This is a genomic window from Sandarakinorhabdus sp. (genome assembly GCF_987265915.1).
The window spans coordinates 300623-356935 of record NZ_OZ503948.1 but is presented as its reverse complement, the minus strand read 5'-3'; the positions used below and the strand labels follow the sequence as shown (position 1 = coordinate 356935).

The 56313-nt window shown below is 65.1% G+C and carries 52 protein-coding genes (2 of these 52 only partly in view); 22 read left to right on the top strand and 30 right to left on the bottom strand.

Annotated elements, in window-relative coordinates; translation table 11 throughout:
- The 7 genes in view from AC6UUM_RS01685 to AC6UUM_RS01655 are tightly spaced (at most 58 nt apart) and all read left to right on the top strand, a layout consistent with a single transcriptional unit that may run on beyond the window.
- A protein-coding gene (locus tag AC6UUM_RS01685) for an enoyl-CoA hydratase (protein ID WP_500803622.1) crosses the window boundary here: on the top strand, nt 1–16 show its final stretch. Its footprint begins 758 nt before the window's first position; only the last 16 of its 774 coding nucleotides appear in the window; the start codon falls outside the window, past its left edge; its stop codon occupies nt 14–16.
- 45 nt (nt 17–61) lie between these two features.
- Nucleotides 62–1000: a 3-hydroxyisobutyrate dehydrogenase gene (gene mmsB, locus AC6UUM_RS01680; RefSeq protein WP_500803621.1), complete on the top strand. Its 939-nt coding sequence runs from the start codon at nt 62–64 to the stop codon at nt 998–1000.
- Nucleotides 1001–1058: 58 nt separating this feature from the next.
- Nucleotides 1059–3005, top strand: coding sequence for an alpha/beta hydrolase family protein (locus tag AC6UUM_RS01675; RefSeq protein ID WP_500803620.1), 1947 nt, complete (start codon nt 1059–1061; stop codon nt 3003–3005).
- Nucleotides 3006–3061: 56 nt separating this feature from the next.
- On the top strand, nt 3062–3265 hold the full coding sequence (locus AC6UUM_RS01670; protein WP_500803619.1) for a hypothetical protein: 204 nt from the start codon (nt 3062–3064) through the stop codon (nt 3263–3265).
- Nucleotides 3262–3936 carry an ATP phosphoribosyltransferase gene (gene hisG / locus AC6UUM_RS01665; protein WP_500803618.1) on the top strand — a complete coding sequence of 225 codons (675 nt, stop codon included), beginning with the start codon at nt 3262–3264 and terminating at the stop codon, nt 3934–3936. Before AC6UUM_RS01670 ends, hisG begins: the two co-directional genes overlap by 4 nt.
- Nucleotides 3920–5233, top strand: coding sequence for a histidinol dehydrogenase (gene hisD / locus AC6UUM_RS01660; protein WP_500803617.1), 1314 nt, complete (start codon nt 3920–3922; stop codon nt 5231–5233). Before hisG ends, hisD begins: the two co-directional genes overlap by 17 nt.
- A complete protein-coding gene (locus AC6UUM_RS01655; RefSeq protein ID WP_500803616.1) occupies nt 5230–5679 on the top strand; it encodes a hypothetical protein in 450 nt (149 codons plus the stop codon). Before hisD ends, AC6UUM_RS01655 begins: the two co-directional genes overlap by 4 nt.
- Here the strand turns inward: AC6UUM_RS01655 and AC6UUM_RS01650 are convergent.
- The 6 genes from AC6UUM_RS01650 to AC6UUM_RS01625 all read right to left on the bottom strand — a co-directional run bounded on the left by AC6UUM_RS01650 (nt 5676) and on the right by AC6UUM_RS01625 (nt 12476).
- Nucleotides 5676–6821, bottom strand: coding sequence for a serine hydrolase domain-containing protein (locus AC6UUM_RS01650; protein WP_500803615.1), 1146 nt, complete (start codon nt 6819–6821; stop codon nt 5676–5678). The genes AC6UUM_RS01655 and AC6UUM_RS01650 overlap by 4 nt on opposite strands.
- 111 nt (nt 6822–6932) lie before the next feature.
- Nucleotides 6933–8519, bottom strand: a complete 1587-nt coding sequence (purH, locus tag AC6UUM_RS01645; RefSeq protein WP_500803614.1) for a bifunctional phosphoribosylaminoimidazolecarboxamide formyltransferase/IMP cyclohydrolase — start codon at nt 8517–8519, stop codon at nt 6933–6935.
- Between the two features lie 38 nt (nt 8520–8557).
- Complete coding sequence (locus AC6UUM_RS01640; protein WP_500803613.1) at nt 8558–10309, bottom strand: heparinase II/III family protein; 1752 nt, start codon at nt 10307–10309, stop codon at nt 8558–8560.
- Nucleotides 10309–10977, bottom strand: coding sequence for a ribulose-phosphate 3-epimerase (gene rpe, locus AC6UUM_RS01635; RefSeq protein ID WP_500803612.1), 669 nt, complete (start codon nt 10975–10977; stop codon nt 10309–10311). The genes AC6UUM_RS01640 and rpe overlap by 1 nt, the downstream gene beginning before the upstream one ends.
- Before the next feature lie 102 nt (nt 10978–11079).
- Nucleotides 11080–11793, bottom strand: a complete 714-nt coding sequence (locus AC6UUM_RS01630) for a PEPxxWA-CTERM sorting domain-containing protein (RefSeq protein ID WP_500803611.1) — start codon at nt 11791–11793, stop codon at nt 11080–11082.
- Nucleotides 11794–11930: 137 nt separating this feature from the next.
- Complete coding sequence (locus AC6UUM_RS01625) at nt 11931–12476, bottom strand: DnaJ domain-containing protein (protein ID WP_500803610.1); 546 nt, start codon at nt 12474–12476, stop codon at nt 11931–11933.
- 92 nt (nt 12477–12568) lie between these two features.
- On the opposite strand from AC6UUM_RS01625, the gene AC6UUM_RS01620 reads away from it, so the two are divergent.
- A complete protein-coding gene (locus tag AC6UUM_RS01620; protein ID WP_500803609.1) occupies nt 12569–13822 on the top strand; it encodes an MFS transporter in 1254 nt (417 codons plus the stop codon).
- On the opposite strand, the gene AC6UUM_RS01615 is transcribed toward AC6UUM_RS01620, so the two are convergent.
- Nucleotides 13773–14825 carry an SO2930 family diheme c-type cytochrome gene (locus AC6UUM_RS01615; protein ID WP_500803608.1) on the bottom strand — a complete coding sequence of 351 codons (1053 nt, stop codon included), beginning with the start codon at nt 14823–14825 and terminating at the stop codon, nt 13773–13775. The genes AC6UUM_RS01620 and AC6UUM_RS01615 overlap by 50 nt on opposite strands.
- Entirely contained in the window at nt 14822–16036 is a 1215-nt protein-coding gene (locus tag AC6UUM_RS01610; protein ID WP_500803607.1) for a parallel beta-helix domain-containing protein, read from the bottom strand. Before AC6UUM_RS01610 ends, AC6UUM_RS01615 begins: the two co-directional genes overlap by 4 nt.
- A 148-nt stretch (nt 16037–16184) precedes the next feature.
- Between AC6UUM_RS01610 and AC6UUM_RS01605 the strand changes: the two genes are divergently transcribed.
- Entirely contained in the window at nt 16185–16922 is a 738-nt protein-coding gene (locus AC6UUM_RS01605) for an ABC transporter ATP-binding protein (RefSeq protein WP_500803606.1), read from the top strand.
- Nucleotides 16919–18391: a hypothetical protein gene (locus AC6UUM_RS01600; RefSeq protein WP_500803605.1), complete on the top strand. Its 1473-nt coding sequence runs from the start codon at nt 16919–16921 to the stop codon at nt 18389–18391. Before AC6UUM_RS01605 ends, AC6UUM_RS01600 begins: the two co-directional genes overlap by 4 nt.
- On the opposite strand, the gene eda is transcribed toward AC6UUM_RS01600, so the two are convergent.
- From eda to AC6UUM_RS01580, 4 genes are read right to left on the bottom strand one after another with little or no spacing between them, the layout of a single operon-like run.
- Entirely contained in the window at nt 18369–18995 is a 627-nt protein-coding gene (gene eda, locus AC6UUM_RS01595) for a bifunctional 4-hydroxy-2-oxoglutarate aldolase/2-dehydro-3-deoxy-phosphogluconate aldolase (protein WP_500803604.1), read from the bottom strand. The genes AC6UUM_RS01600 and eda overlap by 23 nt on opposite strands.
- Nucleotides 18995–19945, bottom strand: coding sequence for a glucokinase (locus tag AC6UUM_RS01590; protein WP_500803603.1), 951 nt, complete (start codon nt 19943–19945; stop codon nt 18995–18997). The genes eda and AC6UUM_RS01590 overlap by 1 nt, the downstream gene beginning before the upstream one ends.
- The gene (gene zwf / locus AC6UUM_RS01585; RefSeq protein ID WP_500803602.1) at nt 19938–21386 is read right to left on the bottom strand and encodes a glucose-6-phosphate dehydrogenase; all 1449 of its coding nucleotides are present in this window, start codon (nt 21384–21386) and stop codon (nt 19938–19940) included. The genes AC6UUM_RS01590 and zwf overlap by 8 nt, the downstream gene beginning before the upstream one ends.
- Nucleotides 21387–21429: 43 nt before the next feature.
- Nucleotides 21430–22830 (bottom strand): MATE family efflux transporter, encoded by a 1401-nt coding sequence (locus tag AC6UUM_RS01580; protein WP_500803601.1) that lies wholly within the window; start codon nt 22828–22830, stop codon nt 21430–21432.
- 185 nt (nt 22831–23015) lie between these two features.
- On the opposite strand from AC6UUM_RS01580, the gene AC6UUM_RS01575 reads away from it, so the two are divergent.
- Entirely contained in the window at nt 23016–23903 is an 888-nt protein-coding gene (locus AC6UUM_RS01575; protein WP_500803600.1) for a PEPxxWA-CTERM sorting domain-containing protein, read from the top strand.
- 3 nt (nt 23904–23906) lie between these two features.
- On the opposite strand, the gene AC6UUM_RS01570 is transcribed toward AC6UUM_RS01575, so the two are convergent.
- The 3 genes from AC6UUM_RS01570 to typA form a co-directional block, all read right to left on the bottom strand.
- Nucleotides 23907–24473: a hypothetical protein gene (locus tag AC6UUM_RS01570; RefSeq protein WP_500803599.1), complete on the bottom strand. Its 567-nt coding sequence runs from the start codon at nt 24471–24473 to the stop codon at nt 23907–23909.
- Nucleotides 24474–24540: 67 nt separating this feature from the next.
- The gene (gene folE, locus AC6UUM_RS01565) at nt 24541–25104 is read right to left on the bottom strand and encodes a GTP cyclohydrolase I FolE (protein ID WP_500804882.1); all 564 of its coding nucleotides are present in this window, start codon (nt 25102–25104) and stop codon (nt 24541–24543) included.
- Between the two features lie 213 nt (nt 25105–25317).
- Complete coding sequence (gene typA, locus AC6UUM_RS01560) at nt 25318–27153, bottom strand: translational GTPase TypA (RefSeq protein WP_500803598.1); 1836 nt, start codon at nt 27151–27153, stop codon at nt 25318–25320.
- Nucleotides 27154–27416: 263 nt separating this feature from the next.
- Between typA and AC6UUM_RS01555 the strand changes: the two genes are divergently transcribed.
- The 5 genes from AC6UUM_RS01555 to AC6UUM_RS01535 all read left to right on the top strand — a co-directional run bounded on the left by AC6UUM_RS01555 (nt 27417) and on the right by AC6UUM_RS01535 (nt 32906).
- The gene (locus AC6UUM_RS01555) at nt 27417–28484 is read left to right on the top strand and encodes a helix-turn-helix domain-containing protein (RefSeq protein ID WP_500803597.1); all 1068 of its coding nucleotides are present in this window, start codon (nt 27417–27419) and stop codon (nt 28482–28484) included.
- A 52-nt stretch (nt 28485–28536) separates the two neighbouring features.
- The gene (locus AC6UUM_RS01550) at nt 28537–29397 is read left to right on the top strand and encodes a YbgF trimerization domain-containing protein (RefSeq protein ID WP_500803596.1); all 861 of its coding nucleotides are present in this window, start codon (nt 28537–28539) and stop codon (nt 29395–29397) included.
- Nucleotides 29357–30367, top strand: coding sequence for a tRNA lysidine(34) synthetase TilS (tilS, locus tag AC6UUM_RS01545; RefSeq protein WP_500803595.1), 1011 nt, complete (start codon nt 29357–29359; stop codon nt 30365–30367). The genes AC6UUM_RS01550 and tilS overlap by 41 nt, the downstream gene beginning before the upstream one ends.
- A gap of 149 nt (nt 30368–30516) precedes the next feature.
- Nucleotides 30517–32463 (top strand): ATP-dependent zinc metalloprotease FtsH, encoded by a 1947-nt coding sequence (ftsH, locus tag AC6UUM_RS01540; protein WP_500803594.1) that lies wholly within the window; start codon nt 30517–30519, stop codon nt 32461–32463.
- Nucleotides 32460–32906 carry a VOC family protein gene (locus AC6UUM_RS01535; RefSeq protein ID WP_500803593.1) on the top strand — a complete coding sequence of 149 codons (447 nt, stop codon included), beginning with the start codon at nt 32460–32462 and terminating at the stop codon, nt 32904–32906. Before ftsH ends, AC6UUM_RS01535 begins: the two co-directional genes overlap by 4 nt.
- Before the next feature lie 6 nt (nt 32907–32912).
- Here the strand turns inward: AC6UUM_RS01535 and AC6UUM_RS01530 are convergent, their stop codons facing one another.
- Nucleotides 32913–34253 (bottom strand): MFS transporter, encoded by a 1341-nt coding sequence (locus AC6UUM_RS01530; RefSeq protein ID WP_500803592.1) that lies wholly within the window; start codon nt 34251–34253, stop codon nt 32913–32915.
- Between the two features lie 39 nt (nt 34254–34292).
- A complete protein-coding gene (locus tag AC6UUM_RS01525) occupies nt 34293–34853 on the bottom strand; it encodes a TetR family transcriptional regulator (RefSeq protein WP_500803591.1) in 561 nt (186 codons plus the stop codon).
- A gap of 52 nt (nt 34854–34905) precedes the next feature.
- On the opposite strand from AC6UUM_RS01525, the gene AC6UUM_RS01520 reads away from it, so the two are divergent.
- Nucleotides 34906–35925, top strand: a complete 1020-nt coding sequence (locus AC6UUM_RS01520; protein ID WP_500803590.1) for an SDR family oxidoreductase — start codon at nt 34906–34908, stop codon at nt 35923–35925.
- 47 nt (nt 35926–35972) lie between these two features.
- Here the strand turns inward: AC6UUM_RS01520 and AC6UUM_RS01515 are convergent, their stop codons facing one another.
- The 5 genes from AC6UUM_RS01515 to AC6UUM_RS01495 form a co-directional block, all read right to left on the bottom strand.
- The gene (locus tag AC6UUM_RS01515) at nt 35973–37787 is read right to left on the bottom strand and encodes a DUF885 domain-containing protein (RefSeq protein WP_500803589.1); all 1815 of its coding nucleotides are present in this window, start codon (nt 37785–37787) and stop codon (nt 35973–35975) included.
- Between the two features lie 688 nt (nt 37788–38475).
- On the bottom strand, nt 38476–39183 hold the full coding sequence (locus AC6UUM_RS01510; protein WP_500803588.1) for a PEPxxWA-CTERM sorting domain-containing protein: 708 nt from the start codon (nt 39181–39183) through the stop codon (nt 38476–38478).
- 416 nt (nt 39184–39599) lie between these two features.
- On the bottom strand, nt 39600–40865 hold the full coding sequence (locus tag AC6UUM_RS01505) for a metal-dependent hydrolase family protein (protein WP_500803587.1): 1266 nt from the start codon (nt 40863–40865) through the stop codon (nt 39600–39602).
- A gap of 215 nt (nt 40866–41080) precedes the next feature.
- Nucleotides 41081–41506: a CoA-binding protein gene (locus tag AC6UUM_RS01500; RefSeq protein ID WP_500803586.1), complete on the bottom strand. Its 426-nt coding sequence runs from the start codon at nt 41504–41506 to the stop codon at nt 41081–41083.
- Between the two features lie 3 nt (nt 41507–41509).
- A complete protein-coding gene (locus AC6UUM_RS01495) occupies nt 41510–42535 on the bottom strand; it encodes an Mrp/NBP35 family ATP-binding protein (protein WP_500803585.1) in 1026 nt (341 codons plus the stop codon).
- Nucleotides 42536–42683: 148 nt separating this feature from the next.
- Here AC6UUM_RS01495 and hflK point away from each other — a divergent pair, with 148 nt between their 5' ends.
- From hflK to AC6UUM_RS01480, 3 genes are all read left to right on the top strand, one after another.
- Nucleotides 42684–43829, top strand: a complete 1146-nt coding sequence (gene hflK / locus AC6UUM_RS01490) for an FtsH protease activity modulator HflK (RefSeq protein WP_500803584.1) — start codon at nt 42684–42686, stop codon at nt 43827–43829.
- Nucleotides 43830–43839: 10 nt separating this feature from the next.
- Nucleotides 43840–44688, top strand: a complete 849-nt coding sequence (gene hflC, locus AC6UUM_RS01485) for a protease modulator HflC (RefSeq protein ID WP_500803583.1) — start codon at nt 43840–43842, stop codon at nt 44686–44688.
- A 78-nt stretch (nt 44689–44766) separates the two neighbouring features.
- Nucleotides 44767–46341: a Do family serine endopeptidase gene (locus tag AC6UUM_RS01480; protein ID WP_500803582.1), complete on the top strand. Its 1575-nt coding sequence runs from the start codon at nt 44767–44769 to the stop codon at nt 46339–46341.
- Between the two features lie 179 nt (nt 46342–46520).
- Here AC6UUM_RS01480 and AC6UUM_RS01475 read toward each other — a convergent pair whose 3' ends face one another.
- The 6 genes from AC6UUM_RS01475 to AC6UUM_RS01450 form a co-directional block, all read right to left on the bottom strand.
- Nucleotides 46521–47363 carry a DUF3800 domain-containing protein gene (locus tag AC6UUM_RS01475; RefSeq protein WP_500803581.1) on the bottom strand — a complete coding sequence of 281 codons (843 nt, stop codon included), beginning with the start codon at nt 47361–47363 and terminating at the stop codon, nt 46521–46523.
- An 85-nt stretch (nt 47364–47448) separates the two neighbouring features.
- Nucleotides 47449–48594 carry an N-acetyltransferase gene (locus tag AC6UUM_RS01470; protein WP_500803580.1) on the bottom strand — a complete coding sequence of 382 codons (1146 nt, stop codon included), beginning with the start codon at nt 48592–48594 and terminating at the stop codon, nt 47449–47451.
- 40 nt (nt 48595–48634) lie between these two features.
- Complete coding sequence (lptG, locus tag AC6UUM_RS01465) at nt 48635–49723, bottom strand: LPS export ABC transporter permease LptG (RefSeq protein WP_500803579.1); 1089 nt, start codon at nt 49721–49723, stop codon at nt 48635–48637.
- 8 nt (nt 49724–49731) lie between these two features.
- Nucleotides 49732–50964 (bottom strand): LptF/LptG family permease, encoded by a 1233-nt coding sequence (locus AC6UUM_RS01460; protein ID WP_500803578.1) that lies wholly within the window; start codon nt 50962–50964, stop codon nt 49732–49734.
- Between the two features lie 100 nt (nt 50965–51064).
- Nucleotides 51065–52279, bottom strand: coding sequence for a serine palmitoyltransferase (gene spt / locus AC6UUM_RS01455; RefSeq protein WP_500803577.1), 1215 nt, complete (start codon nt 52277–52279; stop codon nt 51065–51067).
- Between the two features lie 2 nt (nt 52280–52281).
- Complete coding sequence (locus tag AC6UUM_RS01450; protein ID WP_500803576.1) at nt 52282–52533, bottom strand: acyl carrier protein; 252 nt, start codon at nt 52531–52533, stop codon at nt 52282–52284.
- A gap of 89 nt (nt 52534–52622) precedes the next feature.
- On the opposite strand from AC6UUM_RS01450, the gene AC6UUM_RS01445 reads away from it, so the two are divergent.
- Entirely contained in the window at nt 52623–53201 is a 579-nt protein-coding gene (locus AC6UUM_RS01445; protein WP_500803575.1) for a Pycsar system effector family protein, read from the top strand.
- Here AC6UUM_RS01445 and AC6UUM_RS01440 read toward each other — a convergent pair.
- Nucleotides 53196–54092: an NAD-dependent epimerase/dehydratase family protein gene (locus AC6UUM_RS01440; protein ID WP_500803574.1), complete on the bottom strand. Its 897-nt coding sequence runs from the start codon at nt 54090–54092 to the stop codon at nt 53196–53198. The two genes, AC6UUM_RS01445 and AC6UUM_RS01440, sit on opposite strands and share 6 nt — an antisense overlap.
- Nucleotides 54093–54136: 44 nt before the next feature.
- Complete coding sequence (locus AC6UUM_RS01435; RefSeq protein ID WP_500803573.1) at nt 54137–55891, bottom strand: fatty acyl-AMP ligase; 1755 nt, start codon at nt 55889–55891, stop codon at nt 54137–54139.
- Nucleotides 55892–56012: 121 nt separating this feature from the next.
- On the opposite strand from AC6UUM_RS01435, the gene AC6UUM_RS01430 reads away from it, so the two are divergent.
- A protein-coding gene (locus tag AC6UUM_RS01430; protein WP_500803572.1) for a regulatory protein RecX crosses the window boundary here: on the top strand, nt 56013–56313 show its 5' portion. It continues 293 nt past the right edge of the window; 301 of the gene's 594 nt are visible here — the first part of the coding sequence; it begins with the start codon at nt 56013–56015; its stop codon lies off the right edge, out of view.

Here is a 56313-nt window from a genome sequence, read left to right as displayed (position 1 = left end):
TTTCACGGGCACCTGATACCTCGTCGCCCCGGACTTGATCCGGGGCCCCGCTTGTTTTCACATGACGCCAAGAGAGCGGGGCCCCGGCTCAAGCCCGGGGCGACGAAAGAAGGACAACGCAATGAGCAGCATCGCATTCATCGGCGTCGGCAACATGGGCGGCGGCATGGCGCTCAATCTGGTCAAGGCCGGGCATGATGTGCGCGCCTTTGATCTGTCCGCCGATGCGCTGGCGCGGGTGACGACGGGCGGGGCCAGCGCCGCCGTCAGCGCCGCCGCCGCGGCGGAGGGGGCCGATGTGATCGTCACCATGCTGCCCGCCGGCACGCATGTTCGCGCCGCCTATGAAACCACGCTGTTCGCCGCCGCGCGTGCCGATGCGGTGCTGATCGATTGTTCCACCATCGATGTGGAAACGGCGCGCTCGCTGGGCGAGGCAGCGGCAGCCCGCGGGCTCGCCATGGTCGATGCGCCGGTTTCGGGCGGCACTGCGGCGGCCGATGCCGGCACGCTCACCTTCATGGTCGGCGGGCCACAAGCGGCGTTCGCGGCGGCGCGGCCAGTCCTGGAAAAAATGGGCAAGGCGGTGATCCACGCCGGCGGGGCGGGCATGGGGCAGGCGGCGAAGATCTGCAACAACATGATCCTGGGCGCCACCATGATCGCCACCGCCGAAGCCTTTGTGCTTGCGGAGAAATTGGGCCTGGAAGCACAAACCTTCTTCGACATCAGCAGCAAGGCCAGCGGGCAAAGCTGGTCCATGACCAGTTACTGCCCGGTGCCCGGCCCGGTGCCCACGTCCCCTGCCAACCGCGACTATGCCGGCGGCTTTGCTGCGGCCTTGATGCTGAAGGATCTGAAGCTGGCGGCGCAGGCCGCCGCTACCGCCGGTGCGTCCACGCCGATGGGCGGGCAGGCGGAAAGCCTCTACCAACTGCTCGTCAACAACGGGTTCGGCAGCGACGATTTTTCCGGCATCATCCGCCTGCTGCGCGGTTGACAGGGGCCGCCACCCCGGCTTGATTGGGGCCTCAGGGTCACATTCCGGGAGGCAAACCATGGCCACGTTGCCAAATGTGATTCTGTGCGCAGTGTCGATCGCGCTGCTGGCATCCAGCGCATTGGCGGCGCCGCCGCCGATCAGCCTTTTTGGCCAGTTGCCCACCTTCGGTACCATCGAATTGTCGCCCGATGGCACCAAATGGGCCGCGGTGATGGGGGACGATAAATCCGCCCAGGTCCAGGTGCGCAGCCTTGCGGATAACAAGCTGCTGTCGGTCACGCCGGCGGAAAAGGCCAAGGTTCGCGATGTCACTTGGGTGGGCAATGATCATGTGGTCACCACCATTTCCACCACGACCGATGTGATCGGGCTGCAGGGGCCAAAGCGCGAATGGTTAATGCTGCTCGCGCTCGATCTGGCCAAAGGCAAGAATTGGCGACCGCTTTTGGGCGACATCCCCAAAGCCATGAATGTTGCAGCGGGGGCGCCGCGGCCGGTCATTCGCGATGGCCAACCCATGCTGGTGGTGCCGATCGTGCATTTTCCGTCCACCACCGGTGTGTTGGCCCTGGCCGAAGTCAGGCTGGGCCGGGTGGGCGGCACGATCATCGAATCCGGCACGCCCGAAACGCGCGGTTTCGTCATTGGCCCCGATGGCAAGGCGGTGGCGCGGGGCGATTATGGTGACCGTTCTGGCGAATGGCGCCTGCTGCTGAACGGCAAGGACGGTTTCCGCAAGATCTACAGCGAAACGGCGCTGCTCGATCAACCCGGCATCACCAGCTTCGGCCGGGATGCGGGCACCATGGTGCTGACCAGCCGCAAGAGCGGCGAATGGCAGGATTATGAAGTGAAGGTCGCCGATGGCACCATCTCCGGCCCGACCAGTGCCTATGATGGCGATAAGGTGCTGATCGACCGCCGCACCAAAACGGCGATCGGAAGCATCGATGTGAAACTGGATCGCACCGATTACACGTTCTTTGCGCCCGCCGATCAGGCGTTGTGGCGCGGCATCGTGAAGGCCTTTCCCGGCGAGCAGGTGCAGCTGGAAAGCTGGAGCGATGACCGCAAGACGATCATTGTCGAAGTCACCGGCCCGACCAACGGCGTGTCGTTGTTCCGCGTGGATCGCAACAAGGGTGCAGTGGAATATATGGCCGATCGCTATGCCGGCATCGGCCCGGAACTTCTCGGCCCGGTGACCACGCACCGCTACAAGGCCGCCGATGGGCTGGAAATTCCGGCCTACCTCACCCTGCCGCGCGGCAGGACTGCGAAGAATCTGCCGCTGGTCGTGCTGCCCCATGGCGGTCCTGAATCACGCGATGATCCTGGCTTCAACTGGTGGGCGCAGGCGCTGGCGAGCCGGGGCTATGCCGTGCTGCAACCGCAGTTCCGCGGCTCGACCGGCTTTGGCGATGCGCACCGCACTGTGGGTTATGGCCAGTGGGGCCGCAAGATGCAGACCGATCTGTCGGATGGCGTGCGCGATCTGGTGGCCAAGGGCATTGCCGATCCCAAACGTGTGTGCATCGCCGGTGCGTCCTATGGCGGTTATGCGGCGATGGCCGGTGTCACGCTCGATCCCGGCGTCTATCGCTGTGCTTCTGCCGTGGCCGGGGTGTCCGATCTGCGCGGCTTGCTGGCCTATGAAGCACGCAGATCCGGCGGCAGCCGCAATGCGCTGATGCGTTATGTGGAACGCTTCATGGGCGCCAAGGACGCCAACGACACCAGCATCGACGCTTTTTCCCCCGCTCGCCTTGCAGACCGGGTGACGGTGCCGCTGCAATTGATCCATGGCAAGGACGACACGGTCGTGCCGATCGCGCAGAGCAAGCTGATGCTCGACGCGATGAAGAAAGCCGGCAAGCCGGTGGAGTGGCTGGAACTGGCGAGCGAAGACCATTGGCTGTCCCGCCCCGCCACCCGCATCGCCATGCTGGAAGCGCAGGTGGCGTTCCTGGAGAAGCACAACCCGCCCGATCCGGCACCCTGACAGGCGGCGCTCGGCCTGTCCTACATGCAGCGATGCTGGCATGATGGCGCTGTCTGGTGGTTTTGACGCCGGCTTTTTCGCTTTCACCCAACGATTTCAACGCTGAAACCCACCGGATTCGTCCAAACCGTCAAAACCGGACAGCGGTTGCCGCGATCCGGATGCTCTTTCTCACCGATGGATTCACCTTGGCGGCCGGCATGCGGCGCCCGCGCTGTGGCGTTTTGCCGGCGCCCGCGCTAAACCGCGCCGCATCATGACAGCGCCGCTCACTTTCGCTCTTCCCAAGGGCCGTATCCTCAAGGAGGCGCTGCCGCTGCTCGCCCGCATCGGCATCGTGCCGGAAGCCGATTTTCATGATGACAACAGCCGCAAGCTGACCTTTGCCACCTCCCGCGGTGATGTGCAGGTGATCCGGGTGCGCAGTTTCGATGTGGCGACCTTCGTGGCGTTCGGCGCGGCGCAATTGGGCATCGCCGGCAATGATGTGCTGATGGAGTTTGATTTTTCGGAAATTTACGCCCCGGTCGATCTGGGCATCGGCCATTGCCGGCTTTCGGTGGCGCAGCCGGCCGATCTCGATCCCGATCTGTCGCGCCTGTCCCATGTGCGGGTGGCAACCAAATATCCCGGTCTCACGCGGCGGCATTTCGCAGCGCGCGGCATCCAGGCCGAAGTGATCAAGCTGAACGGCGCGATGGAGCTGGCGCCGCTGGTCGGCCTGTCGAGCCGCATCGTCGATCTGGTCTCCACCGGCAAGACGCTGGCGGAAAACGGCCTGAAGGAAGTGGAAGTGATCGCCGCCGTCACCAGCCGGCTGATCGCCAACCGCGCCGCCTTCAAGACCGATCCGCGCATTGTCCCCATAATCGATGCCATGCGCGCGCTGACCGAGACAACCCCAAGGACTGGCGATGCCGCAGCGGCTTGAGGCGGGCGCGCCCGGTTTTGCCGCGGCGTTTGCCGCGCTGGTCGATGCCAAGCGTGACGATGCCGCCGATGTCTCCGCGGTGGTCGCCGGCATCATCGCCGATGTGCGCGCGCGCGGTGATACGGCGGTGGCGGAACTGACCGCGAAGTTCGACCGCGTCGATCTGGATGCCGCCGGCTGGGAATTTGGTGCGGGCGATCTTGATGCGGCGCTTGCCGGGCTGGCCCCGGATTTGCGCACGGCGCTCGATCTGGCGGCGACGCGCATCCGCGATTTCCATGAGCGCCAGAAACCGGTTGGCAATGATGCCGTGGATGCCGCCGGAGTGCGGACGGGCGTGCGCTGGACGCCGGTGGATGCCGCCGGCCTCTATGTGCCGGGCGGGCGCGCCGCCTATCCGTCGTCCGTGTTGATGAACGCCATTCCGGCCGTGGTGGCCGGCGTGCGCGATCTGGTGATGGTGACGCCGACGCCGCGCAGCGCAGAAAATCCCGATGGCGTGATCAACCCGCTGGTGCTGGCCGCGGCGCGGGTGGCCGGCGTGTCGCGGGTGTTCCGCATCGGCGGCGCGCAGGCCATTGCGGCGCTGGCCCATGGCACTGCGCATATCCCGCGGGTTGATGTGATCACCGGGCCGGGCAATGCCTTTGTGGCAGAGGCCAAGCGCCAGCTTTATGGCGTTGTCGGCATCGACATGGTGGCCGGGCCATCGGAAGTGGTGATCGTCTCCGACGGCAAATCCAACCCCGAATGGATTGCCGCCGATCTGCTGGCACAGGCCGAACATGATCCGGTGGCGCAATCGATCCTGATCACCACCAGCGCAACCGAAGCCGATGCGGTAGAAGCAGCGGTGGCGCGGCAGCTGGAAACCCTGCCCACCGCGGCGGTGGCGGGCGCGTCGTGGGGGGATTATGGCGCGATCATCGTAGTGGATGCATTGGCCGATGCGCTGCCGATGTTGGATGCGCTGGCGCCGGAGCATGCGGAATTGATGGTGGATGATCCTGAGTGGCTGTTTGCGCGGATGCGGCACGCCGGATCGGTGTTCCTGGGGCGGCATACGCCGGAGGCGGCGGGCGATTATCTCGCCGGGCCGAACCATGTGCTGCCCACCGGGCGCCGCGCGCGCTTTGCTTCGGGCCTCAGCGTGGCGGATTTCATGAAGCGCACGACCTTCCTGGATTGCGGCCCGCGCGGCCTGGCAGCGATCGGCCCGGCCGGCGCGGCGATTGCCGATGTGGAAGGGCTGGCGGCGCATGCAGCATCGATCCGGCTGCGATTGGAGAGACCATGACACCCAAGACACTGCGCACCATCCGCCAGGTTCACCTTTATATTGCGGTGTTTTTTGCCCCCGCGATCCTGTTCTTCGCCATCTCCGGCGGGTTGCAGGCCTTCCGCCTGCAACAGGCCAGCGGCTGGGACGGCGCCGAGCCGCCGGCGTGGATGGCGGCGATGGGCAGTGTCCACATCGATCAACGCCTGCCGGAAGCAGAGGCGGAGAAAAAGCCGGAAGCCGCCAAGCCGAAGCCGCCGGTGGACCCGGCCAAGCTGGCAGAGCGCAAGGCGAAGGCGGCCAAGGCCCTGCCGATGAAGATCTTCACCGCGGCGCTGGGGCTGGCGCTGGCGCTTTCGACCTTGCTGGGCGCGGCCATTGCGATCGGCACCAAATCGACGCGCCGGATTTCGCTGATCATGCTGGCGGCGGGCGCCTTGGTGCCGATCGTGCTGCTGATTTAGTCCGCGTACACCGCCCGCTCGAACGCCGACAGCGCGGCCAGCGCGGCGGGATCGCCAAAGGGCATGAACTGCATCATCAGCACGCCGGCAATGTCGCGCACCGGATCGAACCAGTAATAGCTGTTGGCGATGCCGGCCCAGGCGCAGGAACCGGCGGTGCGGCCGTCGCTGGTGGTTTCCGGGTTGATCAGGAAGCCCAGGCCCCATTTGGCGGTCATTTCGGGGAACCATTCCATGGTGCTCGACATGCCGGGAACGGTCGTTTCCAGCACACCGGCACGAAGATCGCCGATCTGGTTGCGGGTCATTTCCGCGACGGTTTCGGGGAGCAGAATCTGTTCGCCATCGAGGCTGCCGCCATTCAGCAGCATCCGCACAAAGCGCATATAATCCTGTGCCGTACTGGTGAGGCCGCCACCGCCGGAATCATACTCGCCGCCGCCATTGAAGCTGATCGGCAGCGGCATCAGGGCGCCGTCGGGGCTGCGGACCTGCAGCGGTACCAGCCGTTCGCCGACGGTTTGCGGCGCGAAGAAGCCGGTTTCGGCCATGCCCAGCGGGCCGGTGACATGATCCTGGAACCACGACGCCAGTGATTGCCCCGATGCCGCCTCCACCGCCAGCCCCACCCAATCGGTGCTGGCGCCATAGAGCCAGGCCTCGCCGGGATCGGCCAGCAACGGCGTGACCAGCGCCGCGCGGCTGAACGGCACGGCCGGCACCGCGGCGCGATAGCGGACGAGTTCGGCGGCCATGAACTCATAACCCAGGCCGGAGGTGTGGGTGAGCAGGTGGCGCAGCGTGACGGCCTGCTTGGGCACCCGATATTGCGGGGTGCCATCATCGCCAAAGCCGGTCAGCACCTGGGCTTGTGCCAGATCGGGCAGCAACGCCCCCAGCGGGGCATCCAGCGCCAGCTTGCCGCGTTCGACCAGCTGCATTGCGGCAACCGACGTGATCGCCTTGGTCATCGAGGCAATCTGGAACTGGGCATCGATCGGCATCGCGGCGCCGCCGGGGGATTTCAGCCCGACTGCGGCCTCGGCCATGGTGCCGGCGCGATTGCCGACCATGGCCACCGCGCCGGGGATGTTCCCGGCGGCGAGCGCGGTTTCAAGTGCAGTGATGATGCGGTCGCGCATTTGGTTTCTCCCTTGTGCCGACAGCTTAGGCTGGACGCCCACCCCCGGCCCCTCCCGCAAGCGGGAGGGCACGTCAATCGTTGGCTCGCATCCTCAAGTGGAAGCGAGTCCTCAATGCCGGAAGTGGCGCATGCCGGTGAACAGCATCGCCAGCCCACGTTCGTCGGCGGCGGCAATCACATCCTTGTCGCGGATCGATCCGCCCGGCTGGATGATGGCGGTGGCGCCCGCATCCGCCGCGGCGATCAGGCCATCGGCGAAGGGGAAGAAGGCGTCGGATGCCACGCACGAACCGATGGTGCGGGGCTGCGGCCAGCCGGCGGTTTCGGCGGCATCGATGGCCTTGCGCGCGGCGATGCGGGTCGAATCGAGCCGGCTCATCTGCCCAGCGCCGATGCCTGCCGTCGCGCCACCATTGGCATAGACGATGGCGTTGGATTTCACATGGCGCGCCACGGTCCAGGCGAACAGCAGATCGGCCCATTCGGCTTCGGTCGGCGCGCGGCGGGTCACCACCTGCACGGCATCGCGCTCCACCGCGCCATTGTCGCGGCTCTGCACCAGCATGCCGCCTGAAATGGGCCGCAACATCAGGCCGGGCCGGCGCGGATCGGGCAGATCGGCGATCAGCAGGCGCAGATTCTTCTTTGTGGCAAACACCGCCCGCGCGGCGTCGTCGGCGCCCGGCGCGATCACCACTTCGGTGAAGATCTGGGTGATCGCCTCCGCCGTCGGGCCATCGAGCGGCTGGTTGACCGCGATGATCCCGCCGAACGCCGAGACCGGATCGCAATCAAACGCCTTGCCATAGGCTTCGGCCAGGGTGGCGCCGGTGGCGACGCCGCAGGGGTTGGCGTGCTTGATGATCGCGCAGGCCGGGCCGCTGCCACGCCATTCGGCAATCAGATCGAGCGCGCCATCGGCATCGTTCAGATTGTTGTAGCTCAGTTCCTTGCCTTGCAGCTGCGTGGCGGCGGCCAACCCGCGTGCGCCGGTTTGCGGCAGATAAAGCGCGGCCTGCTGGTGCGGGTTTTCGCCATAACGCAGCGTCTCCTTGCGGGTCAGCGCGATGGGCAGCACGGCGGGGAATTGCTCGCCCTGGTCGGCAAAGGCAAACCAGCTGGCGACTGCCGCATCATAGGCCGCGGTGTGCGCGAAGGCGGCGGCCGCCAATTTCCGGCGCAACGCCAGCGGAGTGGCGCCGTCATGCGCGTCCAGCGCGGCGATCAGGTCGTCATATTGATCGGGGCTGGTCAGGATCGCGACATATTCGTGGTTCTTCGCCGATGATCGCACCATCGCCGGCCCGCCGATGTCGATATTCTCGATGATGTCCGCCCGGGGTGCGCCCTTGGCCACCGTGGCAGCGAAGGGATAGAGATTGATCACCGCCAGATCGATGGCGCCGATGCCGTGCGCCTGCATCGCCGCGACATGCGCCGGATCATCGCGCAGCGCCAGCAGGCCGCCGTGCACGCGCGGGTGCAGCGTTTTCACGCGGCCGTCCATCATTTCCGGGCTGCCGGTCAGCTCCGCCACATCGAGCACATGATGCCCCAGCGCGCGCAACGCCGCCGCGGTGCCGCCGGTCGAAACCAGCTCAACCCCGCGCGCCACCAGCGCGGCAGCCAATGGCTCCAGCCCGGTCTTGTCGGATACGGAAAGCAGGGCGCGGCGGATGGGGACAAGATCGGTCATGGGGGGAGCGCCTAGACGATTTGGGCCACCCTTGTCAGCTATTTCCCGGCGCGCTTGAAACCCCAATGCAGATCGGCCGCCAGTTTTTCGGTACGGCCCGACACCACCAGTTGCTGGGTGCGGTGCACGGTGCCATCGCCGTCCACCCAGATCGAAGGCTCGATGGCGAGGCCCGCCGCGCCGTCCTCGCGCCGCACCTTGAACGCCCAGATGCGCCCGGCCGGGGTTTTCAGCAGCGCACCCAGCCCATCTGCGGTGGGCGTGGCCGACACGCCTGGCCCCAGATGGAAACGCAGATCGAAGTCGCGGTCGTTGGGCCGCCGCAGCCGGCGCGATGGGCCGACTTCGATCAGATCCTCGCCAGCCAGTTCGGTGCCATCCACGGTGAGCAACAAGCGCCGCCGCACGATCACGCCATAGCGCCGGGCATAACCATCATGGCTGGCATCGAGATACTGGCCGCCCTCCGCCGTGCGCAGCGCCAGCGTCACCTCCTCCACCCCGGCGCCCAACGTGCCATCGGCACGGATGCGCGTGCTGTTGGTGTCAGCGATCACCAGCGTGCTGTGCGCCGCCGTGGTGCACAGGCCGGCAACCAGCGCCGGGGCCAGGGGCGCGGCGCTGCTGCGCCCCAAGCCGATGGCGCCGCCGCAATTGGTGATCAGCCGTTCGGCGCCGTCGCTCATTTCAAACGCCAACGTGCCGGCATGGCCATGGTTTGACAGGCGCGCCGATGGCGGCGGCCCGGCATCGACCACCACCACCGATCGCCCGGCCGACAGCCGGTGAAAGCCGCTCCAGCGCCCGCCGCGCCGCAGCTCGGTGCCGGTGGCGGCACGGCGCGCCACCCGATCCAGCGCATCGGCATTGATCACCGCGCCGCCATGCCAAGCCCCGACCTGGCCATCGCCCAGCATCAGGCCGCGCAACGCCGGCACCAGCCGCGCCAGCGTATCGGCAAAGATCGGCGGTGCGCGGTTGCCCACCGCTTCGGGCGCTGCGGCGGCGAACAGCAGCAGATCGGCCAGCGCCAGCGCATCCACCGGTGTGCGGCTGGCGATGCCGCCATCGGGCAACACCAGCGCTGGCAACAGCGTTTCCAGGCCGGCCAGCGCCAGTTCGGCGCGCACCTGCCCGCCGGGGATCAAGGTGCCGGCTGCATAGAGCCCGCACAGCGCAGTCACGCGGCCCAGCCCTTCCGGCAGGCGGCGCGCGGCGCGATCGAGATGCCGCGCCCAGGTGGCAATCGCCGACAGCAGCGCCGATCGGTAAATCTGGTTCGATGATGACAGGATCAGTGGCGCATGGCCCAGCGCCATCAGCAGACGCATGCCGGCCAGATCGGCGCGCCAGGCCGCCGCGTCATATTCGGCAAATTCATCCAGCCAGCGTTGCGCCAGCGCTTCGGCGGCCTGGGCGGCGGCCCTCTTGTCCGGCTGGATCGCCAGGTCGCGCAGCCATTGCCAGCCATGTGCCCAGTCCTGCCACGCGGCCGGTGCGTCGGCCGCACCAAAGCGGAGGTCGCGGATCATGGCGGTGTGGCCGGCATGGATCAGCCGCCCGGCCAATATACGCTCCCCGATGTGCGGATCGCCCGGTATGGGATCGGTCGCTACGCCGAGCAATTTCAAGGGGAAGCGCCCGCGCAGCCGCAAACTGTGCAGCGGTGTCGCATAAAGCCGGCTGCGCAATCCGGCCGACACACGTTCGGTCAAAGACAGGCCGCGGTCCCCCCCGGTGCGGCGCAAGCTGGCGTCTTCGTCCTCTGGTAGCGCCGGCGGCTTGGCCATCAGATACCGCTGCCCTTCAGTGCAGCAATGTTGGCGGCATAATGGGCGGCGCCGCCCTTGAAGCTGGCGGTGCCGGCCACCAGCACATCAGCCCCGGCGGCGATCACGGTGGCGGCGTTGCCCGCGTCCACCCCGCCATCGACCTCCAGATTTATGGTGCGGCCGCTGTCGTCGATCATGCGGCGCAGGCGTTCGATCTTTTTCAGCTGGCTGGTGATGAAGCCCTGGCCGCCGAAACCTGGGTTGACGCTCATCACCAGGATCAGATCGATATCGCCCAGCACATCCTCGATCAGGCTGACCGGGCTGGCGGGATTCAGAGAGACGCCGGCCTGCTTGCCGAGCGATTTGATGCGCTGGACGGTGCGGTGGAGGTGCGGCCCGGCTTCGGGGTGCACGGTCAGGATGTCGGCCCCGGCGTCGGCAAAGGCTTCGAGATAGGGATCAGCCGGGCTGATCATCAGATGCACATCGAACGGCAGGCTGGAATGTGGACGCAGCGCCTTCACCACCATCGGGCCGATGGTCAGATTGGGCACGAAATGCCCGTCCATCACATCGACATGGATCCAGTCTGCTCCGGCGGCGCTGATGGCGCGCACCTCCTCACCCAGCCGGGCGAAATCGGCGGAGAGGATGGACGGTGCGATACGAACGGGGCCTTGCATGGTGATGATTTAGCAGGGGGTGCGCACGCCTGAAAGCATGGCCACAAAAGAAAAGGGCGCGCTCCACGGCGGGAGCGCGCCCTTCTGTGATCGGGGACAGGATCAGGCGGCGATGGCGGCGCGGCGGCGACGCTGGGCCGCACCGATCAGCCCGAAGCCGGTGATGAGCAGCGCCCAGCCGGCTGGTTCGGGGATGGTGCTGGGGGTGCCAGAGATGGTGAAATTCAAGCCGACCGAGTCATTGTTGACGAGGCCGTCATTATCAAAAATGAAGCCAACTTGCTCACCAGCATTGAGCGTTCCGCCGTCTGCAAAGTTGATGGTCAAATTGCCGCTGCTCAACGTGCCCAAGCTGTTGACCTGGGGCGTGCCGCCGTTGATGAAAAAGGACACGCCCACACCTGATGGCGTGGTATCTTGCACATTGAAGCTGGCGATGGCCGAATAGGTACCAGTGAACGGTGCTGTAAAGACCACATACACTGATTCATTGCCGGTCACACCAGGGTGCAGCAGCAGGCGATCGTCGGGTACGTTGACAGTACCATATTGGAACGATGTCACGGTTGACTTGGTGACGCCCGGAACAGTTCCGGCGTTCAACCGCAGGCAGATCGAGCCGGAAATGAAACAGCTGCTATTGGAATTGAACCGGGCAAAATTACCGCTGGTGTCCCCATAACCATAAGAGAAATTGCCCCAATCTTGCGTGCCGTCGAAGTAGGTGAACGCGTCAAACGTCACGGCAGCCGCCGGGGCGGCGATGATCGCAGCAGCAATGGCAACCGGGAGGGCGATGGCGGACCGCAACGTCATGGACGATTCCTTGCAAGCAATGCTCTAACGATCGGCAAACCTGCAAGAAATATGCCGATTATAGAAAACAAAGGCTTGCAGAGTATTATACCGTGAGAGTGTAAATAACACTTTACACTTATGCTGCGATTGCATGCCTACGACTGTTCGGACTTTCGGGCAGCGGTGCGCACGACGTCGGCCGCTTCGAGCACAGCCCAAGCCGCCTGCACCGCCCGAAACCGCTCGGCGGCCTCTGCGCCGGGGCCGGCGACATCGGGATGGCTGGCCTTGGCGGCAGCACGCCAGGCGGCCTTGATGGCCGGCATGTCGGCATCGGCATCCAGCCCCAGCAGCTTCAGCGCATCCAGTTCGGCGCGGCTGCGGCTACCGTCGCCCTCAACGCCCCATTCCCAATGATTGGCACGGGTGTAGCGGCGCTGGCCGGATTCGGATTTGGCGCGGGCTTCAGCTTCCTCGGCGGTCAGGCCGCGGAAATAATCCCAGCCGGCATTATACTCGGCCGCATGGTCCTGGCAGAACCACCAGCGTTCCGGGCTGTTGGGGGCCTTGGGGGCGGGGCGGTCGCCGACATTGCTGCAGCCGTCGCGGTCGCACAGGCGCACATTGGCAGCGGCGCGCTCGCTGCCATAATCCCGCCAGCGCGGGAAACCCCAATCATCAGTGCGTCGCTGGCGTGCCACGGCGGCTCTCCCTCTCAGGCTCGTTCTACGTCATTGAGCGGCCCCATGCGAGTCTGGACGGCCGTGTCGCTTGCTGCCATTGCCATTGGCGGATGTTTCAACTTCTGGCCACGCGGCGCTTTGGCCCCCTGTTTGCCGTTCAGTTTCTGGGCGCCTTCAACGACAATCTGTTCCGCACGGCGGTGGTGTTCATCATCGCCTTCGATGTGGCGGCAGCCGATCCGGCCCGTGCCGCCATGCTGGCCTCGGTAGCGGCCGGGCTGTTCATCCTGCCGTTTTTCCTGTTTTCCGGCATTGCCGGTTCGGTGGCCGATCGTCGCGACAAGGGCGATGTCGCCCGGTTGGTGAAATTGCTGGAAATCTTTTTCATGGCGCTGGGCTGGGTGGCGCTGGCGCTGGGCTCGCTGGAACTGGCGCTGGCCGTGGTGTTTCTGATGGGCTGCCATTCGACGCTGTTCGGTCCGGTGAAATATGCCATCCTGCCACAGCATCTGAAGCCGCAGGAACTGGTGGCCGGCACCGGCCTGGTGGAAGCGGCGACCTTCGTGGCAATCCTGCTTGGTCAGGTGGCCGGTGGCCTGCTGGCCACTGCCGCGGTGGGGCCGGTGGCCTGTGCGCTGGCGGTGATCGGCTGGCTGGCAGCGCGTGCCATTCCGCCGGCACCGCCGGAAGGGGATCAACAGGACGAAGGGACAATCAACTGGAACCCCATCTCCAGTGGGCGCGCCGCGCTGGCCGGGGCCTTTGCAAATCGCGCGCTGTGGCGGGCGACGCTGGCGATCAGTTGGTTCTGGGCGCTGGGCGCGATCTACACCAGCCAGTTCGTGCCGCTGGCTCGCAACAGCATGGGCGGCGATGAGGCGGTGGCGACATTGTTCCTCGGTGCCTTTTCGGTTGGCATTGCCGCCGGGTCGGTGCTGGTCGGGCGCTGGCTGAAGGGGCGGATTTCGACGCGCCTGTGCGCGCCGGCCGGGCTGGTAATGGCGCTGGCCGGTATCGATCTGTGGTTCGCGGTGGCCGGCGTCGGGGCGGCGCCCAAGGGCATGGCGGCGTTCTTCGCCCTGGCGGCCAGTTGGCGGGTGCTCGCCGTTCTGGTGGTGATGGCGGTGGCTGGCGGGGTGTTTTCGGTGCCGCTCTATGCCGTGTTGCAAACCGCGGGCGCTGCCGGCAGCCGGGCGAGCAGCATCGCGGCCAACAATATCATCAACAGCCTGTTCCAGGTGGCAGCGGTGCTGGGCGCCGGCGCGGCGGTGGGGGCCGGGCTGGGGGTGTCGCTGGTGCTGATGCTGGCCGGGATTACGGTGCTGCCGCTGTTGCCGGCGCTGCGCCAGCTGGATCGGGCATAGCGGCAATCCATTGGCGGATCAGCGCGATGCCTTGCGCATGCGCCACGGTTCGGCCGAATTGCGGCATCATCACGCCGGGTTCCGATGATGTCATGCGGTGCAGCAGAATCGACTGATCGGGCTGGCCAGGCACGATCGAAAATTCCCGCCCGCCCGATCCGCGCCCGGCGGCCACCGGGCGTTTCCAGATGCCCAGATGCGCCGGGGTCTGCTCATCGGGATTGAGATACAGCCCGCTGTTGGAGGCAAAGCCGGCGCGGTCGTGGCAATGGCCGCAATTGACCGCGAGATAGGCACGCGCCCGCGCCGCCAGGGGCTCGGCCGTATCATCCCAGCGCGCCAGGCGCGGTATGCCGGTTGCAGGCAATCCGGCCAGCCGGCCCGTCGCCGCCCAGGCCATCAGCTGGTTCGGGCCATCCCCGTGCAGGCTGCCGTTCAGATTGCCGGCGGTCGGCCCGATCGGCTTGACGGCCTCGCCGGCCTGGTGGCATTGTTTGCATTGGTTCTGGTTGGGCACCGCATAATCGATGGTCTGCGCTTGCCCGGCGGCGTTGATGATGTTGACCGCTATGCGCTTGCCGGCGCGCTTCAGCACGGCGTCGCCGCCTTCCTGCACATAGGACAGCGCCGTCCACCCGGCCGGGCGGTGGATCAGCAGGCGGGTTTCCACATTGGTCAGATTCCGGGCCGGCTGGCGCGCATCGGCGGCAAAGGCAAAGCGCTTGATCAGCACCGTGCCCACCGGAAACGCCAGCGCGCCACGTGGGCGATAGTCCGCCTTCGTTCCTGGCGGCAGCCAGACGTAACGGAACTTCTCCGCGCCATCGGAAAACAGCGGCGTGTTGAGCGTATAGGCCTGCACCCCCGGCGCGGGCAGGCCACTGGCATCGAACAGGCCATAATCGGCCAGCCGGGGTGCATCGCTGCCCAGCAACAGATCGACTTTCACGACCGGTGCCGGTGCTGCGCCCAGCAGCAAAAGCGCCGCGACCGCCCGCCTCATCGGCTGCGCGCTTCCAGTGCGGCCGGCAGGGTGATGGCCGCGCGGGTGCTGATCGCGATCACGTTCGGCAGTGGCGCCGGCCGGGCCTGTGTGGCCGGCGTGCCCTGCAGGCCCAGACCCAGCGTGATGCCCGGCGCATCGCTGCTGATGCCGCCACTCGCCGTGCGCTCGCCGCCACCGCCCGGCACGGCATAGCGGGAGACGCCATCCCACATTACCGGCGGCACCGTGCCGCCCAGCGCCGCGGCGATTTCCTTGCCGCCCTTGAAAGCCGGGGCGGTGCCGTTGCCACTGAACTTGTTGTTCACCACCCGCACATTGCGCGGCAACGGGTTGTAGGCCTTGTCGGTAAAGGCCTGGGTATAGGCGACGATCATCACGCCATTGCCGTGATTGCCGGTGATGTCGTTGCCCGTCACTTCCACATTGTCGTTGGCCATCACCATGATGCCGGTGCCCGATGGCACGCCAGCGACGATATTGCCCGGTGCGGCGAAGTTCACATGGTTGTTGGCCAGCACCTGGTTGTTCACCAGCCGCACGTTGCGGCCGCCCTGTTGCGGCAGATCGGGCAGATCGAACACCAATATGCCGCCGGCATTGTTGGTGGCGACATTGTCCACCACATCGGCGTCATAACTGTTCTCGATCTCGATGCCGGCGACATTCTGTTCGGCGCGGCTGTTGCGCACGATGATGTTGACGGATTGACCGACATAGATGCCGGCGTCCGATGCGCCCTTCACCACGCTGCGATCGATCAGCACATTCTTCGAACTGACCGGATAAAGGCCATAGGCGCCGTTGGTGGATTTGGGCCCGCCGGTCCATTCCACCCGCAATCCCACCAGCGCGATGCCATCCGATCCCTTGGATTTGATGCCGTTGCCGGCGGCATTTTCAATGCCCAGATCGCGCACCACCACATTGTCCGACGTGATCAGCAGGCCTTCGCCTTCGCCCTTCTGCATGGTGAAATCCAATATGGTCGCGCCCGGCCCGTCGCCCTTCACCGTCACGCCATCGACATCAAGCGACAGGCCATCGGCCAGGGCATAGCGGCCGGCGGCGATATGCACCGTGTCGCCCGGTTGTGCCTCGATCAACGCGGTCTGCAATTTTTCATGGGGCTGGCCGCCCGGCCCGACATGGATGGTCTTGGCACCAGCAGCAGAGGCCAGCAAAGCGACAAGACACAGAGCGATGCGCATGGGACGTAATCCTTGCCTGAAATGAACGGCCAGTGTCTGCGCGAAATCGTCGCGGCTCAAGCCCTCAAAAGCGCCCGCCTGTGCTTGGACGGTATGTCGTCAACGCCCATTCATGGCCATGTCCCATCGGCTTTGTTAACGTGATCCCATGCATGCCCCCGTTCCCGCCCTGCAGATTCGTGGCCTGATAAAGGCCTTTGGTGGCCAAACGGCCGTCGATGGCCTCGATCTGACGGTGCCGGCCGGGCAGATCTATGCGCTGCTGGGCCACAATGGCGCCGGCAAGACGACGACGCTGCGCATGGTCACCGGCATGGCCCGGCCGGACGCCGGGGCGATCAGCCTGTTCGGCATCGATGCGCTGGCCGACCCGATTGCGGCCAAGCAGATCACCGCCTGGCTGCCCGATGAGCCCTTGCTCTATGACAAGCTGACCCCGGCGGAATATCTCGCCTTCATCGCCGGCCTGTGGCGGGTGCCGCCGGCCCATGCCCAGCCGCGCGCCGCCGCCTTGCTCCAGCAACTCGGGCTGTGGGACAAGCGCGACATCCGCTGCGAGGGCTTTTCGCGCGGCATGAAGCAGAAGTTGGCGCTGGCCGGCGCGCTGATCCACGAACCGCGGCTGCTGATCCTCGATGAACCGCTCACCGGGCTGGATGCGGCAGCGGCGCGGCTGGTGAAGGATCTGCTGCTGGCGCGCGTTGCCGCCGGCGCCACGGTGATCATGACGACGCACATCCTCGAAGTCGCCGAGCGCATGGCGCAGCGGATCGGCATCATCCGCAGCGGGCGGCTGGTGGCGGAAGGCTCGATGGCCGAGTTGGCCGTGGGCCGCGCCGCCGGCACCACGCTGGAAGACGTGTTCCTTGAACTGGCCGCTGCATGACCGCGATGCTGGTGCCAGCAAGCCTGGCCCAAGGGAGTCTGGCTTGGCTGATCTGGAACGACATCCGCATCAAGGCGCGCGGCCGCGAAGGCCGCATGGGGCGCTTCATCGCCATCGGCGTGCTGGCGCTGTTGCCGGTGGTCGGCGGCGCGCTGGCGGCCTGGCATGTGCGCGCCGCGCCGATGATCCCGCCGGCGGCATTGGGCCAGGTGTCTGCCGCGCTCGCCGGGCTGTTGCTTGTGATGATCAGCTCGGCCTTTGCGCACGTGCTGCGGCTGGGCCTTGATCGCGGCGAGTTGGAACTGTTGCTGACCGCGCCGATCCCGGCTTCCCGCGTGATTGCGGCGCGCATTTCGGGTGTGCAGGCGGTGGTGGCGCTGCCGTTCCTGCTGCTCACCCTGCCGTTCTTCGTTCTCTCGGCGTTGTTCGGCCATGGTGGGTGGCTGGCCGGGCCGATTGTGGTCGCAAGCGTCGCGGTGATCGCCACTGCCATCGCGTTGGTGCTGGCAACGGCGCTCGAACGCCTGCTCGGCCCGGCGCGCGCCAAGACGGCGACGCAACTGGCCGGCGTATTGCTGGCCGGCGGCGTGTTCGCGCTGGGGCAGACGCCGAATTTTGCGCCGGCCTGGTTCGAGGCGCAGATGCGCGCGCTCGATGCCGTGCCGCCGGCCCCGCTGGATTGGCCAGCGCGGGCGTTGCTGGGTGATCCGGGTCCACTGCTGGCCGTGCTGGCGCTGGCAGCCGTGGCCGCGCTTGTATCGGCGCGCTTTGCCGCCACACGCATCGAGGCGGCGCCGGCTGGCCCGCCGGTGGAGAAGCCCACCCGTGCGGCCTATTTTGGCGGCAGCCCGTTCAGCGTGATGTTCGGCAAGGAAATGAAGCTGCTGGGCCGCGATCCCGAACTCATCTCGCAAATCGGCCAGCAACTGGTGTTCATGGTGCCGGTGCTGGCGCTGATCTTCACCGATGGCCAGATCACGCCGGTGCGCATGGCCACGGCCGGGGTGTTTCTGGGCGGGGCGCTGGCCTCCTCGCTCGCCTGGCTGGTGATTTCGGCCGAAGACGCCCCCGATCTGATCGCCGCAGCGCCGGTGCCGGCCGGCCAGGTGCTGCGCGCCAAGCTGGCCGCCGCGCTGTCGCCGCCGATGCTGCTGGTGCTGGCGCTGGCGGTGGTGGTGGCAACTCGCGACGCCCATGCGGCCTGGCTGATGCTGCCAATGGCGGCGCTGGCCGGGCTGGCTGCAGCCATGATGCAGTTATGGACGCGCGCGCTCGCCAAGCGCAGCGCCTTTCGCCAGCGCTATAAATCCTCGCTGCTCACCGCCTTGGGCGAATTCCTCCTGCTCGGCTGCTTTGCTGCCAGCACGCGGTTGCTGCTGATGCCAAGCGGGTGGGGGCTGGTGCCGCTGCTGATCGTCGGGTTGCTGATCGGCGGCGTCTGGCTGTTCAGGCCCCGGCCTCAGATCTGAGCCCGGCGGCGACGCGCGCGCGGGCTTCGATTGCCACCCAATCCGTCTCACCGCGGGCGGCGATCCAGCTGCCGCCCACGCAGGCCACCATCGGTTCGGCCAGCCAATCGGGCGCAGTGGCGGCGGTGATGCCGCCGGTGGGGCAAAATCTTACCTTCCCGAATGGCGCGGCCAACGCCCGCAGGGTCGGCAGGCCGCCAGCCGCTGTTGCGGGGAAGAATTTCAGCCGGGAAAACCCCATTTCGATGGCGCCCAGCACTTCGCCGGCGGTTGCCACGCCGGGCAGGAACGGCAGGCCGGCGGCCAGGGCCGCTTCGCCCAGCTTTGGCGTCAGCCCCGGCGAGACGATGAAGCGCGCGCCGGCCGACGTTGCGGCGGCCAGATCGTCCGGGCTGAGCACGCTGCCGGCCCCGACAATGGCGCCGGGCACCTTGGCCATTTCGGCCATCACCGCCAGCGCCGCCGGCGTGCGCAAGGTCACTTCCAGCACGGGTAGCCCGCCGGCAACCAAGGCCTGCGCCAGCGGCCGGGCGTGGGCCGGATCATCGACGACCAGCACCGGGATCACCGGCGCAATCGCCAACAGCGCATCGATATCGGTCATCACGAACTCCTGTGGCGGGCAAAGGCGGTGGCGGCGCCCAGCAGGCCCGGCTGTGGGTGATTGATCAATTTCACCGGCAGCCCGCGCAGCAACGCTTCGAAGCGGCCCTTTGCCACGAAGCGTTCGGCAAAGGCCGATTGCGGCAGCACGCCCGCCAGCCGTGCGCCCAGCCCGCCGGCGATCACTACGCCGCCGGCCCCATGCGCCAACGCCATATCACCGGCAAAGCTGCCGAGCGCCATGCAGAAGCGCGCCAGCGCCGCCACGGCCTGCGCATCCGTGCCGCCCAGCGCCTGCTGCCACAGCGCCGTGTCGTCTGGCGGGGCCGCGCCCGCCGTCATCGCCGCATGGATCGCCGCAAGGCCCGGCCCCGAAACGACGCGTTCGGTGGAAACCCGCCCGAAGCGGCGGCGCAGATGCGCCAATATCACATCATCAATGGCATCGACCGGGGCAAAATCACCATGACTGGCTTCGGTTGCCAGCACCGTGCCGTTGCCCGGCAGCAGCATGGCCACGCCCAGCCCGGTGCCGGGCCCGATCACCGAAATCACGCCGCTGCCGGGCAACGGCACATCCGGCCCGCACACATGCTGGAACTGGTCCGGCCCGCACGCACCCACGGCATGCGCCACCGCCTCGAAATCATTGATTAGGATATGCGAATCGAGCCCGAGATCGGCCGCGACCGCTGCCGGACGGATCACCCAGGGATTGTTGGTGAGCTTCAGCGTGTCGCCTGCCACCGGGCAGGCCACGGCGATGGCGGCGGCTCGCGGCAATGGCCGGCCTATCAAGCTGCCGAACTTGGCCCAGGCCTCGGCCAGGCTGGCATGATCTGCGCAGCGCAGCACCACCGGTTCATCCAGTGCGATTTGCCCGGCATCGATGCGCGCCAGGGCAAAGCGCGCATGCGTGCCGCCGATGTCGGCAGCGACCAGCTCAGTCATGCCAGCTGACGCCATCGCGTTCGGTCAGCGCGATCGCAGCCGATGGTCCCCAGGTGCCGGCGGCATAGGGCTTCGCCGCCATGCCCGTGCTGGCCCAACCGGCGCGGATGGCATCGATCCATTGCCACTGCGCCTCCACCTCATCGCGGCGCACGAACAGGGTCTGCCGGCCTTCGACCAGATCGAGCAGCAGCCGTTCATAGGCGATGCGGCGGCGCACATCGGCAAAGGCGCCCGGCAGGCCGATGTTGAGCGGCACCTCGCGCAGCTTCAGCCCGTCGCGGTCCAGCCCCGGCAGCTTGGCCATCATCATCAGGCCGACATTCTCATCGGGCTGGATCGAGATGATCAGCTTGTTGGGCTGCAACCCCGCGCTGCCGAAGATCGAATGTGGCACAGCGCGGAACTGCACGATGATCTCGCTCACCCGTTCCGGCATGCGCTTGCCGGTACGCAGATAGAAGGGCACGCCTTTCCAGCGCCAGTTGTCGACATGGGCTTTCAGGGCCACGAACGTCTCGGTGTTGGACGCGCGGCCGAGCTCATCCAGATAGCCGGGCACCGGCTGGCCATTGATGTCCCCGGCCGCATATTGCCCGCGCACGCTGTGGCTTTCGACATCGGCCGCAAGGATCGGCCGCAACGATCGCAGCACCTTCACCTTTTCATCGCGCACATCGGTGGGGTTCAACCGTGCCGGCGGCTCCATCGCCACCAGCGCCAGCAGTTGCAGCATGTGGTTTTGCAGCATGTCGCGCAGCGCGCCCATGCCGTCATAATAATCGCCGCGCTTTTCCAGCCCGACCGTTTCGCCCACGCTGATCTGCACCGATGAAATGCCGGCCGCATTCCACAACGGCTCGAACAAGATGTTGCCAAAGCGCAGCGCCAGCAGATTCTGGACGGTTTCCTTGCCGAGATAATGATCGATGCGGAAAATCCGGCTTTCGGGATAGGCGCTGGCCACGGCGTCGTTGATGGCGCAGCTGCTGGCCAGATCATGTCCCAGCGGCTTTTCCAGCGCGAGACGGGCACCTTCCGCGGCCAGCCCGGCCCCCGCCAGGCCGGCGATGGTCGGGCCGAACAGGCTGGGTGCGGTGGACAGGAAGATGGCCAGCCGCGCCGGATCGCCAACCTCGGCGGCCAGCGCCGAAAAGCCTTCTGGCTGGTTCGCGTCGAGCGAAACATACCTCAGCCGATCGAGGAAGGCGGCGACGGCGGCGGCGGGGCGGCGATCGGCTTCGATGCCCTGCTCCAGCGCTGCGGCGGCCAGGCTGCGGAATTCCGCCACATCCAGCGCCGATCGTGCCGTGCCGATGATGCGCAGATCAGGATGCAGCAGGCCATCGGCCGCCAGCCCGAACAACGACGGGATCAACATCCGCCGCGAAAGATCGCCAGTGGCACCAAACAACAGCAGGGAGGTGGCGATCGCGTTCATCGCTGACCTTGAACAGGAAAGCCCGCGCTTGGGCAAGCCGGCATCAACCGACCGCCGCCGCCGCCTCATGCCCCTTGAGCGGCCGCCGCGCCAGCCAGGCAAAGCGACCCCACAACAACACGGCCGACATGGTGCTGGCCAGGATAATCGCCCAGATCAGCCCATCAACGCCGCCGCCTTGATGCACGCCCAGCCACCAGGCCAACGGCATCATCACCACCACATACGACACAAGATGCGTCGCGGTGGGCGCCACGATGTCCGATCGGGCGCGCAGCGATTGCGCCGCCACGACCTGCAAGCCATCGGCCACGAAGAACAGGCTGGACAGGATCATGGCGCTGGCGATGCCGGCGATGACCACGGCATCCTGTGAATAGGCCGCGGCAATGGCCTGCGGGAACAGCCACACCCCCACCGACACCGCAAGCAACACGGCCATGGTGAAGCCAAATCCCTGCCCGGCGCTGCGCAGCATCCCGGCCGAATCGCGTGCGCCATAGGCACGGCCGACCAGCACGCTGGTCGCCACGCTCAAGCCCAGCGGCACCATGAACACGATGGCGGCCACATTGATCACCACCCCCCACACCGCCACCGCGGTCACGCTGATCCAGCCGGCGAACACTGCCATCGCCGAAAACGCCAAGCTTTCGATGAAATAGCTGCCGGCCGCGCCATAGCCGACCCGCCGCATGTCGCGCGCGGCCTTTGCGTCGCGCGGCGCTGGCGACAGCACGCCCAATTCGCGCGCCCGCCGCCAGCCCAGGATGATCCACGCCAGCACGATCAGCAGAAATACTCGGCTGGCGAAGGTTGCCCAGCCGCTGGCCACCGCACCATGCACGCCGAGCAGATTGCCGCCCGGCACCAACCACAGATTGACCACCAGATTGACGATGTTTGCTGCCCACATCGCCAGCATGCCTGGCACGGCGCGGCCATGCGCTTCCAGCCAGAACAGGCCGGCATCGGCAATGATGATGGGGATCAAGGATATCGCCTGCACCTGCAGCACCGGGGTGGCGCCATCCGCCAGCCCCGCCGCCAACCCGAAGCCATGCAGCATCGGCCCGCCGGAGAGGGCCAGGAACAGCGCCGCCGCCAGCGCGATCCAGCCGGCATAGACCAGCCCGCGCCGCAGAATCGCACCGGTATCGGCCTCGCGGCCTTCGCCGATGGCCTGGCTGGTCATCACCTGCACCCCCGACATCAGGCCCAAAGCCGTGGTTAGCACCACGCCCGTCACCGCCCAGGCCATGGTGTGATAGCCCAGCTCTGCCGAGCTGTAGCGGCCGACCACCAGCGTATCGACCAGCCCCATCGCCATGATGCCCAGGCGCGACGCGACCACCGGCGCCGCCAGCCTCAGCAGCGTGCCAGGGCCATTGCCGGCATCAGCAGGTGATGCCGAAGGTGATTCGGGGGCGGTCCCCGCAGACATGGTTTTGCGCCTTTGTGGTGAATGTGGCGGCAACGCCATACAGGCGGAGCCCGATTGCCGCAAATCGGGTGGCGAAATCCCATTGACTTCGCCACGCCGATTGCGCCACTTTGGTTAACAATCAGGCTCGCCGGTGGGATATGCGGCCTGTTGATACGGGGGATATCCGGATGCGCTTGGGAACCATGGCCGCTGCAGCGGTGCTGGCAGTGGCGGCAACGTCGGCGGCGGCAGTGCCCGTGCTCAGTACGACAATCGATATCGGCGTTACGCAAAACAGCGCGGATTCGACCATTTTCACTTCGACGACAGCCGGGCTGCAATCTTTTGCGGGATCAACTGGTGCCAGTAGCTATCTCGCCGTAGCGGGACCGGGCGTTTTGAAGGTGAAGGCGGCCACGACAGGTCCGGTGAACAACAATCTCAATTCCACCCAGATAATCAACGGTGTCGGCGTGACGGCCAGCTTCACCGATGTGATCACCATCGACGCACCGGGGCTGCAATCGGGCAGTTTCATGGCCACCATCCTGATCGATGGCGCGTTGTCCTCAGCGGCGGCCGGCGGCGGCGCCGTCGTCGCCTTCAGCAATTCGATAACTCGGGTGGAGGTTGCCGGCCTTGCTGATCCGGTGTTCGAATTCAGGGTCAACCAATCCAATTACAACGGGTATGTCGGCGGCACGGCCACACTGACGCGGGGCCGGTTCGGCCCGCCTTATGTCGGCCCGTTGACGGGCGCGTTTAGCTTTATCATTCCGTTTGCAGATCTGACTGGGCAGACCGTGACGATCACCCAGATTTGCGGGGCCAATGCTCGCACCTACAAGTTGGGTGACACCTCGAGTGCCGGCTGCGATTATTCGCACACCATCACCTGGGGCGGCATCAACCAGGTGCTCGATCAGAATGGCGCGCTGGTGAGCAATTTCACCGCGATGGGTAGCGGCGGCACCAATTATGCGCAGGCGATCAATGCCGTGCCCGAACCCGCCAGTTGGGCGATGCTGACCGCAGGCTTCGGCCTGGTCGGTGCGGCGGCGCGCCGTCAGACTCGCGCGCAGCGGGCCTGATCGTCAGCGCGCGTTTGCAGTGGACGGCGCGGGCGGCCCGCTCAGCCGGCAGCCGCGGGCTTTCATCATCCCCTTGATGTAACTGCGCCGCAGTTGGCCGGCCAGTCGGGCGGCGGCAACCTTGCGCGCCGCCTTGTTGGCGCCGGTGATCTCGCGGATGATGCCCTGGCCCGGCACCAGGCTGCCGGTGATGCCTTCGGCGCTGTCGAGCAGAAACTCCACCGGGTCGCGGTCCTTGCGGGCGTTCAGGCCGCGATCGTCAACGTCGGAGCCGACGAGCGCCGTCATGCGATTGACCTCGCCGTTCAGCCCGCGACATGTCTTCAGGCCGGAAACATCATAAGGTGCGGCCATGATGGCTTCCAGCTCGGCAGCCAGCTTGGGTTTCATGATGTTGAGATCACGCAGCGGGCGGCTGGCGGCGCGGCCCAGCTGGTCATCCTTGTCGCCCTTGTCGGGCGCGACCACGGCTTCGGCGCCGGTGCGCGTGTTGGACGGCGGATTGGGCGAGGTCTGAGCTGCGGCGGCACTGGCCACGGCGAGCAGCAAAAAGGCAAGGCTGTGATTCATGCCGGCAGGATGCGCCCGGGCCAGTATCAGGGCAAGCGGCGGAAACTACGCGCCGCCGCCTGCCGCTTCAGCCCTTGCCCATCAGGCGCAGCACTTCCGAACGGCTGCTGGCATCCTCGCGGAACACGCCCATCATGCGGCTGGTGGTCATCACCACGCCCGGAGTCATCACGCCGCGCGCCGACATGCAGGCGTGGGTCGCTTCGATCACCACGGCCACACCCATTGGATCGAGATGCTGCTGGATGCAATCGGCGACTTCGGCCGTCAGCCGCTCCTGCACCTGCAACCGCCTTGCATAGCCGTGCAGTACGCGCGCCAGCTTGGAAATGCCTACCACGCGGCTGCGCGGCAGATAGGCGATGTGCGCCTTGCCGATGATCGGCGCCATGTGATGTTCGCAATGCGACTGGAACGGAATGTCGCGCAGGATGACGATCTCGTCATAACCGCCAACTTCGGCAAAGGTGCGCGACAGGTGCACGCCGGGATCTTCGGCATAGCCCTTGGTATATTCGCGCCAGGCCCGCGTCACCCGTGCCGGCGTATCGAGCAGGCCTTCACGGTCGGGATCATCGCCGGTCCAGCGGATCAGCGTGCGGATGGCCGCTTCGGCCTCGGCCGCCGGGATGGTGACAAAGCTGGCTGGCGCCGGCGCATCGAGCGGGGCCTCGTCATCGTGGATGGAATCGGACACAAAAAAACTCCCGCTTGACGCGCCAGCCCTGCCCGCTGCGGCCTTCTTCTCAGTTCACCCACCGTTACCGGCAAGGGAAGCGCGGCCTAAAGCTGGCTGGCCGGCGCGGCAACCGCCCCATTGTCGCAGTGGCGGCGCCGGCCAGCCTCAGCCCGCCTGGCGGGCGCGGCTCGCACGCTTGCGTTCGTTGGGGTCGAGGTGGATCTTGCGCAGGCGGATGAAATTGGGCGTGACTTCGACCAGCTCGTCCTCGTCGATATAGGCGATGGCCTGTTCCAGCGTCAGCTTCTTGGGCGGGCTGAGCACGATGGCATCGTCCTTGCCGCTGGCGCGGAAGTTGGTCAGTGCCTTGGATTTCAGCGGGTTGACTTCCAGATCATCATCGCGGGCATTTTCTCCGATCACCATGCCCTGATAGACGGATTCGCCCGGCGCGATCATCAACGTGCCGCGCGGCTGCAGATAACCGAGCGCATAGGCGACGGCATCGCCGGATTCGGTGGAGATCAGCACGCCGTTGGCGCGGCCCGAAATGGGGCCCTTGTGCGGCCCATATTTTTCGAACAGCCGGTTCATGATGCCTGTGCCGCGCGTGTCGGACAGGAATTCGCCGTGATAGCCGATCAGGCCGCGCGACGGCGCCGAGAAGGTCAGGCGGGTCTTGCCGCCGCCCGATGGGCGCATGTCGGTCATCTCGGCCTTGCGGCCGGCCATCTTCTCGACGACCGTGCCCGAATATTGTTCGTCCACGTCGATGACCACGGTTTCATACGGCTCGGTGCGCTTGCCATTCTCATCGGTGCCGAAAATCACCCGTGGCCGCGCGATGGACAGTTCAAAGCCTTCGCGGCGCATGGTTTCGATCAGCACGCCCAGCTGCAATTCACCGCGCCCGGCGACTTCAAAGGCGTCCTTGGAGGCGCTTTCGGTGATCTTGATGGCGACATTGCCTTCGGCTTCGCGGTTCAACCGATCGGCGATCATGCGGCTGGTCACCTTGCTGCCATCGCGGCCGGCATAAGGCGAATCATTCACGCTGAACGTCATCGACAGGGTCGGCGGATCGATCGGCTGCGCGTGCAGCGGTTCCGACACGCTCACATCGGCGATGGTGTCGGCCACGGTGGCCTTGGTCAGGCCGGCCAGGGCGATGATGTCGCCAGCCTTGGCTTCTTCCACCGGCACGCGTTCCAGGCCCTGGAAGGCAAAGATCTTCGAGGCGCGGCCGGTTTCGGCAATGGTGCCATCCGGGTTGAGCGCATGGATCGCCGTGTTGACCTTCAACGTGCCGGAAATCACCCGGCCGGTGAGGATGCGGCCCACGAACGAGTCGCGATCGAGCAACGACACCAGCATCTTGAATTCGGCAACCGGATCGCCGGCCGGCGGCGGCACATGATCGACGATCGTCTGGAACAGCGGCTTCAGATCGCCGGACCGCACATTTTCATCCAGACCGGCATAGCCGTTCCGGCCCGAGGCATAAAGGGTCGGGAAATCCAGCTGCTCGTCATTGGCTTCCAGCGTGACGAACAAATCGAACACTTCGTTCAAGACTTCGTCGGCGCGCGCATCGGGGCGGTCGATCTTGTTGACCACCACGATCGGCTTCAGGCCCAGCGCCAGCGCCTTGCCGCAGACGAACTTGGTCTGCGGCATCGGCCCTTCGGCGGCATCGACCAGCAGGATGACGCCATCGACCATCGAAAGGATGCGCTCCACTTCGCCGCCGAAATCGGCGTGGCCGGGGGTGTCGACGATGTTGATGTGGAAATTCTCGCCGGACGGGCTGGCCCACTCGATGCTGGTGCATTTCGCCAGGATGGTGATCCCGCGTTCCTTTTCCAGATCATTCGAATCCATCGCGCGTTCGGCCACCCGCTGGTTGTCGCGGAAGGTTCCGGATTGGCGGAAAAGCTGATCGACCAATGTGGTCTTGCCATGATCGACGTGCGCGATGATCGCGATGTTGCGGATGGACATGCGGGGGTTCCGAAGGGCAAGGACAGGGAGGGACGGGCCGAAAACGCGCCGGCCAGACAGGCGCGCCATAGGCCAAGGGGGGCAATTCGGCAAGCCGGCAACGTACCACGCCGGTTGCGCCTTCTTGCTGCAATGCGGCGTCCATCGGTGATCGATGGTCACCGCGACGCCAGCAACGATTGACTCATCATGGTTTGCTGGGCCAAGTCGCGCGAACAAGCGGGAGGGTCGCCCGGATGTCGGACACGGATGGGACAAGCAACATGCCGGTAGACAGCGACGACCTGTCGGCAGCAGCGCTGCCGGATGCCGCCCCCTATTTTACCCCAGCCGCGCGGCTCAGCGTGGGCGCGCTGCTCGCGGAAACGCGCAGCGCCACCGGGCGCGAACTTGCCGAATTCAGCCGCGAAACCCGGGTGCCGCTGCGCCACCTGATGGCGATTGAAGCCGATGATCACCGCAGCTTGCCGGCGCTGCCCTATGCCTTGGGCTTCGTCAAAAGCTATGCGCGCAGCTTGGGGCTGAATCCCGAAGCCGTCGCCGCGCAGTTCCGCGCCGAAACCAGCATCATTCCGCATGTGCCGACACCGCTGACCCTGGAGCCGCTGGCCGAAGCCCGGCTGCCGTCGCGCGGGCTGGCCTGGGGCAGCGTCGTCGTGCTGGTGGTGCTGATCGGGGCGCTGGGGCTTTATGGTGCCGGCGTGTTCGATCCGGCGCCGGTTGAAACCGCTGCGCCGGAATCCGCTGTAACCGCCGAACCCACTGTGGCCGATATCGCCGCCGATCCGGTGCCCGCTGCGCCTGCGCCCCAGGCAGAGGCCGTGCCGGTTGATCCGGCCCTGACCGCGCCGCTGCCCGTCAACCCGCCGCCTGGCAACCTGCCCGTGCCGCCAGCCGCCGTTGCGGGTTCTCCCGCCATTCCGGTCAGCGGCCCGGTGGTGTTGGTGGCGCAGGAAGACGTCTGGGTGAAAATCTATGATCGCGCCACCGGGCGCCGCGCCTTCATGGGCGTGCTGGCCGCCGGGCAACGCTTTGCGGTGCCGGCTGATGGGCCGCCGCTCACCCTGCGCGCCGGTCGCGCCGGGGTGGTGCAGGTGCAAGTGGCCGGCGTGGCGCTGCCCGCGCTGGGCGGGCCGGTATCGACCATCGATGGCGTGGTGTTGACCGCGCCGGCGCTGGCCGCACGCTTTGCCCCCCCGCCTGTCATTGCACCGGTTGATCCTGTCGCGACGCGGCCGCCGACTGGTCTGGCCACGCGGCGGCCTGTTCAGCCGCCGGCAAGCCAGAGCGGCGCACAGCGCCAGCAATCGAGCAACATGAACGGAGATTGACGTGGTGCGCTTGGCGGATGTTGCCTTTGTCTGTGGCGTGCTTGCGGCGGTCATGGCCGTGCCAGTCGCGGCGCAGGCAGTGGATGTCGGCAAGCTCGATCGCCGGGTCGGCAAGCTCGAATCGGAAATGCGCGCCGTGCAGCGCAAGGTGTTTCCCGGCGGAGATGCGCGGTTTTTCGAACCTGAAATTCCGCCCCCTGCCGCCGCGCCGGAACCGGCCCCCACCGCGCCGCCAGCGACCACCCCGATTGCCGATCTGTCCGCGCGGGTCGATGCGCTGGAATCCAGCGTGCGGGGGCTGACCGGCCAGATCGAGGCGATCGAGTATAAATTGCGCCAGCTGGAAGATGGGCAGCGCCGGCTGAAGGGCGATGTCGAGTTCCGCTTGAACAAATTGGAGACACCAGCGGAAAGCCCCGGCGGCGCGGCGACGACGGATGCACCGACGATGCTGGTGGCTGCAGCCTCGCCGGCTTCTGTCGTGCCGCCCCCGGCCGCCAAGCCAGCGGCAGCCGCACCTGCCACGGCAGAGTCGGCGTGGGCGCTGGCCTATCCCAAGGTGACGGCCCGCGATTGGCCGGCGGTGGAAAGCCTGATGGGCAAATTCGTTGCGGATTGGCCGAAATCGACGCGGGTGGCGCAGGCCCGATACTGGATCGGCCGCAGCCATGCCGCCCGCAACCAACATGCGCAGGCGGCGCAGGCCTTCCTGGAAGTGTACCAGACAACCCCGCGCGCCACCGCCGCGCCCGATGCGCTGATTGGGCTGGCGGGATCATTGAATGCCATGGCCAAGCCGGACAAGGCCTGCGAGGTGCTCGGCGAATTGAACACCGCCTATGGCGCCAAGCTGACCGACACGCAGAAGGCCGATGCGGGCCGCCAACGCATTCGGGCCAAATGTGCGGCCTGATCCGCCGAACCTGCCGGAATTGCCCGAACTGATTTGCGCGGCCTTGGGGCGGCCGGTTGCGCCTGACGATCGCATCGCAGTGGCGGTATCGGGCGGGCCGGACAGTCTGGCCCTGCTGCACCTGGCCCACGCAGGCTTTGCCGGGCAGGTGACGGCGATCACCGTCGATCACGGTCTGCGCAGCGATTCGGCAGCCGAGGCGGCCGGGGTGGCGGCGCAATGCTTGGGTCGCGGCATCGCGCATGTGACGTTGCGGCGCGATGGCGCTGCCTTTGCCCGCAATGTCCAGGCGCAGGCGCGTGCCGCCCGCTATGCCTTGCTCGGCGATTGGTGTGCGACGCACGGCCATGGCCTGCTGCTGACGGCGCACCACGCCGATGATCAGGCCGAAACCCTGTTGATGCGGCTGAACCGGGCCAGTGGCAGCGACGGCCTGGCCGGCATCCGCGCCGCGCGGCACCTGGCGCCCGGCGTCTGGCTGGTCCGGCCGCTGCTTGGGCTGCGCAAGGCCGAGCTGGTTACCATTGCCGCCAGGGCCGGCTGGCAGGCGGTGGATGATCCCTCCAACCACGATCCGCGCCATGATCGCAGCCGGATGCGGGCGGCGCTAGTGGGCAGCGGCCTCGATGTGCCGGCGCTGGCGCAGGCAGCAGCGCATCTCGCCGACGAGGCGGCAGCGCTCGATTGGGCGGCCGATCTGGCCTGGCAAGGGCGGGTCAGCACGGATGGCGCGGCACGGCTGCTCGACATGCGCGGCCTGCCGGCGGCGCTGGTGCAGCGCGTGCTGGCGCGTGCTGTGGCCGAACTCGGCACCGGCCCCGCGCGCGGGCGTGATGTGGCGCGGCTGGCGGCGCGACTCAGCGGTGGCAAGGCCGGCACGCTCGCCGGCGTGGCGGCACGGCCTGGGCCGGTGTGGCGGTTGGAGCCCGCAAAGCGCCACAATCTCGTGCCAGGTGCCTGTGGCGCATGAAAAATGGTTACCAAAGTGGGTGATTCGGCCCAGGATAGAGGCAGAATGGCACAGGCTGATTGCAACCCCGGCAAACCGGCTTATCTTGTAGGGTGGAAGCCGTGCCTGCAATCAGGTGCGTGCGGTTGTGTGTGCAGGATGAAGCGTTGATGTCCGAAGGTCCCAACAAGCGCCCCCCCAGACCGTGGATGAAGAATCTGGGCCTGTGGGTCGTCATCCTGCTCGGCCTGGCCGTGGTGGTGAACCTGATGCAGGGGCCGAGCAGCTCCCGCAGCGGTGACGCGGTTGCCTATTCGGATTTCCTCGCTCGGGTCGATGATGGCGCGGTGAAATCGGTGGAAATCCGCGGCGATGAAATCATCGGCCGCACCAGCAACGACGAGGAATTCCGCACCTTCAATCCCGGCGACACCCAGCTGATCGAACGGCTGCGCACCAAAGGTGTGCGCTTTGATGCCCGCCCGGAAGAAAGCCGTTCGGTGTTGGTGCAGCTGTTCTTCAACATGCTGCCCTTCATCCTGATGATCGGCATCTGGATTTTCGTGATGCGCCAGATGCAGAACGGCGCTGGCCGCGGTGCCATGGGTTTTGGCAAAAGCCGCGCCAAGCTGTTGGTGCAAAAGGAAGGCCGCGTGACCTTTGACGATGTCGCCGGCATCGATGAAGCCCGCGAGGAATTGCAGGAGATCGTCGATTTCCTGAAAGACCCCAGCCGCTTCAGCCGCCTGGGCGGCAAGATCCCCAAGGGCGCGCTGCTGGTCGGCCCGCCCGGCACCGGCAAGACGTTGCTGGCCCGCGCCATCGCTGGCGAAGCCAATGTGCCGTTCTTCTCGATCTCCGGTTCCGATTTCGTCGAAATGTTCGTCGGTGTCGGTGCCAGCCGCGTGCGCGACATGTTCGAACAGGGCAAGAAATCGGCACCGTGCATCATCTTCATCGATGAAATCGACGCGGTTGGTCGCAGCCGTGGGGCTGGCCTGGGTGGCGGCAACGACGAACGCGAACAGACATTGAACCAGCTGCTGGTCGAAATGGACGGCTTCGATGCCAATGAAGGCATCATCATCATCGCCGCGACCAACCGCCCCGACGTGCTCGATCCCGCTCTGCTGCGTCCCGGCCGCTTTGATCGCCAGGTGGTGGTGGGCCGTCCCGATATCGACGGTCGCGAAAAGATTCTGGCCGTGCACATGAAGAAGGTGCCGCTGTCGCCGGATGTGAACGCCCGCACCATTGCGCGCGGCACGCCGGGCTTCGCCGGCGCCGATCTCGCCAACCTGGTCAACGAAGCGGCGTTGCTGGCGGCACGCCGCGGCAAGCGCCTGGTGTCCATGCGCGAATTCGAAGACGCCAAGGACAAGGTGTTGATGGGCGTTGAGCGCAAGACGCTGGCGATGACCGAAGACGAAAAGAAGATGACCGCCTATCACGAAGCCGGCCACGCGCTCGTTTCGCTGCACGAGGAAGCATCTGATCCGATCCACAAGGCGACGATCATCCCGCGCGGTCGCGCGCTGGGCATGGTGATGCGTCTGCCGGAACGCGACCAATACAGTTATCACCGTGACAAGATGTACGCCAATCTGGCGGTGTCGATGGGTGGTCGTGTCGCCGAGGAAGTCATCTTCGGTTACGACAAGGTCAGTTCGGGTGCATCATCCGACATCAGCTATGCCACCGATCTGGCGCGCTCGATGGCGACACAGTGGGGCATGTCCGACAGGCTGGGCCCGCTGAAATACACCGAGAATCAGGAAGAGGTCTTCCTGGGCCACAGCGTCAGCAAGACCCAGAATATCTCGGAACAGACCGCGCAGCTGATCGATGAGGAAGTGCGCTCCATCGTCACCAAGGGCTATGATCGCGCCAAGCAGTTGCTGACCGAACATATCGATCAGCTGCACGCCATTGCCGGCGCCCTGCTGGAATATGAAACCCTGACGGGCGACGAAATAAAGAAGGTGATGGACGGCGGCTCGATCGATCGCGGTTCCGCCACCACCACTCCGGTGGCACGTCCCGCTTCGGGCGCCTCCGCCATTCCCAAGGCCGGCCGCCGCGGCACCGGCCTGGGTGAAGCACCCGCCGGCGCGTGAACCGCTGGCTCTTGCTGGCCGGGGCGCTGATCGCAGCGTCCCCGGCCGCCACGCAGCCTCGTCCCGATGCATCGCCAACCGCCATCCGTCCGATGATCAGCTGGTTCGAAATCCCCGTCACCGATCTGGCCCGCGCCCGCCGATTTTACGAAGCGGTGTTCGGGATCACCATGACCGTCGAAACAGTGGACGGCTATGACATGGCAATCTTCGCCGACGACGATGGCCCAAGCGGTGCACTGGTGAAGGGCGATGTCTATGTGCCGGGCAAGGCCGGACCGATCCTCTATTTCCGTGTGCCCGATATCGATGCAGTGATTGCCCGCGCGCTGGCCGCCGGCGGCCGCAGCCTGTATGCAAAGAAGGATATCGGCGCGAACGGCTGGGTGGCCGAATTCGAAGACAGCGAAGGCAATCGCATCGCGCTCAGCCAGCCGCGTTGATCCGGCTTATTCTTCGCTATGATCGCTGGGCTCCCGGCCCAGCGCTGGCTGCGTGAAGGCATAGACCGCCAGGCCGACCAGCGCCGCCGCGCCCAGCCAGTAGGGGATGGTGTGGCCGAACTGATAAAGGCTGATGCCCACCGCCGGCGCCAAAATGAAGCAGCTGCCATTCACCGAGGTGACCGCGCCGGCCACCCCGCCCTGTTCGGCGCGGGACACGGCGATGCTGGCGCCTGCGGTGAAGCCGGGCCGCGCCAGGCCATAACCCATGCTCATCAAGGCAAAGGCCAGCACCAGTGCGTAAAGGCTGCTCGACAGCGCGATGCCAGCCGTGCCGACCGCCGCAATCACGGTGCCCCAGCGCATCAGCGCCGGCGGGGTGAGCCGCAATTGCGGGATCAGCGCCCATTGCGCCAGCAGGGTTGAAAAAGCCCCGGCCATGAAGATCAGCGCGATCGAATGCTGCGAAGCCAGGGCATCGCCGCCCAGCGTGTCGATCACCAGAAAGCCCAGGGCTTGGCCGGTGGCGGCCTGGATGGAACCCGAAACGAAACCGAAGACCATGAAGGGCAGAATGCGGCTGTCTTTCACGCTCAACCGCCGGGGCCGGCCGGCGGCGGCCGCGCGGACGCTGGCCCCGGTTATGGCCCCGGCCAGATTGGGCTCTGATGATGGTGCGCCGCTGCCCTTCTGCGCCTGGCCCGGCGCGTGGGTGGGATCATCATCGGGCAACACACGCGCCACGGCCACCATCACGATCAGGGCAATGAAGGCAAAGGCGAACATCGGCCCGGAAAGCCCGAGCGGTGCTAGGATGAAAAGCGGTGCCACGGCTGGCCCGATGATGGTGCCCAGGCCGAAGGCCGATGACAGACTGGACAGGGCTGCGGTGCGATCCTGTTCATCCGTACGGCCGGCGACATAGGCCTGCGCCGCCGGGTTGGCCGCCGAACCGAAAATGCCGAACAGGCTGCGCAATGTGGCAAACAGCGCAAAGGTGGCGATGGGCGCCAGCCAGCCGTTCAATCCGGCATAGATGGCGATGCCGCACCCGGCCATCGACACCATGAACCCCAGCGAGCCGACCAGCATCAGCCGGCGGCGGCCACGGATGTCGCTCTGCCGGGCCCAATAGGGGGCGCTGAACGTCCACAGCAGCGCCGAAAAGGAAAAGATCACCGCCACCAGCATGTCGGGCAAGTGGATGACGCGGGCGATGGCCGGCAGCACCGTCTGCAGTGCGGTGTTGCCGGCCGCCACGGTCAACAGCGCGGCAAACACCACCGCGAATTCGCGGCGCGGCAGCGAAGTGGCGCCAAGGCCGGCAAAGGGATTACGCGTCTGCACCGCCCGCTAATGGGCTGCCGGCGCGCCGCTGCCAACCCGTTACTTTTTGCCAATCAGCCCGGCCAACCGCCACACATCGGCAAGATACTCCGGTTCGGGCAGGCCGGCATGCTTCAGCCCGGTGGCGGCCGCCACCAGCATGCGGGCCAGGCCGGCTGCATCCGCCCGCCCGGCCGCGGCCAGCCGTTTGGCCAGCAACGCTTCGAATCGGGCGGCGCTGGCCTGGTGCAGATCGGCGGTCAGGCTGGCGGCGACGGCCAATATCTCATCGGCATGGTCGCTGGCATGGCACAGGCGGTGGATCGGCAGATCTTTCGCCACGATGGCGCCGAACAGGCCTTCCGCTGGATCCGCGTCTTCGGGCCATGCCTGTTCGGCGGCGATGGCGGCATCGGCCAGCAGCGCTTCGGCCACGGCACGGAACACCGCTTCCTTGCCGGGAAAGAGCAGATAGAGCGCCGGGCGCGACATGCCGGCGGCCGCCGCGATGTCGGCCATGGCGCATCGCCGGTAACCGTGGCGCGAAAAGGCGCCGATAGCCGCCGTCACCGCCCGGGCGCGGCGATCTTCAACGGGAGGGTTTGACAAAACAGACGACATTTGTCAGCTTGTATAACGATCAATCGGGAATCGACAAGCGGAGAGCGTGGCAATGTCACAGACGCAGGGCAAGGTGCTGGTCACCGGCGCATCGGGCTATATCGCCGGGTTCATCATCAAGGCGCTGGTGCGCGATGGTTGGCAGGTTCGCGGCACCATCCGCAATCTGGCCCGAGCCCCAGAGGTGCGCGCCACGCTCGGCCTGCCCGATCTGGAGCTGGTGGCCTGCGACCTGATGAGCGATGCCGGCTGGGCCGAAGCCATGGCCGGTTGTGACTATGTCCAGCATATTGCCTCCCCGATCCCGGCTGGCGAGCCGAAGGACCCGAATGATTTGATCGTGCCGGCGCGCGAAGGTGCACTGCGTGCGCTGCGCTTTGCCCATGCCGCCGGCGTGAAGCGGGTGGTGATGACCAGCAGCATGGCCGCCATCGCCTATGGTCACCCGCAAGACCGCGCGCCGTTCACCGAAGCTGATTGGTCCAACGTGAACAGCCTCGATGCCTATGCCTATATCAAATCCAAGACACTGGCCGAGCGCGCGGCGCGCGACTGGATGGCCGCCAATGGTGCGGGCATGGAATATGTCTCGATCAACCCCGCCGCCGTGCTCGGGCCGGTGCTGGGCGCGGATTTCTCCACCAGCCTGGAAGTGGTGAAGAAATTGCTGGATGGCGCGCTGCCCGGCCTGCCGCGGCTGGGCTTTGGCGTGGTCGATGTGCGCGATGTCGCCGATCTGCACGTCCGTGCCATGACCGAGCCGGGCCTCGATGGCGAACGCTTCATCGCGCAGGGGCGTTTCCTCTGGATGCGCGAAGTTGCCGAGGTATTGCAGGCCGGGCTCGGCAACCAAGCGCGCCGGGTGCCGAGCCGCGGTCTGCCCAATTGGCTACTGAAACTGCTCGCCAATTTCGATGCCACCGTGAAGATGGTGGTGCCCGAACTCGGCCGCCGCCGCGAAGCCAGCGCCGCCCATGCCCTGCAGCGGCTGGGCTGGAAAACCCGCGACGAAGCCACCACCATACTCGATTGCGCCAACAGCTTGATCGAAAAGGGGCTGGTGAAGGCTTAAGCCCACCCCCAACCCCTCCCGCTTGCGGGAGGGGTTGGGGGTGGGGTTTACAAGCCCCCGCCCGCGATCCAGCGATCGATCTTGGCCTCCAGCACCGCCAGCGGCAGGGCGCCGGTCATCAGCACCTGGGCGTGGAAGCCCTTGATGTTGAACTTCGGCCCCAGCGCTTTTTCGGCCTTGGCGCGCAGCCGGCTGATGGTGAGCTGGCCGATCTTGTAGGCCAGTGCCTGGCTGGGGATGGCGATGTAACGCTCCACTTCGGCGGTGGCGTCGGTGCGGCTCATGCTGCTGTTGGCCAGCATATATTCGATGGACTGGTCACGACCCCAGCCCTTGGCATGCAGGCCGGTGTCGACCACCAACCGCATGGCGCGCAGCATCTCGTCATTGTACCGGCCCATCAACTGGTAAGGATCGGTGAACATGCCGAGCTCCGGCCCGAGGCTTTCGGCATAGAGCGCCCAGCCTTCGACATAGGCGGTGTTGCCGCCAAAGCGCTGGAACGCCGGCAGTTTCTCATTCTCCTGCGCCAGGCTGATCTGGAAATGATGGCCCGGCACCGCTTCGTGCAGGAACAGCGTTTCCACACCCGTGGTGCTGCGCGACGGCAGATCATAGGCGTTGTAATAGAAGACGCCGGGCCGGCTGCCATCGGGGGTGCCACCCTGATAGCTGCCGGCGGCATCGGTCTTCTCGCGATGCGCTGGCACCGGGCGGATGTCCAGGCCGCCCTTGGGCAGGGTGGCGAACAAATTGCCCACTCGGCTGTCGATACGGGTGCCGGCGGTGCGGAAGGCATCGCCCATCGCCTGCGCCGAAGCGAACTTGAAGCGCGGATCGCTGCGCAGATAATCGAAGAACGCCTTGCGGTCGCCCTTGAAGCCAACCTTGGCCTGCACCTCGTCCATGCCCTTCAGGATGCGGGCCACTTCGCTCAGGCCGATGTTGTGGATCGCGTCCGGGGTCAGATCGGTGGTGGTCGTGCTGGCCACCAGATAGCGGTACAGCGCCGGTCCGCCCGGCATGTCGGCCAGGCCGACACTGTCGCGCGCCACCGGCAGATATTCATTGTTCAGGAAATCACGCAGCCGCAGCAGCGCCCGGTTTACCCGTTCACCGATCATCTTGGCATAGGCCGCCTTGAACCGGGCCTGATCGGCAGCGCTGATGCCTTCGGGGAATTTCTGCACCGGCTTCATCATGATCGAAGCCTCAAGGCCGCCGGCAGTGAGATTGTTCAGCTGATCGACGACATTGCGCACCACCAGCTTGGGCTGCACCACGCCGCTGACCATGCCCTGGCGGAAGCGCAGGATGGCCAGATCGATCAGCAACGCAAACTGGTCGCTGCGCTTCAACGCATCCTCATAATCCTTCACCGTCTTGAACGGCGCGACGCTTTCCCCCGATTGCAGTTCGGCCAGGAAATTGTGGAAGCCGAAAAAATGATCGATCGGGCGCGGCAGCGTGGCGGCCAGCAGCGGCGGGGCATAGCCGGCCAGATCGGTCTCGCGCTGCCACTTGAACGTGTCGTAACTCACCTGCTCGTCCGGCGTCAGCGCAGCGCGATCAATGCCGGCCAGCGCCTTCAGCTCGGCTTCGGCAGCGCGCTTCTCCGCCATCCAGGCGGCATCGGTGATCAGCTCGCCCAGTTGATCGGCACGCGACGTGTCCCCGCGAAACAGCGCGTTCAACGGATTGCGCTTCAGACTGTCGGTATCGCTTTGCGCGAACAGCGCGGCCAGCCGGGCTGAGGGCGTTTCGGCTGTAGCGGCAGCGGCTGGGGCAGCAGCAGGATTTTGGGCCAGTGCTGGCGTGATGACAAACAGGCTGGCCGCAATCAGCAGGGCGGAAACGCGCATGGGGTCACTCCACGAGGATTTGGGGGCGTGTTGTGCACATAAGACGCTGAGCGCCGCAGTCAATCTTGGTTTGAAGCCAGCAGACGAGCCTCCGGCGGGCAGGGTCGCAGACCCTGCACCCGATTCGTTTTCAGGCGGCCCTTGCGGTGTGGCTTTTCCTGACCGGAGAAACAGCAGATTGTCGCGTGGATGGCCCGTATGTGTGGCATCCCATGGCAATTTGTTCGGCAGCAGTTTTGTCGGTTTTGACGGATCGTGCAGGCTTCAGCCTTGTTTTTCCTCTGTTTTCAACAATTGATCATGGCAGTGGCGTTGGGCAACGGCAACGATCAGCAACAGGATGACAGGCTTTGCGCGCGTAGGACAGGGCCGCAATGCGGCCCGTACCTGTCGCTTGCCCTATACGGCTGGAGTTCAGGGACGGAGTGGCTTGCAGACTGGCGGCTTTTCCTTGGCGGTCACGGCAACGTGGCCCGCCGCAGATTGACGAGCGAATGGCTGGAACCGACCCAGAGACGGTCGTTCGTTACGGGGCGTGGGAACGTCTGCTTGTGTCAGAAGCCGCCTTTCATCGCTGCCAACGAGGCAGCTGACACGCGTCGCCGCCTATCGTTGAAGCGCGCGACTCCCGACCATGAAAGAGCAGCTTGGGGCCCTCTCACTTCAATACACCCATTGGTTGAATTGATCAGGCGGCGAGTGGAACCCGGCGGCGGCGTAACGCTGCGCCGGTCAGGCCGAAACCGGCGATAAGCATCGCCCAACTGGCCGACTCTGGTACCGCTGAAACGCCACCGTCGCCAACGGAATAGATGGCTTCGCTGGCGAAAATGCCGGCCGCAGAAACCGGATCGCTGCCAGACAGGTTATCCCGTGTCAAAATGCGGAAGCTCCCGCTGCCGACGATTGCGGCAGTTGGCGCAACGTCCTGATCGAGCGAGGAACCTCCTGTCAGAGTAATGTAGTTTGCCGTCACAAAATTGTTGATCAAAACCAATGCACCAAGTTCCACCTGTTGCGCCCTATGCCCGACTATGGGGTAAACATTGACAAATACGAAATCATCGAACCCCCCCGAGATCGTCTTGGTGATGCTGTTGATCGTGATCGATGCGGTGACGATTGGCGACGCTGAGCCATAATAGCTGCCGCCTGAACTTGAATCGCTCACGCCCGGGTCGCTTGCTTGGTCGCCTCCCAAATTCCGGTCGTAAGTAAATGTGGCGATGTAACGCGCGCCGGCAAGATTGGTGTTGGCTGCCCCGAAAACACCGGTGAGATCGTTCCCCGATTGCAGCCTACCGGAATAGGTTGCCGTCTTGATGACAGCGGCTGCAGGGGAAACGCCCGCCCAGAGCGACACAATAATTCCAGCAATGTAAAAAACATATTTCATTATTTATATCTCCCCAATCGAACGCCCAATCTTACAGAAATAATTTTTATATTCAATACTGTAACAGTGAGGATAACGCAAACCGGATCGAAATGCAACATAATGTCGTTCAACTATTTAAGAACCTTATCCGATTGATGGTGAAACATAGCTTGAACCCACCAGCCAACTTCGGCTCCTGGCGAAAGCCGACGTGCAGAGAACGCGTGTGAATCGAAACAGTGTCACAAAGTCTGCCGTTGCACTTTCACAAGTCGCAGATGAGCAAATTGCTGTTTCCAGGAAGCCTCCAACCGTGCGTGAATGTCTGACATTGGGGCGCCAGTGGACACGCTTGCAAGCCGCGCGCTTGACAACGAACCGGTGCTGGGTCTGCGGCCCTGCCCGCCGGAGGCCCCTTTCCTTCTGAAACGCGCTCAGTCGATCACCTTCCCCCGCGCCATCACCCAGCGAACCTGCGCCAGTTGCTTCGCGTCCACCGCAGGGTCGCCATCGGTGGCGATGATATCGGCGGATTTGCCGGCCTCCAACGTGCCGATCTCGCTGGTCAGGCCGAGCAGGTCGGCGGCGCCGGTGGTGGCGCTGATCAGCACTTCGCGGGGGGTCATCCCGCCAAATTCCACCATGTCGCTGGCTTCCTGGCCGTTGCGGCCATGATCGAACACGCCGGCATCGGTGCCGAAGGCGATGCGGGCGCCGGCGGCGCGGGCGGCGATGATCTGTTTGCCGCGCCGTTCCAGGATGGCGCGCACCTTGGCTTCGACGACTGGTGTGTAGGTGCCGGTGCCCAGCCGTTCGGCGGTGGCGCGGAAGGGCAGCAGGGTGGGGACGAGCCAGCCTTTGGTGGCCGCCAGCGCCCTCGCGCCAGCGTCGTCGATGAAGCTGCCATGTTCGATCGAATCGACGCCGGCGCGCGCCGCCGCTTCGATGCCGCGCGGGCCATGGGCGTGGGCGGCAACTTTCAGGCCCAGGCTGTGCGCGGTCGTCACGATGGCGCGCATTTCATCATCGGTGAAATGCTGGTCGAGCCCGCGGCCCTGCTGGCTGAGCACGCCGCCGGTGGCGGTGAACTTGATGACATCGGCGCCGCGCTGGCTGGCCTCGCGCACCCGCGCCGTGCATTCGACCGCGCCGGTGCAGGTGTTGCCTTGATCGAGCGCGTCGTTCACGTCAGGTGAAAAGCCCGACACGTCGCCGTGGCCGCCGACGATCGCCAACGCCGGGCCGGCGGCCAGGATGCGCGGGCCGGGGAACAGGCCGGCATTGATGGCATCGCGCACGGCAAAGCCGGCCAGTTTCGCGCTGCCGAGATCGCGCACGGTGGTGAAGCCGGCCTTGGCCGTGATGCGGGCATTCTTCAGGCCATAGGCGACGGACAATTCGGCGCTGTCGATGGCTTCGCGCCAGAAGGGCGTGCCGGGATCGCCGGTCAGGTGGACATGCGCGTCGATCAGGCCGGGGCTGAGCGTGCGGGTCGATTGATCGATGACGCGTGCGCCGGCCGGAATGGCGGCGCTGGCCGGGTTGATCGCGGTGATGCGGCCATCGGTGACGATGATGGTGGAGGCGCCCAGCGCTGGTTTGGCGGCATCGACGATCACGCGCGCGGCGCGAATGGCGATGGTTTCGGCCGCGGCCGGCGCGGCGGTGAGCAGCAAGGCGGCGGTGATGGCGTGGCGCATGGCATTCCCCTTTATGGTGCGCACCTTAGCCGACACCAGCCGACAAGTTCACCTCTCCCCTTGGGGAGAGGTCGACTCGCGCGGCACGCGCAGCCTGCCCCGGACGCGATCCGGGGGCGGGAGAGGGGTCTTTATCTTCGGGTTTCGGCGCACCGCCCCTCTCCCGGGCCGCCTGCGGCGTCTCTCGACCTCTCCCCCGTGGGGAGAGGTGAAGGTCAGTTGATGGGTGGCAGGCCCAGCCGCCTGAGCTCGATCTTGGGGCAGCGGTCCATCACCACCTGCAGCCCGGCCGCCTCGGCGCGCGCTGCTGCTTCCGTGTCGATTACGCCCAATTGCGTCCACACGGCCCTGGCCCCGGCGGCAATCGCCTCATCCACCACTTCGGCGACAAATTCGCTGCGGCGGAACACATCGACCAGATCAATGGGCCCGGCGATGTCGGACAGGCGGGCCACCACCGCTTGCCCCAGGATGGTCTGCCCGGCCAGCAGCGGGTTGACCGGAATGACATGATAGCCGTGCGCCAGCAGCACTGCCATCACCTCATGTGCGGCGCGTTCGGGGCGTTCGCTGGCGCCGACCAGCGCGATGCGGCGGGTTTCGCGCAGCAGCTGCGCAATATCGGCGTCCTGGGTCAGCATCGCTTACAATCCGGTGGTGGCGATGACGCCGGCGGCAATCTCGTCGAAAATCGCCGCGCTGTCGCCGCTCACCGGCTGGCCGGCATCTGCGGCGGCGCGCACCACCATCTGCAATGGGATGCGGCCCAGGAAGGGCACGCCCATGGTGGCGGCTTCGGCTTCGGCGCCGCCATGGCCGAACGGGTCGGAAACATGGCCGCACGCCGGGCAGCAATAACCGGCCATGTTTTCGACGACGCCGAGCACACGGACGCCGACATCGTTGAACATGGCCACCGCGCGGCGCGCATCGATCAGCGCCAGATCCTGCGGTGTGGACACGATCACCGCGCCGTCGGGCTTGAGCTTTTGCGCCAGCGTCAACTGCACATCGCCGGTGCCGGGCGGCAGATCGATCACCAGCACATCCAGCGCGCCCCAATCGCATTGTTCGACCATCTGCACCAACGCCGACGACGCCATCGGCCCGCGCCAGACGATGGCCTTGTTCGGATCGGTCATCATGCCCATCGAAAGCGCCTTGATGCCGAACCTTGTTTCGGGTTGCAGCCGATCATTTTCGACCCGCGCCCGCCCGGTGATCCCCAGCAGGGTGGGCACCGATGGCCCATGGATATCGGCATCCAGCAGGCCGACGGCCTGGCCGGCCCGCGCCAGCGCAAAGGCCAGATTGGCGGCCACGGTCGATTTGCCGACGCCGCCCTTGCCGCTGGCCACTGCCACCAATTTGCGAATGCCCGGCACGGTCGATTCGGCCGGGCGTGCGGCACTGGCGGGGGCCGACGTGCGATCGGCGGTCAGGATGATGCGCGCCGCGGTGATGCCCGGCACCCGCTTCACGGCGACTTCGACAGCCGCCTGCAACCGCTCGGCGGCGGTACGGTCCAGGCCATCGATGGCCAGCACCAGCCCGGCCTGCCCGTCATCCTTCACGACGATGCCGGCGGCGCGGCCCGATGCGATCACGTCACCGCCGGCAGGGTCCGCCACGGTGGCCAAGGCCATTGCCACCTTGTCTTTCAACGACATTTCCAGCTGCTTTCCCCAAATTGCGCTTGTTGCGACAAGCGCAATGGCCAACAAACGCTGCTGCGGTGCCGCATGCCCTCGCAATCGCGGTTCGAGCTTCGTATATAGTGGTTTCTTGATGCGTGATAAGGTCTGGAACAGCACTCCAATGCCCTGGCAGAACAACTCCGACGAGAACGGCACCAGTCCGGGGGGCAACGGCCCTTGGGGCAATGGAGGCAACGAAACGCCGCCCGAACGGCCGCCAGAGCGCGGGCCGGAACGGGGGCCGCAGAATCGGCCGGCCAATCCATGGGGCGAAGGCCCGGTGCGGCGGCCGATGGGCAACAAGAGCCCCAATCGTGGTGGCGATTTCGATGATCTGATCCGCCGCAGCCAGGAACGTCTGCGCAGCCAGTTCGGCGGCGGCCCAGGTGGCGGCGGTGGCGGCATGGATATCGGCGATGGCCGCTGGGTGGTCTGGGCTGGCGGCGCCATCGTCGCGGCCTGGTTGCTGCTCACCAGCTTTTACCGGGTCGATGCACAGGAACGCGCGGTTGTGCAGCGCTTCGGCGCCTATCAGGAAACCACCGGCCCCGGCGTGCATCTGAAACTGCCGTGGCCGATTGATGCCGTGGAACTGCGCAAGGTTGAACAGATCAACATCATCGATATTTCATCGAGCGAAGGCGCCAGTGAAAATCTGATGCTCACCGGCGATCAGAACATCATCAATCTGGCCTATACGGTGCGCTGGAAGATCAAGGCGCCCGAATCCTATCTGTATGAACTGGCGGACCCGGAAAAGACCGTGCGCGAAGTGGCGGAAAGCGCCATGCGCGCCGAAGTGTCGAGCGCCACGCTGAATGATGCGCTGGGTCCACAGCGGGCCCAGATCGCCGAACAGGTGCGCGAACGCATGCAGGAACTGCTCGACAGCTATCGGTCGGGCGTTGAAGTGCGCGGTGTCGATATCAAGCAGGCCGATCCGCCCGTTGCCATCGACAGTGCCTTCAAGGATGTGTCGGCGGCGCAGCAGGATGCCCAGCAATATCTGAACCGGGCGCGCACCTATGCCCAGGCGCTGGTGGCAAGGGCACAAGGTGATGCCGCGGCCTTTGATGCGGTCTATGCGCAATATCGCCTGGCGCCCGAAGTGACGCGCAAGCGCATGTATCTGGAAACCATGGAAAAAGTGCTGGCCAAGGTGGACAAGACGGTGATCGATGCCCCCGGGGTCACGCCGTATCTGCCGCTGCCTGAAGTGCGTCGCCGCGCGGCCGCGCCGGCCGCCGAAACCGCCCCCCAGCGTTGAGGACTGAACGATGGCGATTTTGATGCGCAATCCTGCTCTGCTGGCGGCCTTTGGCTTTGCCCTGGTCGTGCTCGCCATGAGCAGCCTTTATACCGTGCCCGAAACCAAGCAGGCGGTCGTGCTGCGGCTGGGCAAGCCGGAGCGGATCGTCAATGCCTATGATCCAAAGGCAGGTCTTGGGCAAACCGGTGCCGGCCTGACGATGAAGGTGCCGTTCATCGAGGATGTGAAGTTCATCGACAAGCGCATCCTCGATCTCGACATGGATGCCCAAACTGTGCTGTCCACCGATCAGTTGCGGCTGGTGGTGGATGCCTTTGCCCGGTTCCGCATCGTCGATCCGCTGCGCATGGTGCAAACCGTGGGCAGCGAACAAAATGCCGCCGATGCCCTGAAACGCATTCTGGCCTCCAAGCTGCGTAACGAACTTGGCAAGCAGCCCTTCGCGGCCCTGCTCAGCCCGGAACGTGGCCAGTTGATGGACGAAATCCAGCTGACGGTGAATCGCCAGGCCAAGCAATATGGCGCGGAAATCATCGATGTGCGCATCAAGCGCGCCGATCTGCCATCGGGGCCGCCGCTGGAAGCCGCCTATGCCCGCATGGCATCGGCACGCCAGCAGGAAGCCGCGACCATTCGCGCCCAGGGCAACAAGCAGGCGCAGTTGGTGACCGCCCAGGCCGATGCGCAATCAGCGCAGATCTATGCCGAAAGCTTTGGCAAGGATCCGGAATTCTATGCGTTCTACCGCGCCATGCAGGCCTATCGCACCACCTTCGATGATGGCACCGGCACGGTCATCCTGGGCCCGAACAATGAATTCCTGCGCGAATTCGAAGGGCGCCGCACCAACCGGTGAGCTTCGTTCATGCACGGTTAGTCGTGCGGTTCGCATAGCTCCTCCTCCGTCCGTCGCATGATCATCAGAAAGAGACACATGTCGTCAAAGCGCTTCCGTCACCTGGTTCCGCTCGCCGTGCTGGCCACCGGCCTGACCGCCATCGCTGTCGCGCAGGCGCCGGCCGCGCCGCAGGCGCAGAATGCCGTCGCACCCGCCGTCGCCATCCAGCCGCCCGGCGGCGCGCCGCGCAGCTTTGCCGATCTGACCGCACGGCTGGCCCCGGCCGTGGTCAACGTTTCCACCACCCAGAAGGTTGAAGTCGGCCGCACGCGCCGGATGCCCGGCCAGCCCGGCGGCAATCCGCTGGAGGAGTTTTTCCGGCGTTTCCAGGAACAGCAGGATGGCGGTGAGCCGGTCACCCGCGAAGCGACCAGCCTGGGTTCGGGCTTCATCGTCGGTGCCGATGGCTATGTGGTCACCAACAACCATGTGATTTCGGCCGGCGAGGGTCGTGACAAGCCGGTCGAATCGATCACGGTGACCTTGTCGGACCGGCGGGAGTACAAGGCGCGCGTTGTCGGCCGTGACACGCTCACCGATCTCGCGCTGCTGAAGATCGAGGCCACCGGCCTGCCCTTCGTGCAGTTCGGCAACAGTGAGCAGATCCGGGTCGGCGATTGGGCAATCGCCATCGGCAATCCGTTCGGCCTTGGCGGCACGGTCACCGCCGGTATCGTTTCGGCGCTGCATCGCGATATCGGCTCCGGCCAATATGATCGCTATATCCAGACCGATGCGTCGATCAACCAGGGTAACAGCGGCGGGCCGCTGTTCGATCTGGCTGGTAATGTCATCGGCATCAACACCGCGATCTTCTCGCCGACCGGCGGCAACGTCGGCCTTGGCTTTGCCATTCCGGCCGAACTGGCCAAGCCGGTGATCGATCAGCTGAAGGCCAACGGCGCGGTCAAGCGTGGCTATATGGGCGTGGCCATCCAGCGGTTGACCTCCGATATCGCCGATGGCCTGGGCTTGCCCAAGGATACCGGCGAGATCGTTGCCAATGTCGAGCCGAATGGCCCGGCCGCCCGCGCCGGCATTCGCCAGGGCGACGTGATTCTTTCGGTGGCCGGGCGTCAGGTCAATTATGACAACAGCCTGTCGTATCTGGTGGCGACCACGCCGATCAACACCACTGTGCCGATCGAATTGATCCGCGACGGCAAGCGGGTGAAGGTGATGGCAACCATCGCGCAGCGCCCAGCGGAAAACATCGTCCAGGCGCGGGCCGGTTTGCCGGCTGACGAAGACGAGACCCCGGCCGCCGACGACAAGGCGCCCGGCATCGAATCGGCGCGCGCCAGCCTGGGCATCACGCTGCAACCGCTCACCCCAGCGCTGCGGCAGCAATTGCGCATCGACGACAAGGTGCAGGGCGTGGTGGTTGCCGGCATCAGCCCCGCATCGGATGCGTCCGCCAAGGGCCTGCAACGCGGCGACATCATCGTGAAGATCGGCCAGAAGCCGGTGGCCAACCCGGCTGAAGCCGCCGCCGCGGTGGATGCCGAGCGCAAGGCCGGCAAGGATACGGTGCTGATGCTGGTGCAGCGCGGCAACACCCCGCCAACCTATCGCGGGATCAAGCTGCTGCCCGACAAGCCGGCCAAGTAAGGAATTGAAAATTCGAGAATAAATGCCGAGAGTCATCGCTAACGAATCCGCTCTCAAGCCTCCAGAATTACGGAATCGGGTGTTGTCAAGTGAGAATTGATGCTGTAAAAGAAGATGACCCTGCCGAGTTCGAAACCTCGCGCTCTGCGTGAGGCCCATTGTAGAATTTGGCGGGGTCACTACTTTTTAGGTTTCGCTCTTGTTTTGTCGATATCCGCATCGTTCGGAACAAAAAGCCAGTGGCGATACCGGTGTTCAAATCGTTGATGCAGGCCATCAGGCGTGCCAGTCGTAATGCCTACATTAAAATTCGGATATATCTTTTGAATGCGCCGTTTGATTACATCGTAGACTTTCGCCTTTGCTTTCGCTCTCTTGCCACGTCGCTTTTGGCCCGTTTCTGGTTTAGTGTGTTTTTCGTTAAGCCTTGATTGAATTCCTCCGAGTATAACGTCCAAGGCCTGAATTATATTGTGTTCTTTCGAGTTTACGTCGGATATGTCACTATAGTCGATGCTGAAGCCTGCTCTTCGCCACTTGGGAAATTTAGATAGAGACGATAAATAGTCTTTGAACTCATCAAGTTTTTCAGACTTGTGGGGAACATCGTCTAACAAAATCATCGCAGAAGCAGTTTCCCCGAGCGGCACTGACCATTGTAAACCAAACGCATGCTTTATAAATTGATAATACAACATAAAGTAGTCATTGCCAATCTGATACTCCTTTAATCGGGGAATATGAATATTTTGAGTGAACATGATCCTTACCTTCATATCTCCCCTGTCAACTATGTCGAAAACTCCGTCAACAAATTCGCAATACTTATCAGCATAAGGCTCAGTAATACGTTGCCATTTCATTTCTCCAGAAAAAATGTTTAATCGGTTCTTTAGGGCAGTGAGTTCTAGCTCGATTTGCGCTTGCTTGCGTGCCTCGATTAAGATCCCACCATAAAAATTTGAAAAATATCGGCCCTTTTGCTCGGATTCATCGCAAAAGATTATGTAGCGAGTGTGCATGGCACACTTATCTGTCCTCAGTTGAACAAACCTGTCAACCTTTCGCCTAGCTTCCAGGTCGCAGCATCTTGCATCGCAGTTTGGACTATATGCTACGTTCGAAGACGCGGTAAGTGCGGGTGACGTGGCTGTCGATGACATCGGCGATCGATCGCATCGGGCCGTTGTCATCCAGAATCCAGCCGATCTCGCCTTCCGATGCGCCGAATTCCGCGATGGAGCTGCGGCGGATATATTCGATCATCTGAAAGGCCATCAGGCTGGACACACGCTGGCCCTGCAAGGATTTGCGGATCCCCATCAACGGCACCCGCATGCGTTTGACCTGCGGTTTGCGCAGCCGCCACAGCAGTTTCGCCCAGCCGAACGGAAACAATTCGCCATTCAGATCGCGGGTCAGCTCATTGACATCGGGCAGGGTGATCATGAAGCCGACGGGTTCGCCTTCATATTCGGCGATGCGCACCAGATTGTTGAAGATGATCGGCTTCAGCTTCTTGCCGACATAGGCGATTTCCAGCGGCGTCAGCGGCACAAAGCCCCAATTGTCCGCCCAGGCATCGTTCAGGATATCGAGGATCAGCGCGGCTTCGGCGTCGAACTTGGTCTTGTCCACCGGGCGCGTCACCAGCTTGGCATTGCGTTCGGACGCCGCCACGATGCGCTGCACGATTTCCGGCAGCGGCTGCTTGATCGGCAGGGACCAGCAGTGCAGGTCCTTCACCCCGGCATAGCCGTGCGCGGTGATCAGCCGCTCATAATAGGGCAGGTGATGGCCCATCATCACGGTTGGCGGCGCTTCGAAGCCCTGCACCAGCAGGCCGGGCTCATCCCAGATCGACAGGCTGAACGGGCCTTGGGCGCGGGTCATGCCGCGGGTGCGCAGCCAGGCCTCGGCGGTCTCGATCAGGGCGTCTGCCACCGCCTGGTCATCGACGCATTCGAACATGCCCCAATGGCCGGTGCCAGCGCCCATGTGCTTGAGCACCAGTTGATCGACCTGCGCCGAAATGCGGCCGACGCATTTGTTGCCCTGCCAGGCCAGCCAGAACGCAGCCTCGGCGTGCTCGAACCACGGATTGGTCTTCAGCCCGCCAATCAGCCCGTGCATTTCCGATTTCAGCGGCGGCACCCAGTGCGGATCCTTGGCATAAAGCTGCCAGGGCAGCGCCACGAATGCCTTTTGATCGGCTTTGGTTTCGACAGGCTTGATGGCGATGGGGCTGGTCATGCCGATCCGTTAGGCGCGATTTGCGGCAAATTGGCGGCGATCACTCCTCGGTGCGGATCAGCACGGCTTCGCCGATCAGCAGGAACAGCAAAAATGGCGCCCACGCCGCCATCACCGGCGGCACCGTGCCGAAATTGCCCATCGCCAGCATGAAGTTGTCGGCCACGAAAAAGGCAAAGCCCAGCGCCATGCCGATCACGGCGCGCACGAACAATTTGCCCGATCGCGCCAGCCCGAACGCCGCCACCGCACCGAGCAACGGCATCAGCACGGCAGACAACGGCCCGCTGATCTTGTGCCAGGCCGCCGCCTCCAGCACGTCGGTCGGCTTGCCAGCGGCGCGCTGTTCGCTGATTTGCGGCCACAGATCCCACAAGGCGATGAAATTGGGATTGATGCTGATTGTCGTGAACTGCCGGGGCACCACGTCGGTGGCAAAATCCAGCCGCGGCCGGGTTTCCATGCCGCCGCTGGCCACATCGAACAGCCGCACATCGGCCAGCTGCCAGCCGCCGCGCATCGGCGTGGCACTGGCGGCCATCACCACCTGCACCAGGCGGTTGTCGCGCCGGTCATAGATGGTGACACCGGTCAGGCGGGTGGCATTGTCGCGGCCGGTCACCCGCTCGGCATGAAACAGATCATCGCCGCCGCGCACCCAGCTTTGTCCGGGCTTGGCGGCGGCCACTGGAACTTTCCGATATTCATTTTCTTGCCAGGCCTTCAACGCCGCGCTGGCCCGGGTGCCGATGCGTTCATTCCAGGCAAAGTTGGCGATGGCCACGCCCATCGCCGCCAGCATCAGCGGGGCCAGGATATGGTGGGCCGACAGGCCGGCAGCCTTGAAGATCACCACTTCGCTGTTCTGATTGAGCGTCGCCAGGGTCACCAGCGTCGCCAGCAGCACGGAAAATGGCAGGAACAGCTGAATGATCTGCGGCGCGCGCATCGAGACATAGATCCACAGATCGGCTTCGGTGTTGCCGGGCGCCGCCAGCACCTTGCCGCTTTCCGACAACAGATCGAGCGCCTGCAGGATCACCGTCAGGCCGATCATGAAGGCCGCCACCCGCACCAGAAACATCCGCGCGGTATACCAGGCGATGGTTCTCGAAGGGAAAATTGTCATGGTTCGCCTTACCCGGCCGACAGCACGTCGTCGGACCAGCGCTGCCGTTTGACCAGCTTGCCGGCCATCCCGGAAACAAAGGCGGTGATCTTGCCGAACCAGCGATCCAGCGCGCCGATCGGTTGGCCGCCCGGCCGCCCCAGCACGTGGTAAAGCCACAGCGAGCCGCCCATGAACAGGGCGAAGGGCACCCATTGCGCCAGCACCGGATCGATGCGGCCCAATTGCCCCATGCGTTCGCCATATTCGGTGAACTTGTGAAACGTCACCAGCGCGATGATCGACAGGAACACCCCCAGCGCCGATGTCGAGCGCTTGGGTGGCACAGCCATCGCCAGCGCCAGGAAGGGCAAGGTGAACATCACCAGGCACTGCACGATGCGGCGATGGAAGGTGGCGCTGGCGCCGCGCCGTTCGGCGGCGCTTTCTCCATGAAGCATGGTGCGCAGCAATTCGGGCAGCACGGCTTCCAGATTGCCTTCACCGCGTTTGCGAAACGCCGCCATTTCCGGCAGCCGGATCGGCAGGTCATGCTGGGCAAAGGCCAGCACCCGCGGCGTTGATCCGGGTGCCGGGCTGTGCACCAACGTGCCATCCTGCAACCGCAGCAATATATATTCAGGATCGTCGGTGGCCAGGAACGTGCCGCGGGCGGCCGTTGCGGCGATGGTCTGGCCGATGTTGCCATCCTTGTCGCGCGCCACCGCGCGCACGAACAGGCCGCGCAGATCGGCGCCGCCCTGGCGGGATTCCTCCACCCGCAGCGTCATCCCGCCGCCCAGATCGGCAAATTCGCCCACCTTGATCGACGCGCCCAGCGCGCCGGAGCGCAATTCGAAGCGCAGATTTTCATAGGCATAGCGGGTGACCGGTTGCAGCCAGCCGACAATGCCGAAATTCACCACGGCAAACACCAGGGCAAACAGGAACGGCACCCGCAACAGCCGCCCGTAAGAGACGCCGACCGCCAGCAGCGAATCCAGTTCCGACGACATTGCCAGCCGCCGGAAGGCGAGCAAGATGCCCAGCATCACGCCGATCGGAATGCCCAGCGACAGATATTCCGGCAGAAGATTGCCCAGCATGCGCCAGACCACGGATACCGGTCCGCCTTCGTTGACCACGAAATCGAACAGCCGCAGCATGCGATCGAGCACCAGCAGCATGGCAGCCACGACCAGGGTGCCAATCAACGGCACCAGGATCAGGCCGAACAGATATCGGTCAATGCGCTTGATCACGCCGCAGCAAATGTCCTTGCCGGGTGCCAAGCCGGCGACCGGGTGCAGAGCCTATAGCTGCCACGCCCGCGCCGGTCATGGGAAAACATAGGCCTGTCGATCAGGCGGGCACGGCCAGCGGCAGGCCGCAGATCTGTGCCGCTTCATCAAAGCGTGCCAGCACCGTATCGATCTGATCATCGCGGTGCAGGGCGCAGATCGAACAGCGCAGCAGGAACACCCCGGCCGGAGTCGCCGGCGGCCGGCTCATGTTCACATAGACACCCAGTTCGATCAGCGTGGACCACATGCGCGCCGTGGTTTCCTGATCGGGCATCAGCACGGAGACAATTGCGCTTTCGGGCGTGTCCGTCGCCAGGCGGAAGCCGCGTTCGCGCAGGCCCCCGTGCAGGCGTCGCGTCGCGTCCCACAGCCGGGCGCGCTTGTCGTGCGCGGTCATCAGCTTGCGGATGGAGGTGGCGGCGCAGGCGACCACGGCCGGCGGCAGCGACGCGGTGAACGTGTAGGGCCGGCAGACCAGGCGCAGGATTTCGAACTTGGGGTGGTTGGACACGCAAAAGCCGCCAACGGTGCCCACGGATTTGGAGAAGGTGCCAACGACGAAATCGACATCGTCGGCCACGCCGGCTTCTTCATAAACGCCGCGACCATGTTTGCCGAAAAAGCCCATACCGTGGGCTTCATCGACCAGCACCATGCAGCCGTGGGCCTTGGCGATGGCGACCAGCTCCTGCAGCGGCGCGATGTCGCCGAGCATCGAATAGACGCCTTCCAGCACCACCAGCTTGCCGGCTTCCGCGGGCAGGCGTTTCAACCGCTTTTCCAGATCGACCGCATCATTGTGGCGGAAGCGCACGATATCGGCATTCGACATCTTGCAGCCATCATAGATGCTGGCGTGGCTGTCGGCATCGAGGATGATGAAATCGCCCTTGCCGGCCAGGGTCGAAACCATGCCGAGATTGGCCTGATAGCCGGTGGAGAACACCATGGCGTGGGACATCCCATAGAAGTCCTTCAGCGCGTCTTCGCATTCCTTGTGGGTCTGATAAGTGCCGTTCAGCACGCGGCTGCCGGTGGTGCCGGCGCCGAAATCGCGCAAGGCCACGTGCCCTGCGGCGATCACATCGGGATCGAAGGTCATCCCCATGTAATTGTAGGTGCCCAACAGGATCGTGTGCCGGCCCTTGATGATGGCTTCGGTGGGGGACAGCACCTGTTCCATCACGATGCCGAACGGGTCGCGCACGCCGGTGGCCAGCAGGCCGGCATGCTCGGCGATCAACGGATCATATTTTGCCAACAGATCGATCATGATCAACCCTTCTTGACCACCAGGCCGTGCACCGCGTCGGCAACCTGCCCGATGGTTTCCAGATCGGGCAGCATGTTCAACGGGATCATGATGTCCCATTCGTCTTCCATGCTGGCGACCAGATCCATCACCGTCAGGGAATCCATTTCCATGTCACCGGCAAAGCTGGTGGCTTCGGCGAGGGCAATCTTCTTGGCGTTCAAGGGCTCGATCAGTTCGATGATGCGGGCATAAACGCTGGCGCGGTCGGTCATGAAGGCTCCCGGAATTGCGACGGGCCAACACGCCCGCTGAATGACTTGCCTTTGCTGCCACATCATGGCCAAATTGCGGATCAGGATGGATGCAGTATCGCAATAACATGCCGGATTTCGCCGATGTCTCCGTTGATTCCAGCCAGGATGGCGCCCCGCCGCTTGTGAGAGGAGAGGCGCATCCCAACGCCATCCACATGATCCGCACCATGCAGGCGCATCATGTCACCTTGTCGGCAATGGCCGATCAGAAGGCCAACATCATCATCGGCGTGAATTCGGTGATCTTTGCGCTGGTCGTGAAAGAGGCCGTCACCAATCCCGCGCTCATGCTGCTCGCGGCATCGTCTGGCCTGGCCGCGGTGCTGTGCATGCTGGCCGTGGTGCCTGTGCTGGGCGGTTCGGACAAAGGGCCGCAGCCACCGCCCAATCTGCTGTTCTTCGCTGGCTTCAGCAAGCTGACCGAAGCGCAATGGTTGGCGTGGCTGGATGAAACCACCGCCACCGATGATCGAATCCGGACGGCGATGGCGCGCGATGTGTATCAGCTGGGCCAGGTGCTGGCGCGCAAGAAATACAAATTTCTGGGCTGGGGTTACCGGGTGTTCATCGGCGGTCTGATCGGGACGTTTGCCCTGTTCGTGGTGCAGACCCTGCTGGCGCTATAGCCAGCCGCGGTCGCGGTAATCGGCCACAGTGTCGGCCATGCCGTCGTCCAGGTTGATCGTGGGCTGCCACAGATTGTGCAGGCGCTGGTTGGCGCCGCGGGCCACCCAATCGGGGTGGGCGAGGTAGAAGGCGCGATCGCGGCTGAGCTTTGGCAATGTGCCGCGCCAGCCGGCCAGCAGCGTGGCGACGCTGGCAGCGAGGCCGAGCAGCCGGTTGCTGACCGGGATCATGCGGACGCGGCGGCGGCCAAGCGCGCGGGCCATCGCAGTGGCGTGCTGGGCGTGGGTGTAACCACCTGAACCATCGTCGATTTCCAGGATTTCGCCGGAAGGGCCACCTGTCGCGAGGGCGAGCAGGGCGCGGGCTAGATCATCGACATGGATCAGGCTGATCCGCGCATCACGGAGGCCGGGCGCCAGGCCGAGACCCAGGCGCGCCACCTTGAACAGATCCAGCATTTCCGCATCACCGGGGCCATAGACGCCTGGCGGCCGCACGATCACCCAATCCAGGGTGCTGGCCATCACGAGGGCATCGCCCTGGGCCTTCGACGCGCCATACATCGACAGGCGGGGCTCACGTGCGGCGAGGCTGGAGACATGGACGAAGCGGGTGACGCCGGCTGCGGCCGCGGCGGCAAGCATGTTGGCGGTGCCGGTCACGTTGCCGGCGTGGAAACCGGCTTCATCGGCGGCGTTCACCACCCCGGCAATGTGGATGACTGCAGCTGCGCCCTCGCACAGACGGGCCAGCGCATCTTTATCGTCCAGATCACCGACCACCCATATAATGCCGGCCTGATCCGGCCGCGGCCGCCGGGTGAGCGCCCGGATTGGTCGGCCAGCCAGCGCGACCACGCGGCTGCCGACAAAGCCGGTGGCCCCGGTCATGGCGATCAGGTCCCCAGCGGCGCGCCGCGGGGGGGCGGGCTGGTTCAAGCCGCGACCTCGAAGGGCTGAATTTCGCCCGACAGATATTGCAGGCGCGCCTTTGACCGGGACAGTTTGCCCGATGACGTGCGCGGCAGCGTGCGCGGCGGCACCAGTTCGACCACGCAGCTCATGCCGGTGATCGCCTTCACCTTGGTGCGGATCGCATCGCGCAGTTTGAGGCGCTCGTCATTGTCGCTGGTGCGGCACTGCACCAGCACGGCCGGGGCTTCCTCGCCCGACGGCGTGGTGATCGAAAAGGCGGCAATGTCGCCGGCCTTGAAGCCGGGTAATTGCTCGATCGCCCACTCGATATCCTGCGGCCAGTGATTCTTGCCGTTGATGATGATCATGTCCTTGGCGCGGCCGACGATATAGAGCGAGCCGTCCTTCAGATAGGCCATGTCGCCGGTATCCAGCCAGCCATCGGGCGACAGCGCCGCTGCCGTGGCTTCGGGATCGCGGAAATAGCCGGCCATCACGCCCAGGCCGCGCACGAACACCCGGCCGATCTTGCGTTCGGGCAGAATCTGGCCCTGTTCGCCGCGCACTTCGATGGTCAGGCCGGGCATGGCCTTGCCGCAATTGACGATGGCGCGATACCGGGTGGGCAGGCGATGATCGGCGCGCGGCTCCGTGGCGCCCGACAGGGTACGCTCGTCGATCAGGTCGCACTGAATGCCTTCACCCACCGGCATGATGGTGACCGCCAGCGTGGCTTCGGCCAGGCCATAGCTGGGCAGGAAGGCCGATGCCTTGAACCCGGCCGGCGCGAAGACATCAACAAAGGCCTGCATCACTTCCGGGCGGATCATGTCGGCCCCGTTGCCGGCCAGCCGCCAGCGCGACAGGTCATAGCGTTCAGCCACCGGGATCGACGGCGAAATGCGGCGGGCGCAGATGTCGTAGCCAAAGGTGGGGGAATAGCTGAGCGTTGCATCCTTGTTGCGGCTGATCAGTGTGAGCCATGACAGCGGCCGGCGGGCGAAATCTTCGGTGGCGAGGAAATCCACCGACATCTGGTTGGCCAGCGGCGACAGCACGCAGCCCACCAGGCCCATGTCGTGATACCAGGGCAGCCAGCTCACGCCGCGATCGCCTTCGCCGACCTTCATCATGATGCCATGGCCAGCCAGATTGGCGAGCAGGGCTTCGTGGGTGACGGCAACGCCGTGCGGGAAGCGGGTGGAACCCGACGAATATTGCAGATAGGCGATATCGCCTGGCTTGGCTTGCGGCAGCGGCACCACCGGGGCATCGCCCTGAAACCAGATCGACCAATCGTGCGTGGCGCAGAGGCCGGCAGCGGCTTCGGCCACCATCGGGAACAGGCCGGATGGCGACAGCACCATCACCGGATCGCAGCTGGACAATTGCACGCGAATCTGGGCGACATAAGCCTCGCGTCCGCCAAAGCTGGTTGGCAGCGGCAGCGGCACTGGCAAGGCGCCGGCACACACGGCGCCGAAAAAAGTCGCCATGAAATCGGCACCTGTTTCGGCGATCAGGGCGATGCGGTCCCCCGGTTGCACGCCCTCGGCAATGAAGTGCATGGCATGGCGGCGGGCATCGGCGGCCAATTCGGAATAGGGGTAAACGCGCACCAGATCGGCGCGGGCATCGTGGAAATTAAAGCCTTTCAGCCCCTGGGCGGCATAATCCAATGCCTCCACCAGCGTACCGAAATCGGCGTTGCGCATCGGCCGGCCATCATCGGTTGGGGTGGAGCGCAGCGCGCCTTGCGGTGCTGTTTCAGCCATGATGTTCTCCCTTCAACTCTGCCCCAAGCGACCCGTCTGGCAGAGGACGGTAAATTCCTACACTATGGCTGTTGCACAACGCGGCGTTCAAATTCCGGCCCGAAAGTGGCAGGAACGTGGCATGCAGGATGAAAGTGACAGAAGCGGGCCACAAAAGCCGGCGAAAGCGCGGGTGCGTCAGCAGGTTCGGCGTGCGCCGCAGCCGCTCGATCAGGCCCGCCTGAACGACCTCGCGCTGGGCTATGCGGCGCGTTTTGCCACCACGCGGGCCAGGCTGGCGCGTTATCTGGCGCGCAAGCTGAAAGAACGCGGCTGGGCCGGATCGGCACCGCCGGATATCGCGGCGCTGATCGATCGGCTGGCCGCGCTGGGCTATGTGGATGATGCCGCCTTCGCCGCCATGAAGGGCCGCGCCATGGCGG

Excerpts from the sequence above, each read along its gene's own strand:
- mmsB (WP_500803621.1), top strand. The coding sequence starts at position 62 with ATGACGCCAAGAGAGCGGGGCCCCGGCTCAAGCCCGGGGCGACGAAAG.
- AC6UUM_RS01675 (WP_500803620.1), top strand. The coding sequence starts at position 1,059 with ATGGCCACGTTGCCAAATGTGATTCTGTGCGCAGTGTCGATCGCGCTG.
- hisG (WP_500803618.1), top strand. The coding sequence starts at position 3,262 with ATGACAGCGCCGCTCACTTTCGCTCTTCCCAAGGGCCGTATCCTCAAG.
- hisD (WP_500803617.1), top strand. The coding sequence starts at position 3,920 with ATGCCGCAGCGGCTTGAGGCGGGCGCGCCCGGTTTTGCCGCGGCGTTT.
- AC6UUM_RS01655 (WP_500803616.1), top strand. The coding sequence starts at position 5,230 with ATGACACCCAAGACACTGCGCACCATCCGCCAGGTTCACCTTTATATT.
- AC6UUM_RS01650 (WP_500803615.1), bottom strand. The coding sequence starts at position 6,821 with ATGCGCGACCGCATCATCACTGCACTTGAAACCGCGCTCGCCGCCGGG.
- purH (WP_500803614.1), bottom strand. The coding sequence starts at position 8,519 with ATGACCGATCTTGTCCCCATCCGCCGCGCCCTGCTTTCCGTATCCGAC.
- AC6UUM_RS01640 (WP_500803613.1), bottom strand. The coding sequence starts at position 10,309 with ATGGCCAAGCCGCCGGCGCTACCAGAGGACGAAGACGCCAGCTTGCGC.
- rpe (WP_500803612.1), bottom strand. The coding sequence starts at position 10,977 with ATGCAAGGCCCCGTTCGTATCGCACCGTCCATCCTCTCCGCCGATTTC.
- AC6UUM_RS01630 (WP_500803611.1), bottom strand. The coding sequence starts at position 11,793 with ATGACGTTGCGGTCCGCCATCGCCCTCCCGGTTGCCATTGCTGCTGCG.
- AC6UUM_RS01620 (WP_500803609.1), top strand. The coding sequence starts at position 12,569 with ATGTTTCAACTTCTGGCCACGCGGCGCTTTGGCCCCCTGTTTGCCGTT.
- AC6UUM_RS01615 (WP_500803608.1), bottom strand. The coding sequence starts at position 14,825 with ATGAGGCGGGCGGTCGCGGCGCTTTTGCTGCTGGGCGCAGCACCGGCA.
- AC6UUM_RS01610 (WP_500803607.1), bottom strand. The coding sequence starts at position 16,036 with ATGCGCATCGCTCTGTGTCTTGTCGCTTTGCTGGCCTCTGCTGCTGGT.
- AC6UUM_RS01605 (WP_500803606.1), top strand. The coding sequence starts at position 16,185 with ATGCATGCCCCCGTTCCCGCCCTGCAGATTCGTGGCCTGATAAAGGCC.
- AC6UUM_RS01600 (WP_500803605.1), top strand. The coding sequence starts at position 16,919 with ATGACCGCGATGCTGGTGCCAGCAAGCCTGGCCCAAGGGAGTCTGGCT.
- eda (WP_500803604.1), bottom strand. The coding sequence starts at position 18,995 with ATGACCGATATCGATGCGCTGTTGGCGATTGCGCCGGTGATCCCGGTG.
- AC6UUM_RS01590 (WP_500803603.1), bottom strand. The coding sequence starts at position 19,945 with ATGACTGAGCTGGTCGCTGCCGACATCGGCGGCACGCATGCGCGCTTT.
- zwf (WP_500803602.1), bottom strand. The coding sequence starts at position 21,386 with ATGAACGCGATCGCCACCTCCCTGCTGTTGTTTGGTGCCACTGGCGAT.
- AC6UUM_RS01580 (WP_500803601.1), bottom strand. The coding sequence starts at position 22,830 with ATGTCTGCGGGGACCGCCCCCGAATCACCTTCGGCATCACCTGCTGAT.
- AC6UUM_RS01575 (WP_500803600.1), top strand. The coding sequence starts at position 23,016 with ATGGCCGCTGCAGCGGTGCTGGCAGTGGCGGCAACGTCGGCGGCGGCA.
- AC6UUM_RS01570 (WP_500803599.1), bottom strand. The coding sequence starts at position 24,473 with ATGAATCACAGCCTTGCCTTTTTGCTGCTCGCCGTGGCCAGTGCCGCC.
- typA (WP_500803598.1), bottom strand. The coding sequence starts at position 27,153 with ATGTCCATCCGCAACATCGCGATCATCGCGCACGTCGATCATGGCAAG.
- AC6UUM_RS01555 (WP_500803597.1), top strand. The coding sequence starts at position 27,417 with ATGCCGGTAGACAGCGACGACCTGTCGGCAGCAGCGCTGCCGGATGCC.
- AC6UUM_RS01550 (WP_500803596.1), top strand. The coding sequence starts at position 28,537 with ATGGCCGTGCCAGTCGCGGCGCAGGCAGTGGATGTCGGCAAGCTCGAT.
- tilS (WP_500803595.1), top strand. The coding sequence starts at position 29,357 with ATGCGGGCCGCCAACGCATTCGGGCCAAATGTGCGGCCTGATCCGCCG.
- ftsH (WP_500803594.1), top strand. The coding sequence starts at position 30,517 with ATGTCCGAAGGTCCCAACAAGCGCCCCCCCAGACCGTGGATGAAGAAT.
- AC6UUM_RS01525 (WP_500803591.1), bottom strand. The coding sequence starts at position 34,853 with ATGTCGTCTGTTTTGTCAAACCCTCCCGTTGAAGATCGCCGCGCCCGG.
- AC6UUM_RS01520 (WP_500803590.1), top strand. The coding sequence starts at position 34,906 with ATGTCACAGACGCAGGGCAAGGTGCTGGTCACCGGCGCATCGGGCTAT.
- AC6UUM_RS01515 (WP_500803589.1), bottom strand. The coding sequence starts at position 37,787 with ATGCGCGTTTCCGCCCTGCTGATTGCGGCCAGCCTGTTTGTCATCACG.
- AC6UUM_RS01510 (WP_500803588.1), bottom strand. The coding sequence starts at position 39,183 with ATGAAATATGTTTTTTACATTGCTGGAATTATTGTGTCGCTCTGGGCG.
- AC6UUM_RS01505 (WP_500803587.1), bottom strand. The coding sequence starts at position 40,865 with ATGCGCCACGCCATCACCGCCGCCTTGCTGCTCACCGCCGCGCCGGCC.
- AC6UUM_RS01500 (WP_500803586.1), bottom strand. The coding sequence starts at position 41,506 with ATGCTGACCCAGGACGCCGATATTGCGCAGCTGCTGCGCGAAACCCGC.
- AC6UUM_RS01495 (WP_500803585.1), bottom strand. The coding sequence starts at position 42,535 with ATGTCGTTGAAAGACAAGGTGGCAATGGCCTTGGCCACCGTGGCGGAC.
- hflK (WP_500803584.1), top strand. The coding sequence starts at position 42,684 with ATGCCCTGGCAGAACAACTCCGACGAGAACGGCACCAGTCCGGGGGGC.
- hflC (WP_500803583.1), top strand. The coding sequence starts at position 43,840 with ATGGCGATTTTGATGCGCAATCCTGCTCTGCTGGCGGCCTTTGGCTTT.
- AC6UUM_RS01480 (WP_500803582.1), top strand. The coding sequence starts at position 44,767 with ATGTCGTCAAAGCGCTTCCGTCACCTGGTTCCGCTCGCCGTGCTGGCC.
- AC6UUM_RS01475 (WP_500803581.1), bottom strand. The coding sequence starts at position 47,363 with ATGCACACTCGCTACATAATCTTTTGCGATGAATCCGAGCAAAAGGGC.
- AC6UUM_RS01470 (WP_500803580.1), bottom strand. The coding sequence starts at position 48,594 with ATGACCAGCCCCATCGCCATCAAGCCTGTCGAAACCAAAGCCGATCAA.
- lptG (WP_500803579.1), bottom strand. The coding sequence starts at position 49,723 with ATGACAATTTTCCCTTCGAGAACCATCGCCTGGTATACCGCGCGGATG.
- spt (WP_500803577.1), bottom strand. The coding sequence starts at position 52,279 with ATGATCGATCTGTTGGCAAAATATGATCCGTTGATCGCCGAGCATGCC.
- AC6UUM_RS01450 (WP_500803576.1), bottom strand. The coding sequence starts at position 52,533 with ATGACCGACCGCGCCAGCGTTTATGCCCGCATCATCGAACTGATCGAG.
- AC6UUM_RS01445 (WP_500803575.1), top strand. The coding sequence starts at position 52,623 with ATGCAGTATCGCAATAACATGCCGGATTTCGCCGATGTCTCCGTTGAT.
- AC6UUM_RS01440 (WP_500803574.1), bottom strand. The coding sequence starts at position 54,092 with ATGACCGGGGCCACCGGCTTTGTCGGCAGCCGCGTGGTCGCGCTGGCT.
- AC6UUM_RS01435 (WP_500803573.1), bottom strand. The coding sequence starts at position 55,891 with ATGGCTGAAACAGCACCGCAAGGCGCGCTGCGCTCCACCCCAACCGAT.